General features: G+C 60.8%; 28 protein-coding genes and 2 pseudogenes (1 of these 30 running past the window's edge). 14 read left to right on the top strand and 16 right to left on the bottom strand.

Translation table 11 applies throughout. The annotated features are described in order from the left end of the window. The 3 genes from FQ185_RS26010 to FQ185_RS26000 all read left to right on the top strand — a co-directional run. On the top strand, window positions 1–524 hold the 3' portion of the coding sequence (locus tag FQ185_RS26010; protein ID WP_149419949.1) for a hypothetical protein. 400 nt of this gene lie to the left of the window's left edge; 524 of the gene's 924 nt are visible here — the last part of the coding sequence; its start codon lies off the left edge, out of view; the stop codon is at window positions 522–524. 458 nt (window positions 525–982) lie between these two features. Further along, window positions 983–2,104, top strand: coding sequence for an HlyD family secretion protein (locus FQ185_RS26005; RefSeq protein WP_149419948.1), 1,122 nt, complete (start codon window positions 983–985; stop codon window positions 2,102–2,104). Further along, the gene (locus FQ185_RS26000; RefSeq protein ID WP_149419947.1) at window positions 2,101–3,693 is read left to right on the top strand and encodes a DHA2 family efflux MFS transporter permease subunit; all 1,593 of its coding nucleotides are present in this window, start codon (window positions 2,101–2,103) and stop codon (window positions 3,691–3,693) included. Before FQ185_RS26005 ends, FQ185_RS26000 begins: the two co-directional genes overlap by 4 nt. A gap of 9 nt (window positions 3,694–3,702) precedes the next feature. Here the strand turns inward: FQ185_RS26000 and FQ185_RS25995 are convergent, their stop codons facing one another. The 4 genes from FQ185_RS25995 to FQ185_RS25980 form a co-directional block, all read right to left on the bottom strand. Beyond that, window positions 3,703–4,143 (bottom strand): carboxymuconolactone decarboxylase family protein, encoded by a 441-nt coding sequence (locus FQ185_RS25995; protein WP_149419946.1) that lies wholly within the window; start codon window positions 4,141–4,143, stop codon window positions 3,703–3,705. Window positions 4,144–4,306: 163 nt separating this feature from the next. After that, window positions 4,307–5,749: a mechanosensitive ion channel family protein gene (locus tag FQ185_RS25990; RefSeq protein WP_149419945.1), complete on the bottom strand. Its 1,443-nt coding sequence runs from the start codon at window positions 5,747–5,749 to the stop codon at window positions 4,307–4,309. Window positions 5,750–5,927: 178 nt separating this feature from the next. After that, window positions 5,928–6,554, bottom strand: coding sequence for an isochorismate family cysteine hydrolase YcaC (gene ycaC, locus FQ185_RS25985; protein ID WP_149419944.1), 627 nt, complete (start codon window positions 6,552–6,554; stop codon window positions 5,928–5,930). Between the two features lie 126 nt (window positions 6,555–6,680). Then, entirely contained in the window at window positions 6,681–7,547 is an 867-nt protein-coding gene (locus FQ185_RS25980) for a pirin family protein (protein WP_149419943.1), read from the bottom strand. A gap of 105 nt (window positions 7,548–7,652) precedes the next feature. On the opposite strand from FQ185_RS25980, the gene FQ185_RS25975 reads away from it, so the two are divergent. The 3 genes and pseudogenes from FQ185_RS25975 to dkgB all read left to right on the top strand — a co-directional run bounded on the left by FQ185_RS25975 (window position 7,653) and on the right by dkgB (window position 9,765). Continuing rightward, window positions 7,653–8,561, top strand: coding sequence for a LysR substrate-binding domain-containing protein (locus FQ185_RS25975; protein WP_149419942.1), 909 nt, complete (start codon window positions 7,653–7,655; stop codon window positions 8,559–8,561). Window positions 8,562–8,641: 80 nt separating this feature from the next. Further along, window positions 8,642–8,734, top strand: a pseudogene (locus FQ185_RS30740) (PaaI family thioesterase); the annotation flags it as partial. A gap of 227 nt (window positions 8,735–8,961) precedes the next feature. Further along, window positions 8,962–9,765, top strand: a complete 804-nt coding sequence (gene dkgB, locus FQ185_RS25965) for a 2,5-didehydrogluconate reductase DkgB (protein WP_149419941.1) — start codon at window positions 8,962–8,964, stop codon at window positions 9,763–9,765. A 3-nt stretch (window positions 9,766–9,768) separates the two neighbouring features. Here the strand turns inward: dkgB and FQ185_RS25960 are convergent, their stop codons facing one another. The 6 genes and pseudogenes from FQ185_RS25960 to FQ185_RS25935 form a co-directional block, all read right to left on the bottom strand. Further along, window positions 9,769–13,005, bottom strand: a complete 3,237-nt coding sequence (locus FQ185_RS25960) for a transporter substrate-binding domain-containing protein (protein WP_149419940.1) — start codon at window positions 13,003–13,005, stop codon at window positions 9,769–9,771. Beyond that, window positions 13,006–13,632 carry a response regulator transcription factor gene (locus FQ185_RS25955; RefSeq protein WP_149419999.1) on the bottom strand — a complete coding sequence of 209 codons (627 nt, stop codon included), beginning with the start codon at window positions 13,630–13,632 and terminating at the stop codon, window positions 13,006–13,008. Between the two features lie 119 nt (window positions 13,633–13,751). Beyond that, complete coding sequence (locus FQ185_RS25950; protein WP_149419939.1) at window positions 13,752–14,165, bottom strand: response regulator; 414 nt, start codon at window positions 14,163–14,165, stop codon at window positions 13,752–13,754. Between the two features lie 283 nt (window positions 14,166–14,448). Beyond that, window positions 14,449–14,703: pseudogene (locus FQ185_RS25945) on the bottom strand (hypothetical protein); the annotation flags it as partial. Between the two features lie 65 nt (window positions 14,704–14,768). After that, complete coding sequence (locus FQ185_RS25940; protein ID WP_149419938.1) at window positions 14,769–16,106, bottom strand: lysine N(6)-hydroxylase/L-ornithine N(5)-oxygenase family protein; 1,338 nt, start codon at window positions 16,104–16,106, stop codon at window positions 14,769–14,771. Window positions 16,107–16,238: 132 nt separating this feature from the next. Further along, window positions 16,239–16,721 (bottom strand): sigma-70 family RNA polymerase sigma factor, encoded by a 483-nt coding sequence (locus tag FQ185_RS25935; protein WP_149419937.1) that lies wholly within the window; start codon window positions 16,719–16,721, stop codon window positions 16,239–16,241. 322 nt (window positions 16,722–17,043) lie between these two features. Here FQ185_RS25935 and FQ185_RS25930 point away from each other — a divergent pair, with 322 nt between their 5' ends. The 3 genes from FQ185_RS25930 to FQ185_RS25920 are packed head-to-tail and all read left to right on the top strand — an operon-like array spanning window position 17,044 to window position 21,592. Beyond that, window positions 17,044–18,216, top strand: a complete 1,173-nt coding sequence (locus FQ185_RS25930) for an efflux RND transporter periplasmic adaptor subunit (RefSeq protein WP_149419936.1) — start codon at window positions 17,044–17,046, stop codon at window positions 18,214–18,216. Continuing rightward, a complete protein-coding gene (locus tag FQ185_RS25925; protein ID WP_149419935.1) occupies window positions 18,217–20,190 on the top strand; it encodes a MacB family efflux pump subunit in 1,974 nt (657 codons plus the stop codon). Window positions 20,191–20,197: 7 nt separating this feature from the next. Continuing rightward, window positions 20,198–21,592, top strand: coding sequence for an efflux transporter outer membrane subunit (locus FQ185_RS25920; RefSeq protein ID WP_149419934.1), 1,395 nt, complete (start codon window positions 20,198–20,200; stop codon window positions 21,590–21,592). A 34-nt stretch (window positions 21,593–21,626) separates the two neighbouring features. Here the strand turns inward: FQ185_RS25920 and FQ185_RS25915 are convergent, their stop codons facing one another. Then, a complete protein-coding gene (locus FQ185_RS25915) occupies window positions 21,627–23,246 on the bottom strand; it encodes a PvdJ/PvdD/PvdP-like protein (RefSeq protein ID WP_149419933.1) in 1,620 nt (539 codons plus the stop codon). A 247-nt stretch (window positions 23,247–23,493) separates the two neighbouring features. Between FQ185_RS25915 and pvdM the strand changes: the two genes are divergently transcribed. The 5 genes from pvdM to FQ185_RS25890 all read left to right on the top strand — a co-directional run bounded on the left by pvdM (window position 23,494) and on the right by FQ185_RS25890 (window position 31,743). After that, complete coding sequence (gene pvdM / locus FQ185_RS25910) at window positions 23,494–24,843, top strand: pyoverdine-tailoring dipeptidase-like protein PvdM (RefSeq protein ID WP_149419932.1); 1,350 nt, start codon at window positions 23,494–23,496, stop codon at window positions 24,841–24,843. A 24-nt stretch (window positions 24,844–24,867) separates the two neighbouring features. Beyond that, window positions 24,868–26,148 (top strand): aminotransferase class V-fold PLP-dependent enzyme, encoded by a 1,281-nt coding sequence (locus FQ185_RS25905; RefSeq protein ID WP_149419931.1) that lies wholly within the window; start codon window positions 24,868–24,870, stop codon window positions 26,146–26,148. A gap of 152 nt (window positions 26,149–26,300) precedes the next feature. Beyond that, window positions 26,301–27,179, top strand: coding sequence for a formylglycine-generating enzyme family protein (locus FQ185_RS25900; RefSeq protein ID WP_149419930.1), 879 nt, complete (start codon window positions 26,301–26,303; stop codon window positions 27,177–27,179). A gap of 150 nt (window positions 27,180–27,329) precedes the next feature. After that, entirely contained in the window at window positions 27,330–28,979 is a 1,650-nt protein-coding gene (locus FQ185_RS25895) for a cyclic peptide export ABC transporter (protein WP_149419929.1), read from the top strand. Window positions 28,980–29,277: 298 nt separating this feature from the next. Beyond that, window positions 29,278–31,743 carry a TonB-dependent siderophore receptor gene (locus tag FQ185_RS25890; protein WP_149419928.1) on the top strand — a complete coding sequence of 822 codons (2,466 nt, stop codon included), beginning with the start codon at window positions 29,278–29,280 and terminating at the stop codon, window positions 31,741–31,743. 112 nt (window positions 31,744–31,855) lie between these two features. Here FQ185_RS25890 and FQ185_RS25885 read toward each other — a convergent pair whose 3' ends face one another. The 5 genes from FQ185_RS25885 to FQ185_RS25865 all read right to left on the bottom strand — a co-directional run bounded on the left by FQ185_RS25885 (window position 31,856) and on the right by FQ185_RS25865 (window position 57,544). Next, window positions 31,856–32,209, bottom strand: coding sequence for a DUF6124 family protein (locus FQ185_RS25885; RefSeq protein ID WP_149419927.1), 354 nt, complete (start codon window positions 32,207–32,209; stop codon window positions 31,856–31,858). A gap of 493 nt (window positions 32,210–32,702) precedes the next feature. Continuing rightward, complete coding sequence (locus FQ185_RS25880) at window positions 32,703–33,659, bottom strand: alpha/beta hydrolase (RefSeq protein WP_149419926.1); 957 nt, start codon at window positions 33,657–33,659, stop codon at window positions 32,703–32,705. 163 nt (window positions 33,660–33,822) lie between these two features. Continuing rightward, entirely contained in the window at window positions 33,823–45,588 is an 11,766-nt protein-coding gene (locus FQ185_RS25875; RefSeq protein ID WP_149419925.1) for a non-ribosomal peptide synthase/polyketide synthase, read from the bottom strand. After that, window positions 45,588–56,555, bottom strand: coding sequence for a non-ribosomal peptide synthetase (locus tag FQ185_RS25870; protein ID WP_149419924.1), 10,968 nt, complete (start codon window positions 56,553–56,555; stop codon window positions 45,588–45,590). Before FQ185_RS25870 ends, FQ185_RS25875 begins: the two co-directional genes overlap by 1 nt. Before the next feature lie 254 nt (window positions 56,556–56,809). Next, window positions 56,810–57,544 (bottom strand): thioesterase II family protein, encoded by a 735-nt coding sequence (locus FQ185_RS25865; protein WP_149419923.1) that lies wholly within the window; start codon window positions 57,542–57,544, stop codon window positions 56,810–56,812. Window positions 57,545–57,671 lie beyond the last annotated feature (127 nt).

Here is a 57,671-nt window from a genome sequence, read left to right as displayed (position 1 = left end):
TTTTCCCTCACGCACAGGCATACGCACTACTTGCCGAAGACATAGAACACGACTTTGTTCAGTCCGTGGCAGAGTTTTTTGAAGTTCATTATGCACACATGAACCCACAAGAATCTTGCCCGTTTTCTTTTAGCGGAACTTTGAAAATCTCAGGAATACTGATAGTACTTAGAAAACCTAATCCGACATTGCCAGAAGGATTAAGAACCTCATTAAATTGGCTGAGTGATCGCATATCTGAAGAAGGGGCATTATTATCAGTTGAAGACAACATCATCACCTCACTGAAAGTAAAAAACGAGGAGCATATTAAACTTTTGGACCTTGCGGCTGGTCCTCGCGGACTCAACCTGACGGAGTTCGCTATCGGGGTAAACGAGGCTATCGCGCCAAATATTGACTACAAAATCAACTCACAGATGAATGAAGGTATCAGTGGGGTTCATTTAGCTATTGGTGATGGATCTTCCGGCTATCACATAGACTTCCTTAGTCCAGCCGTGAGCGTAAGCCCAATACCCTAGCAGTTCCATTAGTACTGACTGATGGCACAGAGCAATCGGACCGCGGTTGGTTAATACGCTTGTTCTACAGCACCCGTCGCAAAGACACCTGCGATAGTTCCTACATGGATCTGCATCCCAGTAGGAGCTGTCGCGGCTGCTATCTTTTAATGTCAGTTGCTAGCGAAACCACTCGATAAACAGGACAAACAGCTCCGACTTGAACCGACATTCAGCTTCAAATAGAGATTGGTGAACTGCTCATAGGACTGGCCGTTGACGCCACGGGACCATCGGGCGAATTTTCCAGCGAGAAACCGGCATGCCTATCAGCAATGGCGGTTGATGCGCGCCATCTCACCTCGGGCGCCTGCTTTAAATAAGATCCTGACGACCGGCAATAGAATTCAATTGCCTCAAAATATTACCTACGTCATATTACATACGTAATAAAGCCCCGTTTCCCACAGGTAATCTCCATGACCAGTATGCCCAGCCTTGAATCCGACCTTGCTGTCCCGGTGAGCACACCCAAGCCTCCCCTGCTCAAGCGCCTGATTCTGCTGACTGCTGCCATCGCTGCCCTGGTATTCGCCGGGTTGTATGCGACCCACTGGTGGACCGCCGGCCGCTTCATCGAAGAAACCGACGATGCCTACATCGGCGGCGACGTCACGGTGATCGGGGCGAAAGTCGCGGGTTATATCGAAGAGGTGTTGGTCACCGACAACCAGAAAGTAAAGGCCGGCGATGTGCTGATTCGTCTCGACGCCCGTGACTACCGCGCCAACCTCGCCAAGGCCGAAGGTGCTGTCGCCGCCGAAGAAGCCCTGCTCGCCAACCTCGACGCCACTGAACAATTGCAACACGCGGTGATCGGTCAGGCCCGCGCCGGGATCGATGCCACCGGCGCCGAAACCGCCCGTTCCCGGGATGACGATGCTCGCTACAAAAAACTGGTCGGTAGCAACGCCGTCTCGGTGGAAAGCGCCCAACGAGCCAACGCCACCTTCAAGACCGCCCAGGCCCTCAGCGCCCGGGCCCAGGCTGAGCTGCTGGCTGCGCAACGTCAGTTGAACGTGATCGAAACCCAGAAACAGCAAGCCCGCGCCGCACTGATGCAGGCGCGGGCCGAACGTGATCTGGCGCAATTGAACGTCGGCTACACCGAACTGAAAGCCCCGGTAGACGGCGTGATCGGTAATCGCCGGGCGCGGGTGGGCGCTTATGCCCAGGCCGGTTCGCAACAACTGTCGGTCGTACCGGCCAGTGGTTTGTGGGTCGATGCCAATTTCAAGGAAGATCAACTGTCGCGCATGACGCCGGGGCAACGGGTGATCATTCACGCGGACGTGCTCTCGGGGCGTGAATTCCACGGTCATCTGGACAGCCTCGCGCCAGCCAGTGGTTCGCAGTTCAGCGTGCTGCCGCCAGAAAACGCCACCGGCAACTTCACCAAAATCGTTCAGAGGGTGCCGGTGCGGATCCTGCTCGATCCGGCCGATGGCGTGCTCGGCCATTTGCGTCCAGGCCTGTCGGTGACCGCCGAAGTGGACACCCGCGCAGAACCCGAAACCCCGGCCGTGGCCAGCGCGCCATGAGTCGCACCCTCGCCGCCCCCGCGCAATCGTTCAATGCTGCCGACATGACGACGGCGACCAAAGTCTTCGCCTTCGCCACCATGTGCATCGGCATGTTCATTGCGCTGCTGGATATTCAGATCGTCTCCGCTTCGTTGCGTGACATCGGCGGCGGGCTCTCGGCCGGCACCGACGAAACCGCGTGGGTGCAAACCAGTTACCTGATTGCCGAAATCATCGTGATCCCGTTGTCCGGCTGGCTCTCGCGAGTGTTCTCGACACGCTGGCTGTTCTGCGCTTCAGCGGTGGGTTTCACCCTGGCCAGCCTGCTCTGCGGTGCAGCCTGGAACATCCAGAGCATGATCGCCTTCCGCGCCCTGCAGGGGTTTCTCGGCGGTTCGATGATTCCGTTGGTGTTCACCACCGCGTTCTTTTTCTTCACCGGCAAACAACGGGTGATCGCGGCCGCGACCATCGGTGCGGTAGCTTCGCTGGCTCCGACTCTTGGGCCAGTGATCGGTGGCTGGATCACCGACATTTCCTCCTGGCACTGGCTGTTCTACATCAACCTGGTGCCGGGGATTTTCGTCGCGGTGGCCGTGCCGATGCTGGTGAAAATCGACCAGCCGGAACTCTCGCTGCTCAAGGGCGCCGACTACTTGAGCATGGTGTTCATGGCGCTGTTTCTAGGCTGCCTGGAATACACCCTCGAAGAAGGCCCGCGCTGGAACTGGTTCAGCGACAGCACCATTGTGACCACGGCATGGATCAGCAGCCTGGCCGGTCTGGCGTTCATCGGTAGGACCCTGCACGTCGCCAATCCGATCGTCGATCTGCGCGCCTTGAAAGACCGCAATTTCGCCCTTGGCTGCTTTTTTTCGTTCGTCACGGGGATCGGCCTGTTCGCCACCATTTACCTGACGCCGCTATTTCTCGGCCGGGTGCGCGGCTATGGCGCGCTGGACATTGGCCTGGCGGTTTTCTCCACCGGGGTGTTCCAGATCATGGCGATTCCGCTTTACGCCTTTCTGGCCAATCGCATCGATCTGCGCTGGATCATGATGACCGGCCTTGGGCTGTTCGCGTTGTCGATGTGGGATTTCAGCCCGATCACCCATGACTGGGGGGCTAAAGAATTGATGTTGCCGCAAGCCTTGCGCGGGATTGCCCAGCAATTGGCGGTGCCTCCAGCGGTGACGTTGACCTTGGGGGGGCTGGCACCGGCGCGGCTCAAACATGCTTCGGGCCTATTCAACCTGATGCGAAACCTGGGTGGCGCCATTGGCATTGCCGCGTGCGCGACCATTCTCAATGACCGCACCAACCTGCACTTCACCCGCTTGGCGGAAAACCTCAACAGCACCAACGAAGCACTGAATCAGTGGCTGTCCCAGGTCGGCAACAACTTCGCCGCCCTCGGCCAGAGCGGTGACGTGGGCGTCACCGCCAGCCTGCATCAGCTCTGGCTGCTGACCTACCGCGAAGCGCAAACGCAAACCTACGGCGATGCGTTTCTGATGATCATGGTCTGCTTCATTATCGCGACGCTGATGGTGCCCTTGATGCGCAAGGTGCAACCACCGGCCGCGCCGAGTGGCGATGCTCATTGAGTGTCTGGCTTACTCCTGAGGCATTTTGCGGAAACCTACGGCCAGGCGATTCCAGCTGTTGATGGTGGAAATCGCCACGGTCAGGTCGACCAGTTCCTTGGGCGTGAACTGGGCCGAGGCCAGATCGTAATCCTCATCCGGAGCATGGGTCTGGCTCAGCAGCGTCAGCGATTCAGTCCAGGCCAGCGCCGCACGTTCACGCGGAGTGAAGAATGGCGTTTCACGCCAGACCGATACCGCATACAGCCGACGCTCGGTTTCGCCACCCTTGCGGGCATCGGCGGTGTGCATGTCGACGCAGAAGGCGCAGCCATTGATCTGGGAAGCACGCAGCTTGACCAGTTCGATCAACGATTTTTCCAGAGGCAGCTTCGAAACAGCGGTTTCCAGCGCGATCATGGCTTTGAGTGCATCTGGGGAAGCGGTGTAGAAATCGATACGCGGTTGCATGGTGGGCTCCAGTCAAAAGGGTGTGGGAGCTACGTTAATCCCGCACTGACATGCAGCAAATAGCCAATTATTGGGAAGTTGAGGATGCCAATGGGCGCCTCCTGCCCATGCCGTCCTCATCCGAGATGCCTTTGCCACACTCGCTTCCACGACCTTCCAGCCCCTACGCTCGATTGCGCAGCCACTGCAAAAACCCCTTCTTCTGCACAACCGTAGGCGCTTCCTGAGTCAGCGTCTGAGCCTTGTTCAAGCGGAAGTCCAGCAACGCCTTCATCGCTTCGCTGATGTCATGCCGCGCGTCCAGGCACGGCTTGAGGTATTCCTTTTCGATTCGGTACAAGCTGCAGAACGTCTTGGCGCTGAAGTCCGCCGGCAGCGCCGTATCGGACAAAATCCCGCCTTCGCCGATCACCTCACCCGGCCCCATGCGCCCGGATTCAAACTTGACCCCGCCACGGCTCAGCTCCACCGAGACCACGCCGGATTCGATGATGAACAAATGATCGCTGACCTCCCCCGCAGGCAGGATCATTTCGCCGGCGCGGAAGTTTTGCAGGGTCATGTTCTGGCTGAAGGTTTCTTTCTCTTCCTGACGCAAGGTCGAGAAAATGTTCGAGGCGTCCAGCAATGCCCGTGGCCGTGACAGGCTGGCGGGTGCGTTGGGGTCGACGTTCGACAACAGGCTGACACCACTGGCCTGCAAGTGCCGGTACGCCAGGTCGAACAGCAGATTACGGACCATGCGTTTCTGATCCATCGAGACCACGAAACCGCTGATTTCATATTCCACGCCCGTGGCGCTGGAGCCTTTGAGCGCTACGCACGGCGCGGGTTTGTTCAACAGATAGCGACAACCCTGCATCGCTCGCTCCAGTGCATCGATCACGGTTTGCGGACGTGCGTGCGGGCTCAGTTGCAGGCTGATCGAGACACCGAAAATGTCACTGGGGCGGCTGAAGTTGATGATCTTGGCCTTGGCCGCCAGCGAGTTGGGAATCACCGCCATGCTGCCCTGGGACGTTTGCAGGCGCGTGGCGCGCCAGTCGATGTCGGTGACCCGGCCTTCGGTGCCATCGATGGAGATCCAGTCATTCAGTTGATAGGGTTTGGTGGTGTTGAGGACGATCCCCGAGAACACGTCGCTGAGGGTGCTTTGCAAGGCCAGGCCAACGATGATTGCCAATGCACCAGAGGTGGCCAGCACGCCTTTGACCGGCAGATCGAGTACGTACGCCAGGGCGGCGATGATCGCGATCAAGAAAATCACCGCGCCGAGCAAATCCTGGAGTAAGCGCCCGGTGTGCCCGACCCGCTGCATCATCACTGCGCCAATCAGCACCGTCAGGGTGCGCGCACCGAACAGCCACCAGCCGATCTGCAAACCGGTGGCCGCCAGGTGCAGCGCAACGTTGTCAGCCCAGGGCGCCGGCTCCATGGGGTTCAGGCCCTCGTTGAACAGCAGAACGCTGAACAGCGAGAAAATCACCAGTCGCACGACCAGTTTCCAGTTGCTGCCATTGGCGGTCATCAATCGCCACAACCCGAGATCGATCAGGATCAGGATCAGGGCGCAAACCAGTGGGTGATCGGTCAGCAGTGACAGCATCAAGCAACTCCAGCAAGGGCCATTGGCGCGAAGATCTCACAGATTGGGCACAGTGTAGGAGGATTTGATGCGAAACCAATGTGGGAGCGAGCCTGCTCGCGAAGACGGAAGAACAGACACTCATGCAGTGACTGACAGACCGCTTTCGCGAGCAGGCTCGCTCCCACAGGGGGATGGGTTACTTGCTATTGGTCAGCGCGTTGTAGCTGGTAAACAGGTTGCGGTAGTCCGGGATGTGGTTGGAGAACAAGGTGCCCAAGCCTTCCACATCGTTGCGCCAATCGCGATGCAGCTCGCAGGCCAGACCGAACCAGGTCATCAACTGCGCGCCGGAGGCCGACATGCGGTCCCAGGCCGATTGACGGGTCAGCTCGTTGAAGGTGCCAGATGCGTCAGTCACCACGAACACTTCAAAGCCTTCAGCCAATGCCGACAGCGCCGGGAACGCCACGCAAACCTCGGTCACTACGCCAGCGATGATCAGTTGTTTTTTGCCGGTGGCCTTGATCGCCTTGACGAAATCTTCGTTGTCCCACGCGTTGATCTGGCCAGGACGAGCGATGTACGGCGCATCCGGAAACAGCGCTTTGAGCTCGGGCACCAACGGGCCGTTGGGGCCGGTCTCGAAACTGGTGGTGAGAATGGTCGGCAACTTGAAGTACTTGGCCAGGTCAGCCAGGGCCAGCACGTTGTTCTTGAAACGGTCCGGCTCGATGTCGCGCACCAGAGACAGCAGACCCGCCTGGTGATCGACCAACAGAACGACGGCGTTATCCTTGTCGAGACGTTTGTAAGAAGTAGTCATGGGTAATCCTCGCTTTTTATCGATGCCGAACGGGCCGGCGGAAGTGAAACCTGATTGTTCGTTAACAGGCGGCCAAGCAAGCGTAGTCATCCAGGCCCGGCACGCCACAGCATTACTACAATGAGTTCAATCGCTCATACGGCCGAAGCGGCCCGACTGGAAATCGGCGAATGCCTGGTGAATCTCTTGCTCGGTGTTCATCACGAACGGGCCATGGCCGACGATGGGTTCATCGATCGGTTCGCCGCTGAGCAACAACACAACGGCGTCGTTATTGGCTTCCAGACTGAGCTGATGGCCGTTACGTTCGAACAACGCCAATTGCCCCTCTCGCACCAGTTCCAGGCCGTTGACCTGAACCGTGCCGCGCAGTACCACCAGCGCGGTGTTGCGGCCTTCATGCAGATCCAGGGTCAACAACTTGCCGCCGTTGAGGCGCAGGTCCCAGACGTCAATCGGGGTAAACGTGTGTGCCGGGCCGGTGTGGCCGTCGAACTCGCCGGCGATCAAGCGCAGGCTGCCGGCCTGGTCCTTGAGCGCGATGCTCGGGATGTCGCCATCGAGAATCGTCTGGTAACCGGCGTTGGCCATTTTGTCCTTGGCCGGCAGGTTGACCCACAGCTGCACCATTTCCAGGGTGCCGCCGGTTTTGGCGAAACCTTCGGAGTGGAACTCTTCGTGGAGAATCCCGGAAGCGGCGGTCATCCATTGCACGTCGCCTGGGCCGATCTTGCCGCCGCTGCCGGTGGAGTCGCGGTGTTCCAGTTCGCCCTTATAAACGATAGTCACGGTTTCGAAACCGCGATGCGGATGCTGACCAACGCCACGACGCTCAGTGGTCGGGGTGAATTCAGCGGGACCGGCGTGATCGAGCAGCAAAAACGGACTGATGTGTTTGCCCAGGTTGTCGTAGGAAAACAGCGTGCGAACCGGAAAACCGTCGCCGACCCAGTGGGCCCGTGGGCTGGTGTAGATACCGATGATGTTTTTCATCTTGCCTCCCAAATCTGTTGTGTGACGCGATGGATAAAGCTTAAATCCGACGCATTCGATGCACTAGACTGCAAAAACCAGCCTTAGCGTTCTATCTGGAGAACGATGGTGGAAGACCTCAATACCCTTTATTACTTCACCCAGGTGGTGGAACACGGCGGTTTCGCCCCCGCCGGGCGGGCGCTGGACATACCCAAGTCGAAGCTCAGCCGGCGTATTGCCGAGCTCGAAGAACGCCTCGGTGTGCGTTTACTCCACCGCACCAGTCGGCATTGTTCGCTGACCGAAATCGGCCAGGCGTATTACCAACGTTGCCTGGCCATGCGGGTGGAAGCGGAAAGTGCCGCCGAACTGATCGAACGCAACCGCTCCGAACCCCAAGGCCTGGTGCGCCTCAGTTGCCCGACCGCGCTGCTGAACTCCTGGGTTGGGCCGATGCTGACGCGCTACATGCTCAAGTACCCGTTGGTGGAGTTGTTCATCGAGAGCACCAATCGCCGGGTCGACCTGATCCACGAGGGGTTCGACATCGCCCTGCGGGTGCGCTTTCCGCCGCTGGAAAATACCGACATGGTGATGAAGGTGCTGGGCAACAGCACCCAATGCCTGGTGGGCAGTCCGGCCTTTGTGCCGCGCCTGTCTTCACCGGCCTCCCCGGCTGACCTCAGCGGGTTGCCAAGCCTGCACTGGGGCGCGGCGCAGCGTGAATATCAGTGGGAATTGTTTGGGGGCGATGGCGCCAGCGCGGTGATCCGGCATGCGCCACGAATGGTCACCGATGACCTGTTGGCGCTACGTCACGCGGTGGTGGCCGGGATTGGCATCGCTCACCTGCCCAGCGTGGTGGTGCGCGATGACATTGCTGCCGGCCGCTTGGTCGAACTGGTGCCGGGATGGGCGCCGAAATGCGGGATCGTGCATGCGATCTTCCCTTCGCGCCGGGGATTGCTACCGTCGGTGCGGGCGTTGATCGACTTTCTGGGAGAGGAATTCAGCCACAGCGATATTGCCTAACCGCTACGCGCTCCTTTTGTAATTGGATGGACTCGCCCAGGCCGAGGCGTCAATGCGCCACGGTGGCAGTCTAAACAGCCATCGGCAACGGTGAACTGCCCTCGCCGCCCATTGGCTCGCTGATGGACTTCATCCCGATCGAATGGTCTGGCGGGTTGTTTATCTTTCAGGGCATGGTCAGGCACCTCCTGACCGTATTTCATACCTGTAAACGATGTCTCCGGTTTAAAACGTAAAGGATGTCTCCGGTTCCTACCCGGGCGTAAGACCTGACACCATCAATACCGTGGTGACGGGATTCATGACTTTCAGTAAACATTGCTTTGACCATTGCACTGTTTTTCTCAAGGGTGCAGGCGCGGATACTCCAGTCATTCCTACTGCAACCCTGGAGTCATTGATGTCTATTCCCGCATTCGGTCTTGGTACGTTTCGCTTGCAAGGTCAGATGGTCATCGATTCGGTGAGCACCGGCCTGGAGTTGGGCTACCGGGTCATCGATACCGCGCAAATCTACGAGAACGAAGCCGAGGTCGGCGAGGCCATCGCCGCCAGCGGCGTTGCCCGTGACGAGCTGTTCATCACCAGCAAGATCTGGGTCGCCAACTTCGCCAGGGATCGCCTGATCGACAGTCTCAAAGAGAGCCTGCAAAAACTGCAGACCGACTACCTGGACCTGACCCTGATCCACTGGCCGTCTCCGGAAGATCAGGTGTCGGTCGAAGAGTTCATGGGCGCCCTGCTCGAAGCCAAACAACTGGGCCTGACCCAGCAGATCGGTGTGTCCAACTTCACCATCGACCTGATGAAACAAGCCATCGCCGCCGTCGGTGCCGGGAACATCGCCACCAACCAGATCGAACTGCACCCGTACCTGCAAAACCGCAAAGTCGTCGAGTTCGCGCAGAGCCAGGGCATTCAGATCACCTCCTACATGACCTTGGCGTACGGCGAAGTGCTCAAAGACCCGGTGATCCAGCAGATCGCCGATCGCCTTCAGGCAACTCCGGCACACGTCACCCTGGCCTGGGCCATGCAACTGGGTTACGCAGTGATCCCCTCGTCCACCAAACGCGCCAATCTGGCCAGCAACCTGAAAGCCTGTGCCATGACGTTGAGCGATGCCGACATGGCGTTGATCGCCAGTCTTGATCGTGGCCAACGATTGACCAGCCCCAAAGGTATCGCCCCGCAGTGGGATTAAGCTTCAGCCTTGCCTGAGGTTCTGGTCCAGGCGTGTCATGGCTTGCTGCAACTGATCGACAGCCTCGTCGATCAGTGCCTGGCGGCCCTCGCCGCAGGCTCGTTCCAGTTGCTCGCAACAGTCGATCAAATCGGCCGCCCGGACCATTAGCGCCCCGCCCTTGATGCGGTGCGCCAGTTCCTGCAAGTCATTGTGATTGCCATTGGAGTGCGCCTTTAGCAAATGCTCACGATCATCGCGGTTAGTCATGGCCAGATCGCGCAACAATTGTTGGATCAGCTCATGGTCGGCACCGACGTATCGCTGCAGACCGCTCAGATCGATCTCAGAGGTTGGTAGCTCTTCGATCGCCGTTACGGGTCCACTGACAAATTTGGACGACAACCACACGCGCAGATCTGCCAGCCGGATCGGTTTGAACAGACAGTCGTCCATGCCCGCCTCCAGGCAACGGATCTTCTCCTCGGGTTGCGCATTGGCGGTGAACCCCAGGATCAGCGTCGGCGGGGCGCCATGGAAACGCTCTGCATCGCGTATCGAACCCGCCAATTCATAACCACTGACCACCGGCATATTGCAGTCGGTGATGATCAGGTCGAACTCATGTTCGCGCCACTGCGCAAGACCGCGCTCGCCATCCTCAGCCTCCAGAACACGATGCCCCAGATAGCTCAACTGCCGTGAGAGCAACAATCGATTCGCCGGATAATCATCGACCACCAGAATCGTCAGCGGTCGGGTCGGCATCTGTATTTCGCTCCCCGGCAGTTCGCTGGCGGGCAGCGGTTGCAACGCGATCAGTTCAAGATGCATCACGACCCGCGTACCCCGCCCGAGGACGCTGTCGAGGTGCAACCGCCCCCCCATCATTTCGCATAGCGTGCGGCTGATCACCAGCCCCAGCCCGGAACCATGGCGGCCTGACTGCTGGCTGTTGCCAGCCTGCACGAACGGATTGAACAGTCGCTGTTGATCATCTGCGCAGATACCGATGCCGCTGTCCTCAACCTGCACGCTCACCGCCAGATTCCCCGGACCAGGCTGTACCCGTAACGTCAGGCTCACTTCACCTTCATGGGTAAACTTGATCGCATTGCTCAGCAGATTCGACAGCATCTGCTTGAAGCGCGTGGGGTCGACCATCACATCACAGTCGCTGTGTTTATCCAGGTCGATCCGCCACTGCAGATTCTTCTGCCGTGCCAGACCTTCGAAAACCCGGCACACTGCCTCCACCAGCGTTCGCAAGTTGGCCCGTTCAGGTGTCAGCGACAAATGCCCGGACTCAATGCGCGCGATGTCCAGAATGTCGCCGATCAACGCCAGTAATTGTTGCGCCGCATCGGACGCTACCTCGATAGCGGTGCGATCGGAGCCCCCTTCATCCGCCCGCTTCTGCGCCAGTTCAAGCATGCCTATCAGGGCATTCATCGGCGTGCGGATCTCATGGCTCATGGTCGCCAGAAACGTGGTTTTGGCGCGGTTGGCACCGTCGGCGGCGTCTTTGGCGTCCTGCAATTGGCCGAGCAAATGCTGACGCAGCCGGATCTGTCGACGTTGATAGGCGATCCAGCCCAGGGCAAGTAAGAGCAACGCACCCGCCGCGGCGAATGCCTGAAGAATTTCCTGCCGATGACGCAGCCAGTAACTTTGCTCCACCACCAGATCATTACGCCAATAGTGGGTCAGCTCATCGATTTCTTCGGGAGCGATGCTGAGCAGTGCCTTGTCCAGAATCGAATACAGCTCAGGTGATTCTCGACTGGTCGCCAGCGTACTTCGGGCCGGATCAGTGCCGACGGTGCTGGTCACTTGCAGCCGATCCCGGTAGTGCCGGGAAATCATGTAGCGGGCACCGATCAGTGAGTTGATTGCGCCTTGTGTCTTGCCTTGGGCAACCATTTCCATGGCCTCTGCCGTCAGCGACGCATTGACCAGCCTGACCTGCGGAAAATGCTGACGAATGAATTCACCGGTACTGTTGCCTTGGGTAACGGCCAGACTTTTGCCGGCCATCTCGTCCAGCGTCGTGGGGCTGTCCGGCGCGATGCGGGTCACCAGCACAAACGGGCTGGTCAAAAACGGACGAGTGAAGCGCAAATCGGTTTCACGCTCGACACTGGGGCTGATGCCAGCCAACACGTCGACCTGGCCGGTCTTGATGCGCTCCAGCATTTCGGCCACCGACCCGGTCGGCTGCATGTCAAATTTCAACCCTGTACGCAGGCTGATCTTCCTCAGAACATCAGCACTGATACCGCGAAATTTGCCTTCGCTGTCGATGAAAGAAATCGGCATGATGTTTTCGTTGATCGCCACCCTCACACGTGGATGCCGGTCGAGCCAACGCTGTTCGGCCACGCTGAAGTGCAGCGGTTGCGTACCTGAGATAGAACTCCCGCTGGAGCCCCATCGACGCAAGATATTTATTTGCTCGTCAGTCGGTACAGCCGCCAGCGCCCTGTTGACGATCTGTTGCAACCGTTGGTTGTCGTGGGTCATTGCAAACGCAAAACCACCGGACTCCATGCGTGAAAAATCGGCCAGCTGTACGTTGTTCAGGTAGTTTTTACTGATCAGATAATGGGCGCTGATCGCATCGCCCAAATAGACATCCGCCTGACGAAAAGCGACTGCGCCGACGGCCTGCAGCGCCGACGGAAACAGCTGAACCTGCGCCTCGGGATAGAACCGCTGCACGGCATGCTCAGGCAAATAGTGGTACAGCGTCGCCAGCCGCTTGCCGGCCAGTTCCGGGGCCAGCACCTGAGACGAATCGGTGCGTGTCACCAGCACCGGTTGATCGACGGCATAGGCACTGGACATCCATAACTGCGGATCGTCAGCCTCATAACGATTGGCCGTTCCCAGCAGGTCTGCCGCCCCTTGTTTGATTGCCTGCACCGCGTCGTCTCGCGACTTGTAACGCCGGACTTCAATCTCCACGTTCAGCAGTTGCTGGAGCAGACCGGCATAGTCTGCCGTCAGCCCCTCGAACGCATCACCCGTGGTAGTGATGTCGAAGGGTGGATAATCCGGAGCCGAGACGGCGAGCACCAATCGACCCTTTTTCCGTAGCCAACGCGAATCGGTTTCTGACAGCCCGGCGTTGTAACCTTCCACGTTTGAGCGCCCCAGCAACGTCAGCGTTTGGGGTTGCGCGAAGACGCTCGTTTCCCATAAACAAAGGCCAAGCAACAGCAGACTCGCCAGGCAACTCTGTCGTCGAAAGGTTTTCATTCAGATCAGATGATTACGCTTGGCGAAATCACTCAGGTGCACCAACGATTCCACGTTGAGTTTGTCTATCAATCGGGTCTTGTAGGTGCTCACAGTCTTGTGGCTCAGGTGCATGGCCTCAGCGATCACCTTATTTTTAGCACCCCGGGCCAGATGCCGAAAAATTTCCAGCTCACGGTCGGAGAGACCGTCGATCATCTCTTTCTCGCTGCGTTGCAACGGGTTCAGCGACACTGAGTTGGAGGACAGTTTGGCGAAATAGGTGTAACCCGCCATGACTGCATGCACGGCTTTGTGCAAATGCTGCAAATCGTTGGTCTTGGAAACATACGCCTCGGCACCGGCGCGTCTGCAGCGATCCTGATAAAACATGGGTTCCTGGGATGTGAAGACCAGAACCCGGCACCGTACGTCACTGGCCTGGATACGTCCCAGCACACTCAGCCCGTCGAGCGAAGGCATGACCAGATCCAGCACCACCAGATCCGGTTTATGTTCGCGGATCATCGGCAAGACCTCATTACCGCTGCTGGCCTCGTAAATCCGGTTGAACCCTTCTTGCTTGAGGACGATTTTGATGGCGGCGCGAACCACCGGATGATCGTCCACAACCAGCACTGACAGCACTGACTTCATGGAAACTTCCTGTTCAAAGACATGACGACTGGGTAATGAACACCCCTGAATCAGACCCGGGTTAGACACAACGGCTGCGCATAGACTGTTGCATGGGAACCCGAATGGAACTACCTGACAGAAATGACAGTGCCGACGAGCGGTAGCCCAGGATCAACGATCACCATCAACCGCTGGATGCACGCCAGATCAGGCAATAACCCAAGGCTCACTTGAATCTTCTGCTGCACACAGGCAGGGATCGGCGGCAACTGTGCCTGCTGACCGTTGTAGATCAATGCGCGATGAACCTGCCGGTTATCGAGGAAGAAATCGAGCAGGTCCAATGCCCCTGCGCCCAGCGATGCGTTGATAACCACCAGATCGAATGGCTCGCAACCGTAGTCGACCAGGGTCAACAGCTCTTCAAGGCTGTGCACCGGCGCGATCCGGTAGTAGCCGATTTGATTGAACAGTCGCTCGACCTTCATTCGGTGAAAATGCTGCTCGTCGGCGATCAGGATACGTAAGGCTTTGTTCGACAACGTGGGCCCCCAGCAGGGTGTCGGATTCGTGAGGGCGCAAGGCTACGGAAGACTCGCTGAGCTTTCTGTAGGACTTTTCCTAAAAACCGGACGCCTTATCCCGCGGCACGGGGAATGCTGGAGCAAGGCGGCTCGTCAGAGCAGGAACGGAATCTTCGGCGTGCGAATCATGTGCACGATCAGGGTCTGGGTCAGCAGCCCGACCACGAACCGGCCAGATTGAACAGGGTCTGGTGGTCCGGGGTGTTGGCGTCGAACACGTACCCCATCAGCGCGAACGTGCTGACCAGTCGCCCTTGGTGAAACCGTTGATGAACAGCACCAGCGGCGCCATGACGAACATGAAGCGGATCAGCAGCCAGCTGACTTTGTTGACCCCGGTCTGGAACGAGGTCGGTGCGCGGTCTGTGGCTCCGACCCGCTGCGCCAGTGCGCCGAAATAGGTGTTGTTACCGGTGGTGAGGATCACCGCCATCGCCGTGCCGGACACCACGTTGGTGCCCATGAACAGAATGTTATCCAGGTCCAGCGGGTTGCTGGGGGGACGCGGCGCGTCCCGGGCTGCATTCCCAGGCGGAGCGTGGGAACGATCAGGGTCAGGGGTCAGCTGGCGGTGGCCAACAACAAATCCATCACCGACCGGCCATGCCCACGTGCCTTGCCATGCTCATACAACGACCCGGCAATCTCATCCGCCCGAATCGGCAGGATCGACAGCAACGTATCGCTCAAACCGTGGCTCGCCTGGCAGAAGCCCTGCATATAGATGCTGGCCTTGCAGCGTTCATCAGTGATCAGCTTGTAATTACGATCAACCTCGAAATCGCCCAGATACTGTTCCAGCGGCGCCAGCAGTTTGCGGTGCATCTGACGCTCGTAACCGGTGGCCAGCACCACGGCATCGTAATGACGAACCGTGACTTCACCGGTGGCATTGTTGCGCACGGCCAGTTCGATGCCGCGCTCGGTGGCGGTGGCTTTTTCGATGGTGGTCAGGGTGCGGAATGCATGGCGCGCAATGCCCGACACTTTCTGACGGTAGAAGATGCCGTAGATGCGTTCGATCAGGTCGATGTCCACCACCGAATAGTTGGTGTTGTGGTACTCGTTGACCAGACGCTCACGCTCGCTGCTTGCCTGCTGGAACACCAGGTCGGTGAACTCCGGCGAGAACACTTCGTTGACGAACGGGCTGTCATCTGCCGGTTTCAGGGCTGAGCCACGCAGGATCATGTCCACCTGCACCGACGGGAAGCTGTCGTTCAGGTCGATAAAGGCTTCCGCCGCACTCTGGCCGCCGCCGATGATCGCGATGCTCATCGGCTGGTTGTTCACGCACGGCTGCTTGGCCATTTGCGCCAGGTACTGGGAGTGGTGGAACACCCGGCTGTCACCCTTGAGCGCCTTGAACGCTTCAGGAATACGCGGCGTACCGCCGGCACTGACCACCACCGAACGGGAGGTGCGAACGTGTTGCTGCCCCTGGGAATCGCGCGAGATCACCCGCAACGCTTCGACCTGCTGGTTGTGCAACACCGGCTCGATGGTCAGCACTTCTTCGCCATAACGGCTCTGGGCTTCAAATTGTCCGGCGACCCAGCGCAGGTAATCGTTGTACTCCATGCGGCACGGATAGAAGGTGCCGAGGTTGATGAAGTCCACCAGACGGCCGTGATGCTTGAGGTAATTGACGAACGAATAAGGGCTGGTCGGATTGCGCAGGGTCACCAGGTCCTTGAGGAAGGAGATTTGCAACTCGCTCTGGGTCACCAGGGTGTTGCCGTGCCAGCGGTAGTCGGCCTGCTTGTCGAGAAACAGAACATCCAGCTCGCCCTGGCTCGGCCCGCGCTCTTGCAGAGCGATGGCCAGCGCCAGGTTCGAAGGGCCGAAACCGACGCCGATCAGGTCGTGAACGATGGGCGATGCAATTGCCTGTGTCATTTCCAGTGTCCTCTGGATGAACCCCCGACCAGCGGAGAATAAACCTAAGTGACCTGACCGGCCCTGAGCAGGACAGCAGATCGTCTGTTGAATAGGAACGAGGACAATGAAAAAAAATTTAACCGCGCAGGATCAATGGCCGTCCCATTGCCGTATCCGCACCCGGCAATGCTTCATCGCATTGACGATGTGCTTTTCCACCAGCGCCCGGGAAATACCCAGGTGTTCGGCGATTTCCGGGTGCGACATACCATCGATCTTGCGCAGCAGAAAACTCTCGCGGCACAGTCGTGGCAATTCCGCCAATGCACGCTGGAGCATCTCCAGGCGTTGACCGTGATCGAGGCTGTGATGGGGGGATGGAGTGAAGTAGCGCTCTTCGTTGTCGAGCACTTCCAGCGATTCGACCTGACGCAGGGCATTGCGCCGATGGCCGTCGATCACCAGATTAAGCGCGGTGCGATAAAGGAACGCGCGGGGCTGCTCGATCGGCGTGTCGCTGGAACGCTCCAGTACTCGCAGATAAGCGTCATGCACCACATCTTCGGCCACCTGACGGTTGCCCAGCTTGGCGTTCAAAAAACACACCAGCTCGCGATAGTAGTTTTCCAACATGACTCCCGGCCGCACGGGTGCGGTTTCTGTCCTTGAGCCGTATCGAGGACCGCCAAAATGGGCAGTGGCACGATAGTGGCAACTTGAGGCGCGTAATTTATAGTAATTCTCATATAGATTTAAAGTACTGCTTCATCTTGCCCCACAAATAGTCTTGGGCTCGCTCCCACAGTTAGATTGTGTCCGCGCCTAAATTCCCCGGCGCTTTCCTCGTTTACAGGACAGCTCCCCGTCTCTGTCGGCCCCCCGGCAGCGTTCAGCTGTCGCAAGATTTTGTGCACAGGTTGAGCGACGGGCCGATATCCATTGGCCGGAACCCTGCATGAAACGTCCCCGACAGACCCGACGCGCCCTGCTTGTAGCACTTTGTCTGATCCCCGTTATCGCCGTTGCCGCCTGGCAGATCATCCCGCCAGGCCGAGACCAGTTCGCCACCGTTCAGGTGACTCGCGCCGACATCGAAAGCAGCGTCACCGCGCTGGGCACTCTGCAACCTCGACGCTATGTCGACGTGGGTGCCCAGGCGTCCGGGCAGATCCAGAAGATCCACGTGGAAGTCGGTGACATCGTCAAGGAAGGCCAGTTGCTGGTGGAAATCGATCCCTCCCTGCAACAGGCCAAACTCGATGCCGGGCGTTTCTCCATCGAAAACCTCAAGGCCCAGCTCCTGGAGCAACGGGCGCAGCACGACCGCGCCCGACAGAAATTCCAGCGCCAGCAGAACCTCAAGGCCGGTGGCGCCACTCGCGAAGAAGACGTGCAGACCGCCGAGGCCGAACTGCGCGCCACCCAGGCCCGCATCGATATGTTCCAGGCCCAGATCCGCCAGGCCCAGGCCAGCCTGCGCAGTGATCAGGCGGAATTGGGTTACACCCGGATTTACGCGCCAATGTCCGGCACCGTGGTTGCGCTGGATGCCCGCAAAGGACAGACCCTCAACGCCCAAGAGCAGACGCCCCTGATTCTGCGCATCGCCAGGTTGTCGCCGATGACCGTCTGGGCCGAAGTCTCGGAAGCCGACATCGGTCACGTCAAACCCGGCATGACGGCCTGGTTCACCACCCTCAGTGGCGGCAACCGTCGCTGGAACAGCACCGTGCGGCAAATTCTGCCGGTACCACCCAAGCCTTTGGACCAGACCAGCCAGGGCAGCGGTAGCCCGGCCAGTTCGAGCAAAAGCGGCAGCGCTCGCGTGGTGCTGTACACCGTGTTGCTCGACGTCGACAACGCCGACAACGCGTTGATGGCGGAAATGACCACGCAGGTATTCTTCGTTGCCGAGCAAGCGAAAAACGTCCTGACGGCCCCTATTGCGGCCCTGCAAGCGGGCACTCAAACAGAAAACCAGACCGCCCAGGTCGTCGCCAAAAATGGCGACATCCAGCAACGCACCGTTCGCACCGGCATCAGCGATCGTCTGCGGGTGCAGATCCTCGATGGCTTGCAGGAAGGCGATCACCTGCTGATCGGCCCGGCTGACGGGAGTGGCGGCTGAATGCAGACGCCCCTGATTGACCTGCAAGACATCCGCAAAGCCTACGGCGGTGGCGACGCCCCTGAAGTTCACGTGCTGCGCGGCATCGACCTGTCGATTCACGCCGGGGAATTCGTCGCGATTGTCGGCGCTTCCGGTTCCGGCAAATCAACGCTGATGAACATCCTCGGCTGCCTCGACCGCCCGACGTCGGGCGAATACCGCTTCGCCGGGGAAAACGTCGCCGCACTCGACAGCGACGAACTGGCCTGGCTGCGCCGCGAAGCCTTTGGTTTCGTGTTCCAGGGTTATCACCTGATCCCGTCCGGCTCGGCCCAGGAAAACGTCGAGATGCCGGCCATCTACGCAGGCACCCCGGCTGCCGAACGCCACGCCCGTGCCGCCGCCCTGCTCGACCGCCTCGGTTTGGCCTCGCGCACTGGCAACCGCCCGCACCAGCTCTCCGGTGGCCAGCAACAACGGGTGTCCATCGCCCGCGCCTTGATGAACGGCGGCCACATCATCCTCGCCGACGAACCCACCGGCGCCCTCGACAGCCACAGCGGCGCCGAGGTCATGATCCTGCTCGACGAACTGGCGAGCCAGGGCCACGTGGTGATCCTCATCACCCACGACCGAGAAGTGGCGGCCCGGGCCAAACGCATCATCGAAATTCGCGACGGGCTGATCATCAGCGACAGCGCCGTGGACAACCCTGAAGCACAGACATCGGCCAACCCCGGCGCGCTGCAAGCGGTGGATTTGCGCAAGCGCCTGACCGAGGGCGCCGAAGCCACCGGCGCCTGGAAAGGCGAATTGGTGGATGCGGTGCAAGCCGCCTGGCGGGTGATGTGGATCAACCGTTTTCGCACCGCACTGACATTGCTCGGAATCGTCATCGGCGTCGCGTCGGTGGTGGTCATGCTGGCCGTCGGTGAAGGCAGCAAACGCCAGGTGATGGCGCAAATGGGCGCGTTCGGCTCCAACATCATTTACCTTGGCGGCTCGTCACCGAACCCGCGAACGCCGCGGGGCATCGTCACCCTGGATGACGTCGCGGCGGTGGCAAGCCTGCCGCAAGTGAAGCGGATCATGCCGGTCAATGGTCAGGAAGCCGGGGTGCGTTTCGGCAACCTCGACCACTTGAGCTACGTCGGCGGCAACGACACCAATTTTCCGGCGATCTTCAACTGGCCGGTGGTGCAAGGCAGTTATTTCACCCAGGCCGATGAACAAAACGCCGCGGCGGTGGCGGTGATCGGTCATAAGGTGCGGACCAAGTTGCTCAAGGACGTCGCCAACCCGATCGGCCAATACATCCTGATTGAAAACGTGCCATTCCAGGTGGTCGGGGTGCTCGCGGAAAAAGGCGCCAGTTCAGGCGACTCCGACAGCGACGACCGCATCGCCATCCCCTACTCCGCTGCGAGTGTGCGGCTGTTCGGCACCCACAATCCCGAATACGTGGCCATCGCTGCCGCCGATGCGCGCAAGGTCAAAGAGGCCGAAATTGCCATCGAGCAATTGATGCTGCGCCTGCACAACGGCAAAAAGGATTTCGAACTGACCAACAACGCGGCGATGATCCAGGCCGAAGCAAAAACGCAAAACACCCTGTCGCTGATGCTCGGCTCGATTGCCGCGATTTCTTTGCTGGTCGGCGGCATCGGCGTCATGAACATCATGCTCATGACCGTGCGCGAGCGAACGCGCGAGATCGGTATTCGCATGGCCACCGGCGCCCGCCAACGGGACATCCTGCGGCAGTTTTTGACCGAAGCGGTGATGCTCTCGGTAGTCGGCGGGATTGCCGGGATTGCCCTGGCGCTGATCGTCGGTGGCGTGCTGATCCTTAGCGAAGTCGCCGTCGCGTTCTCCTTGATAGCGGTGCTCGGCGCCTTCGGCTGCGCCCTGGTCACCGGTGTTGTCTTCGGCTTCATGCCGGCCCGCAAAGCTGCCCGACTCGACCCGGTCACGGCCCTTACCAGTGAATGATCTCTCCATGAAGCCGCCACTCAGTCTGCTGACCCTCTGCCTGCTGCTCGGCGCCTGTGGCAGTCCCGCCCAGCGTCCGGACAGCGGCATCCAGCCGCCCTCTTCCTGGCAATCGCCGCACACGCAAAGTGCCGCCCGAAGCAACCTGCAATGGTGGACGCAGTTCGGCAGCCCGGAGCTTGATCGCCTGATCGAACAGGCCCGGGTCGGCAGTTACGATTTAGCCGCTGCCATCGCCCGGGTGCGCCAGGCGCAGGCTGACACGGTGATTGCCGGCGGCACGCTGCTGCCGGAGGTGAAGGCGGCGTTGAATGCCAACCGCCAGAAACTGCTGCGCGGCAACGGCTACAGCCAACTCGATGCCGACAGCAGCAACAAGGCTGTGGACTACTTCGACGCCAATCTCAGCGCCAGCTACGAAATCGATTTCTGGGGCGGCCAACGCGCTTCCCGCGACAGCGCGCAATTCGGCTTGCGGGCCAGCGAGTTCGATCAGGCGACCGTGGAGCTGACGCTGCTGAGCGGCGTTGCCAACAGCTACGCGCAGAGCCTGTCGCTGCAAGAGCAACGTCGCATTGCCGAGCTGAACCTTGTCAACGCGCAGAACGTCTTGAGACTGGTGCAGACCCGTTTCGACTCAGGCTCGGCGACAGCCCTTGAACTGGCCCAGCAGAAAAGTCTGGTCGCTGCGCAACAGCGGCAATTGCCATTGGTGCAGCAACAGGCACAGGAAGCGCTGATCAGCCTCGCCGCCCTGCTTGGTCGTCCGGTACAGGAATTGTTTTTGGGTCAGGAACGCTTTGATCAACTGTCATGGCCGACCATCGCGGCCGGCGTGCCCAGCGAACTGCTCAGCCGTCGCCCGGACATCGCTCGCGCCGAAGCGCAACTGGCCGCTGCACAGGCCGACGTCACCGTCGCCCGCGCCGCGATGCTGCCCGCCGTGACCCTGAGCGCCGATATCGGTTCCGGCGCCGACCGCGCCGCCGACATCCTGCGCAGCCCCTTCTACAACCTCACCGCCGGACTGCTCGCACCGGTCTTCAACAATGGACGCCTGAGCGCCGAGCGCGACAAGGCCACAGCGCGCCAGCAAGAATTGCTGGAGACGTATCGCGGGGCGATCATCAATGGTTTCGCCGACGTGGAAAAAGCCCTCAACAGCATTCGCGGGCTGGACGAACAGCGCCAATGGCAAGGTGAAGAACTGAACCAGGCGCAGACCGCGTTCAACATTGCGCAAAGCCGCTATCAAGAGGGAGCCGAGGATTTGCTGACGGTGCTGGAGACACAACGCACGTTGTATGCGGCGCAGGATTTGAATGTGCAGCTGCGGTTGTCGCGGTTGCAGGCGAGTATTGCGCTGTACAAGGCGCTCGGCGGCGGGTGGCAGACACTCTAGGAAATGATCGTTCCCACGCTCCGCGTGGGAACGATCAGGTAGAGATTGGTTTGGCCTTCAAATGCCGCGCATACCAAGGACGCTGCGGCACTTTGCGGAACAGATCCGCCAGTTTCTTCTCGTCATCACCAAAGGTAATCCGCAACGCCAGCTTCATGGTTTCCGGGTCCATCTCTACCGACTTGCCGGTCTGTAACCCCGGCGTGGTGCTGCAGCCATGGGTACTCGGGCCGAGCCACGGGTCGTCGATCTCGACCCAACGGCCGGGCGCAAACCAAGGCACGCCATTCACTTCCAGCCGACTGACCTCCCCCGGATGAAAGCGCTCGTGCGCACGGAACCAGTCTTCCAGACGATCGTCGATCCAGCCATGGAAATGCCAGAACACCGGGTTTACATGAGACGAAAACGGGTCACCGAGGAAGTCATTTTCCGGCGCATACCAGCGCGCGGAAAAATCCGCCGGATCCCGGGCAAACGGCACGGGCTGACCGTTGGACGGATCACGCGGCACCGAGGCCCAACGCATGTGCAGCCAGTCGTGCAGACCCAACTCAACCTCTGAACCGAACTGGCCCAGGGTCAATTTCGATAGATAGCGCGGATCGCGGTAGCGCGATTCCCAGACCTGGAAATTGCTGTGGTAGGTTTCGGCGGTCTTGATGTCGCTGACCCATTGCGAGTACTCGGCATCGTCGTCGGCCAGCCAGGTCGGCGGCAGTGCGGTGCCGTCGTGGTTGTCGAAATAATGGGCGAAGCCGATGCGATCGCGCGCCAGTTCCGGCTGCGGCAACGGGAAATGCGGCCAGGACGGCAGGTCCTGCAGGGAGCGTGCCTTCCCGAGCATCTGTCGGTGCATGAAGAAAAAGTCCACGCCCGAGCCATTGCGATCCTTGCGCGCGCCACGGGCATCGCGCTCCTTGTCCCGAGGGCCAGGCTGCCAGCCGATGCCACGCAGGGCGCCGCGCTTGTCTTCGGACAGCGTGTGCCACTTGTCTCGGGAGGCATGCCAGAGCTGGTGAAACAGCCGATGCTCCGCGGACACCAGCCAGGCCAGCAGCGTCGGGTTGAGACCGCTGCGCTCGCGGGCTTCGGGGAACACGCGTTTGACGGCAATGAAGCGATTGTCCTGGGCCGTCAACATCAAGGGACGATCCAGATTCAACACGCGACCACTGAGGCTGCCGCTGCCGGCATTACCGAAACCGGCCCAGACTTCGTCCAGCAACAGGCTGAATTCGTAATCCGCTGAGCCGCTGGCGCTGAGCAGTCGCCAGCTCAATTGCGCCGGGTTGGCGCCAGTCAGGTCACCGAGCACGCGGTAACGAGGCGCTTCGGTCGAACGCAATCGCTCGGCGGTGTCGAGTAAACCGTTCAGGCCGCGACCTTTGTGACCGATGTCGAGAAACACTTCCAGCCCGTCCCGTGGCAGGCCTTCGATGCCGGCATCACGACCTTCGAAACGAATCTGCCAGACCCCTCGCAAGGTGTTCGCCAAATGCTGGCCGGTGACATCCGCGACATCGAACGAAGCCTCGCCGGGGGTGATCGTCGGATCCGGTTTCGTCCATTCGCGATACCCATAAAAAGCCGCAGGCACAGCGGCGCCGGTCAGCGCCAGGCCTGCCATGAACCATCGTCGAGAAATCGTCATTGCCCTACCTGTGTCAGCCATTAAGCAGGCTTTATCCAAGCTAGAACGTTTGTTGCGCCGACAAATTTAAAAGCATCGCCAGCAGGCTAGCTCCCACAGTGGATCTGGGGTGTTCGCAAAATCCCTGTGGGAGCGAGCCTGCTCGCGATGAGGCCATCAGCCCCACCCTAAATTTCCAACGGGATCACTCGTCCATCCCAGTAGCAAAGCCCCCCACACCGGGGCAACGAACCTGACTGAGAAGAACATGACAAAACCACGTTCGAAAAAAGCTCTTTACCTCGGCCTGCCACTGGCTCTGGCGATCAGCGCCGGTGCAGGTTATGCGGCATGGGATTACTGGTTCAAGGACAATCCCGGTTACCCGGTCAAGGTGATGAAACAGGCCGATGAGCTGCACGAGCGAATCCTCTCCTTCGACAGCCACGTCACCGTCCCGCTGGACTTCGGCACTGCCGGCAATGAAGCGGACAAGGACGGCACCGGGCAGTTCGACCTGGTCAAGACCGGGCGCGGACGCTTGTCCGGGGCAGCCCTGACGATTTTCGGCTGGCCAGAAATCTGGAACGGCGCCAACGCCCCGCACCGCCCAACCGCCGGTTTCGTCGACGAGGCACGGTTCGAGCAGGAAACCCGCTACAAAATCATCAGCACGATGGTGCGCGACTTCCCCAATCAAGTCGCCATCGCCTACACCCCCGACGATTTCCGACGCCTGCACGGCGAAGGCAAATTTGCGATCTTCCTGAGCATGCTCAACGCCTATCCGCTGGGCAACGACCTGAACGCCCTGGACAAGTGGGCAGCCCGCGGTATGCGCATGTTCGGCTTCAGCTACGTGGGCAACAACGCCTGGGCGGACTCCTCCCGGCCGTTGCCGTTTTTCAACGATTCCCGCGACGCCCTCGGCGGCCTCTCGGAGATTGGCAAGCAGGCCGTGCACCGCCTCAACGACCTCGGCGTGATCATCGATGTATCGCAAATGTCGACCAAGGCCCTGGAGCAAGTCGCCCGGTTGAGTCGCGCGCCGATGGTCGCGTCCCACTCCGCGCCACGCGGTTTGGTGGACATCCCGCGCAACCTCAGCGATCAGGAAATGCAGCTGATCAAGAACAGCGGCGGCGTGGTGCAGATCGTCGGTTTCCCGACCTACATTCGCCCTCTGAGCCAAGCTACTCAGGACAAACTCAACGCCCTGCGCACGCGTTTCGACCTGCAACCGCTGCAAGGCCTGGAGATGGCGCTGATGCCGGGCGACCCGGTCATCACCGTCTGGTCCGAGCAACGTTTCGGCGACTACGCCAGCCAGCTTTACGCGATTGTCGACGAGGAGCCCAAGGCAAACCTCAAGGACTACGGCGACGCCATTGATTATGCCGTGAAGAAAATCGGCATCGACCACGTCGGCATCAGTTCCGACTTCAACGATGGTGGCGGCCTCGATGGCTGGAAGGATGTCAGCGAGGCGCGCAACGTGACGGCCGAGCTGATCAGCCGCGGTTACGGCGAGGCCGATATCGCCAAGCTTTGGGGCGGTAATTTCCTGCGGGTCTGGGACCAGGTGCAGAAGTCTTCCAAACCCGTAGCGAAAAACTGATCACAACTCAGGCGAACCAAACTTATGACCAACCGTCGTTCATTCCTCAAGCAGGCCGGCATTCTCGCAGCCGGCCTGCCCCTGAGCGCTGCCGTGAGCCTGCCGGCGCTGGCCACTACGCCACCAGCGCCGGCGAAGGACAAATGGGCGCAGCTGCGCCAGCTGTTCAATCAGGACCCGGATTACCTGCACTTCGCCAATTTCCTGGTGACCTCGCACCCCAGACCGGTGCGTGAGGCGATCGAAAAACACCGAGCAAACCTCGACCGCAACCCCGGTCTGGCCATGGACTGGGATCTGGGGGAAACCGAAAAACGCGAGCAGGAAGTGCGCGTCTGGGCCGGTCGTTATCTCAAGGCCAACCCTCGGCAGATCGCCCTCACCGGCAGCACCACCGAAGGCTTGTCGCTGATCTACGGCGGCATCCATGTGCGCCCCGATCAGGAAATCCTCACCAGCGAACACGAACACTACGCCACCAACTACGCCTTGGCGTACCGCCAGCAAAAGGACGGGGTCAAGGTTCGCAAGCTCAAGCTGTTCGAGAACAGTCGCGACATTTCGGCGGATGAAGTGCTCGGCTCGATAGCCAAAGGTATTCGCCCCAACACTCGCGTACTCGGCATGACCTGGGTGCAATCCGGCAGCGGCGTGAAACTGCCGATCGGCGAAATCGGCAAACTGGTGGACGAGCAGAATCGCAATCGCGAGGAAAAGGACCGCATCCTTTATGTGGTCGACGGTGTGCACGGCTTCGGCGTCGAGAACCTCGACTTCCCCGACATGCACTGCGACTTCTTTATTGCCGGCACCCACAAGTGGATGTTCGGCCCTCGCGGCACCGGGATCATCTGTGCACGTTCGACAGAGCTCAAGGACGTGACGCCGACCATTCCGACCTTCTCCGAAGCCACGACTTTCTCCACCGTCATGACCCCCGGCGGCTATCACAGCTTTGAACATCGCTGGGCCTTGGACGAAGCGTTCAAGTTGCACTTGGAACTGGGCAAGTCCGAGGTTCAGGCGCGCATCCACGCGCTCAATACCTATGCGAAAAATCGTTTGCTGGAGCATCCGCAGGTCGAGCTGGTCACGCCAAAGAGCCCAGACCTGTCGGCCGGTTTCACCTTCTTCCGGATCAAGGACCGGGACTGCGAAAAAGTCGCCGCCCAGTTGATGGCGAACCGTGTGGTCTGCGACTCGGTGGACCGCGACGTCGGCCCGGTGATCCGCATCGCCCCCGGCCTGCTCAACACTGAAAACGATATCGACCGTTTCATCGCCCTGCTGAACAAAACCACCTGACGCCATGACTCAGAACCCTATGGGAGCGAGCCTGCTCGCGATAGCGGTGGATCAGTCACCATCAATGTTGAATGTGATGGCCCAATCGCGAGCAGGCTCGCTCCCACATTGGACCCGGCCTGACACCCGTTTTTTTTATATCGAGATGACTCATGAACCGAGATCAACTGACCTTGCCGCTCAAGGCCCTGGCCCTGACCGCACTCATGGTCGGACTTTTGCCGACTGCCGCCCAGGCTGCCGCACCCGCGCAACCGGGCAAAGTATTCAAGGACTGCCGCGACTGCCCGGAAATGGTGGTGCTGCCCGCCGGCACCTTCACCATGGGCACCCCCGATGACGAAGTCGGTCGCGAACCTGATGAAAGTCCGATGCACGAAGTGACCTTCGCCAAGCCGTTCGCCATGAGCCGTTTCCAGGTCACCGCCGGTGAGTGGGACAGCTACGTGCGCGAGAGTGGCGTGACCATCGCCAACGGCGATACCCGGCCGGGTCGCGAGTGCGTTGCCAGTAAACCGCGTTATCCACAAAGCCCGCGCCAGCCGGCGGTGTGCATGAACTTCGATGACGTCAAAAACTACGTGGCCTGGCTGTCGAAAAAGACCGGGCAGAAGTACCACATGGTCAGCGAGGCCCAGCGCGAATACGCCGCGCGTGGCGGCACCAAGGGTCCCTTCCCCTTCCCGTTCGATGAGGGCAAGGAATACAGCATCGCCAAGCACGCCAACACGTACGGCCCGGCGGACGGTTACAGCTTCAGCTCGCCGGTGGGCAGCTACCCGCCGAACGCCTTTGGCATGTACGACATGCACGGCAATGTCTACGAGTGGGTCGAAGACTGCGAACACCCCGACTACAAAGGCGCCCCTACCGATGGCAGCGCCTGGGTCGAGCCCAATTGCGAAGCCGTGCGCATTCGCGGCAACGACTGGGGTGAAGCCCCAGTGTTCTCCCGCTCCGGCAACCGCAACAGCCAGTACCCGCAAGAGCGCGGCGACTGGATGGGGTTCCGCATCGTGCGTGACCTCTAAGCCATAACCCTCACCCTGTGGGAGCAAGCTCGCTCCCACAGAGTTATGTGTTTGAGTCGTGATCACCGCCAGTCGGCGCCCATCTAAATTAAGCCTCCCACCAGACGTTCTACTGGGTATCTGCCTTCACGACCCAAGGAACTGTCTTCCATGACCCAGCCAACCCGTGGCGCCATCGGCGAATTGTTCGCCCTGTTGAAACCCTTTCGGCTCATCGTGGCCGCGTCGATTTTCCTGGGCATGGTCGGCGGCCTGAGCGTCACGGTATTGCTGGCGACCATCAACAACGCGCTGCATTCGGAAACCGGCCTGACCCAAGGCGTCGTCGCGCTGTTCGCCGGGCTGTGCCTATTGGCATTGGCCAGTTCGATCTGCTCCGACATCGGCACCAACTATGTCGGCCAGCACATCATCGCCAAGCTGCGTAAACAGTTGGGTGAAAAAGTCCTGTCGGCACCGATCGAACAAATCGAGCGCTATCGCAGCCACCGCCTGATCCCGGTGCTGACCCACGACGTCGACACCATCAGCGATTTCGCTTTCGCCTTCGCACCTCTGGCGATTTCCGTCACCGTGACGCTGGGCTGCATGGGTTACCTGGCGATTCTGTCGTGGCCGATGTTCCTGATCATGGTCGCCGCGATCCTGATCGGCACGGCGATTCAGGCCTACGCCCAGAGCAAGGGCGTACAAGGTTTCATGGCTGCCCGTGACGCCGAAGATGAACTGCAAAAGCACTACAACGCGATTGCCGAAGGTGCCAAGGAATTGCGCATTCATCGTCCACGTCGCCAGCGCATGTTCGTCTCGGGCATCAAGGCCACGGCCGAGTTCATCTGTAACACCCAGGTGCGTTCGATCAACACCTTCGTCATCGCCAAGACCTTCGGCTCGATGCTGTTCTTCGTGGTGATCGGCCTGGCGTTGGCGCTGCAAACTTACTGGCCGAGCGCCGACAAATCCGTGATGAGCGGCTTTGTGCTGGTGCTGCTTTATATGAAAGGCCCGCTGGAACATTTGATCAGCACCCTGCCGATCGTCAGCCGCGCGCAGATTGCTTTCCGCCGAATCGCCGAGTTGTCCGAGCAGTTTTCCACTCCCGAACCTCATCTGCTGTTGAGCGATCAGGGCAACGTCAAACAAGCCGTGCACGAACTGAAACTGGTCGATGTGCGTTTCAGTTTCCCTGCCGCCGCAGGGGCCGTTCCGTTCCAGTTGGGGCCGGTGAATCTCACGATCAAGCAAGGCGATATCACGTTCATCGTCGGTGAGAACGGCTGTGGCAAGACCACGCTGATCAAGTTGCTGCTGGGTTTGTACACGCCGCAACAGGGGGAAATCCAGGTCAATGGCGAGGCGATCGACGCGCAGAATCGCGATGACTATCGCCAGTTGTTCACCACCATCTTCGCCGACTATTACCTGTTCGATGATGTGGTCCAGGGTGACACGCACATCCCGGAAGACGCCAACAAGTACCTGCAACGCCTGGAAATCGCGCACAAGGTCAGCGTCAAGGACGGCAACTTCACCACTACCGATCTCTCCACCGGCCAGCGCAAACGCCTGGCGCTGGTCAATGCCTGGCTGGAAGAACGCCCGGTGCTGGTGTTCGATGAATGGGCGGCCGACCAGGACCCGACCTTCCGCCGCATCTTCTATACCGAGCTGCTGCCGGACCTCAAACGCCTGGGCAAAACCATCATCGTGATCTCCCACGATGACCGTTACTTCGACGTGGCGGACCAACTGGTGCGCATGGAAAGCGGACGGGTTGTCACGGAATTGGCCCCGGCCTGAACACCGTTCTCACAGGTCTGCGGGGACCTGTGAGAGTGAGCTTGCTCGCGATAGGACCATCAATTTCACCATTGATGGCGACTGATCCACCGCTATCGCGAGCAAGCTCGCTCCCACAGTTTTTTCACTTACCTGACAGGCATTTGGGCAAGCCCCCTCCTCCAGTTTTTTGCGCAGGTTGCCTCTTCACACATTTATTTTCCCGGTTTCTTTCCGGTTTTTCGTTCGTGCTGCGTCTAATAATCATTCCTATTAACAAAAACTCTGCACAACACTTTTTCAGGAGCTCAGGTAAGTAATGCGACCTCAAACACGCCGCACACCTCTCGCGCTGGCCGTACAGCGCCCGACTTTGCATCGCACCCTGTTCACTAGCGTACTGCTGACCGCCACCTTGCTGGGGAGCTCGATGGCCAATGCTGCACCTGTAAAAGTGAGTATTGCGGTCCAGCCGCTGTCCAGTGCGTTGACCGAACTGGGCATGCAGACCAACCTGCAGATTCTCTACAGCCCGGATCAGGTTGCAGGGATCAAGTCCCGTGCCGTGTCCGGTTCGCTGGAGCCGTCCGACGTCCTGAAGGCCCTGCTGCAAGGCACCGGCATTTCGTTCCAGATCAACGGCAACAGCGTCACCCTGATGTCCGGCGGCAGCTCGAGCCTGCAACTGGGCGCGACCACCATTTCCGGCCAGGCCCTGGGCCTGACCACTGAAGACACCGGTTCCTACACCACCGGCGCCACCACCACCGCGACCAAGCTGCCGCTGACCCTGCGTGAAACGCCGCAGTCGGTGACCGTGGTGACCCGTCAGCAGATGGACGATCGGGGCGTACAAAGCGTTGGCGATGCGTTGCGAAATACCCCTGGCATTTCGTCGCAGAAATACGACAGCGACCGTACCGAGTTTTCCGCCCGTGGCCAGGCCATCACCAATTTTCAGTACGATGGCGTAAATACCATTTACGACGGTGTTTATGGTGAAAATCCGAACAACAGCGACGACGCTGCCAGCCTGGACCATATCGAAGTTATCAAAGGCGCTACTGGCCTGATGACAGGCTCTGGCGACCCTTCCGCCACGGTCAACCTGATCCGCAAGAAACCGACCAAGGAATTCCAGGCCTCGGTCAGCGCCACCGCCGGCTCATGGGATAAGTACCGCGCAGAAGGCGACATTTCCGGCTCGCTGACCGATACCGGCAACGTGCGTGGTCGCTTCGTGAGCACTTATCAAGACGCCAACTCTTACCTGGATCATTACAGCCAGAAAAAAGACCTGTTTTACGGCGTCCTCGAAGCCGACCTCACGGACGACACCCTGCTGACCCTCGGCATCGACAAATCCAGCGCCACCCCGCGTGGTACATCCTGGACGGGTAACCCGACCTACTTCGCCGATGGTGGCCGTACTGACTTCCCTCGCAGTTTCAACCCGGGTGCCGACTGGAGTCGTCGTGATTTCGAGAGCACCACTTACTTCGCATCGCTGGAACAAGCACTGGCCAATGACTGGAAACTCAAAGTCAGCCTGGACCAGAAAACCACCGATCACGACACCCAACTGGCCTCGGCCAGCGGCGGCAACCCGGACCGCGACACTGGTGAAGGCATGTTCCTTTACTGGGGTCGCTGGGAAGGTCATCGCGTGCAGAACACCGCTGACGTGAACGTCACCGGCCCGTTCACCCTGGGCGGTCGCGAGCATGAACTGGTCGCCGGTTTCATGGCCTCCCACTCGCGTCAGACTGGCTCGACTTACGACATTAGCGCCTCCGAAATGGTCCCGGGCAGCATCTATGACTGGGAAGGCAATCTGCCGAAACAGGAGTTCCCGAAAAACGGCAAATACGAACGCACCCAAAGCCAAAACGGTGTTTACCTGGCCACGCGTCTGCGTCCGACCGACGACCTGTCGTTCATTCTTGGCAGCCGTCTGAGCACCTTCAAGTACAACGAAGATTACAGCTACAACCCTGGCGCAGGCCTGGATGACACCCACGCCAGCTACAAGGAACACGGCGTCGTCACACCATACGCCGGCGTGGTCTATGACCTGAACGACACGTACTCGGTCTACGCCAGCTACACCAATATCTACCAACCACAAATCTACAAGGACGCCAACGGTTCGACCCTGGCACCGGTTGAAGGCAGCGCCTACGAAACCGGTCTGAAAGCGGCCTACTTCGAAGGCAAACTGAACGCAAGCCTGGCCTTCTTCCGCATTGAGCAGGACAACGTCGCCGAATCGATCGGCACCAACCCGGTCACCAACGAAGGCATTTACAAAACAATCGACGGCGCCACCACCAAGGGTGTTGAACTGGAACTGGCCGGCGAACTGGCCGAGGGCTGGAATTTGTCTGCCGGCTACACCTATGCCCGTACTCGCGACCAGGACGAGCAACGCATCTACGGGTACCCGCTGTCCACAACCCGCCCGGAACACGTGGTGCGTACATTCACCACTTACCGTCTGCCGGGTGCGCTTAACCAAGTTACCGTCGGCGGTGGCGTTAGCTGGCAGAGTGCGTTCTACGGCCAGATCTACAGCGCCCCTGCTGGCGACTACACCTCCATCAAGCAAGGCGGTTACACCCTCGTGGACCTAATGACCCGTTATCAATTTGACGAACACCTGAGCTTCACCGTCAATGCCAAAAACGTCTTCGACAAGAAGTACCTGACGGGCCTGGGCAACTTCGATACCACGTTCTACGGCGAGCCGCGCAACCTGCAACTCACCGCGAAGTATGATTTCTGAGTGCTGAGCTGAAATGAAAAATGCCCGTGTCGCGAGATACGGGCATTTTTTTTGGCTACGCCATGATCGTTCCCACGCTCTGCGTGGGAACGATCAGGCGTCACTGTTCAGGTTAATCGATTTGATCCAGCGCCCGGTTCACCGCCAGCTCGCCCAGCATGATGACTTGCGCAATACCCAGCAGGGTGTTGCGACTCGGCCCTTCAACATGATCCGCCAGATCCATGGTCATGACATTGGCCGAGGCCAGCGACTCGCACGCATGGGCCAGCAGGGTTTCAGTGTCGAGCTCCGGGTTGACGATGAACATGCTGCAGAGCTTGCGCGGCGTGGCTTGGATATCGGCAGCCGAGCCTAGGTAGTAATCGAGGGCGCGGTCGGCGGCTTCGTGGAGTTTTTTTGAATCGGGGCTTTCGTAGGGGGATGTCGGATCGGTGTCTGGCGGATTGGGGGTTACTTTGAACATAGATGAAACTCCTAACAGATATAAGGAGCCATCACCTTCGCTACCAAACGATGGGTGGTGGCCATACGCAGGTTGGTAGACCGGGCGTTAGGAAACCGGCGCGCCCAAAGGCGCCCTGCGCATGACCACCATAAAGCCGAGACGAGAAACACTCGGCAAAAGGTGGTGCTGCACCTAACAAACAAACCCAGGCTACCAAACCCGATCACTGATTTTCAGCGACCGGGAAACAATAAAACCCAGGCCCAAGGCGCACAAGCCGGCGGATTCTGGCGTACCTGTAGGCAACGACGCAAGGTGTTGTAGCTTTCAGGAAGTAACCTACAGGTCTTTTAAACACGCCGGCTCAAGCCATGTTTAAACGCGATCCATGTGGGAGCGAGCCTGCTCGCGAAAGCGGTGTGCCAGGGAACGGCGATGTCGACTGACACTCCCTCTTCGCGAGCAGGCTCGCTCCCACATTTCGTTCCCACGCGAGCGTGGGAACGATCATTCAAAGCCACGAACGCACCCACCCCGCCACTTCCGCATGAATCCCTTCCACTTCACTCAACAACCCACCCATGCGCAAAAAATCATGGGTCATTCCAGGCTGTTCCAGCAACGTCACCTCATTACCCGCCTCACGCAGCCGCTCGGCATACGCCACCCCTTCGTCACGCAACGGATCATGCCCAGCCAGGTACACCAGCGCCGGCGCCACACCCGACAAATCGTCCGCCAGCAACGGCGAGCAGCGCCAGTCCGCCAGATCTTGCGGTGTGCGCCCGTAATGCGCGTAGAACCAATCCAGCGTCGGCGTTTCCAGCAAGTAACCTTCGGCGAAATCCCGATGCGATGCGCGTTTGGTGGTGGCATCCGTCACCGGGTACACCAGCAACTGCGCCTTGGGTTTCAACGCCAGTTCCTGAGGTTCGCGCACCGCCATGATCGACAACACCGTCGCCAAGGTCGCGCCAACACTGTCACCGGCCACCGCCACCCGAGTCGCGTCCAAACCTCGCCCCGCCCCCTCGTGCACCAGCCAGTTGCCGGCATCGCAGGCATCCTGCACCGGCGTCGGGAAACGCCATTGCGGCGCCAGGCGATAATCCACCGTCAACAACGCAAAACCACCCTGCGCCGCCAACCGCCGGCACAACGCGTCATGAGAATCGAGACTGCCGACCACATACCCGCCGCCATGGAAATACAGCACCACCGGCTGCAACCCATCGACCGCTTGCCCGTCGCGATACACCCTGGCCGACAGGCTGTGGCCATCTCGCGCAGCGATGGTGAAGTCCTCGCAGACAACGCTGTCCAGCGGCACATCGAGAAACCCCGACGACGCTTCGAAATCGATCCGCGCCTGTTGCGGCGACTGTTCATGCATCGCGCGACTTTTGCCGGTCATCCGGCCGAACTCGGCGAGTTCTAGAAATGCTTCAAGTTCTGGCAACACAGCCATGGGACGAATCCTTTTACACAAATAGGTCAATAATCGGACGGTACAAAAAATCCGAATCAAGCAAGGATCCTGTGGGAGCGAGCCTGCTCGCGAAGGCGGCGTGTCAGTAACATGAACGCCGTCTGACACTCCCTCTTCGCGAGCAGGCTCGTTCCCACAGGGGTTAGGCGATAACCGGCCGGCGTTCCAACAGGTATTCAAGCTCGTCGAGCAACTCGTCACCGCGCAGCAACTCGTAATGCCCGCCCGCCAACAAGCGATCAACGCCATGGCTACCGACCTGGGCCTCGAACACCCGACGTTCATCGTCGCGTTCGACCACCCACCAGCGATGCGCCTTAATCTGAATCGCCGGCAGTTGCCGATGCGCCAGGGCCAATTGCTTGAGGCGTGAGCCGGTGGCGAAGATCTGCGTGAGTTCCCCCGCGCCCAACGCGGCTTGCTCATTGGAACCGTGCATGGCCGCCTCGATCACCGCCATGGCACCCTCACGCTCATTCAGGTCAGCGGCTTTCAGTGCGATCAGCGCCTGAGCCTCTTCGGCTGGCACGCCGAGCACAAATTTCAGGAAGTCGCCCAGGTCCTCGCGCCAGGCCCCTGCTTCTGCAGTGCCGGCCACATAGCTATCGACCAACCCGGCAAACGCGACGGTCTCGCCCTGGGTTTCCAGTTCATGGGCGACCAGTTGCGTTAATGCGCCGCCCAATGACCAACCCAGCAAGTAATACGGACCTTCAGGCTGCTGCGCGCGAATCCGTTGCGTATACGCCTTGGCCATCGCCAGCAGCGACTCGTCCTGCCAGTGCGGATCGAGCAACATGCGACATTGCAGGCCATACACCGTGCGCCGTCCTTCCAGTCGACGGGCCAGCGGTTCGTAGTCGAACACCGTGCCGAAACCGGCGTGCAAGCAGAACAGCGCCGGCACGTTTGGAGTCCGCGCATTCAGCGCCAGCAACGGATCAGGCGCAGACGCCTGCTCCACAACCTGATAACCACTGAGTTCGGCGATACACGGTTTCTGCATCAGGTCCCGCAGTTTCAATTCGAAGCCCAGTTGCGGCTGATTGCGCACTCGCGAGATGACTTTCAGCACCTGCAACGAGTCGCCGCCCAGTTCGAAGAAGTTATCGTCGATGCCCACTTGCGGCACGCCGAGCACTTCTTGCCAGATTGCCGTCAGCGCCGCTTCCAGATCGTTGCGCGGTGCGCGATATCCACCGAGCGCCCATTCAGGCGTAGGCAGCGCGCGACGATCAAGCTTGCCGTTGGCCGACAGCGGGAAACGCTCCAGCACCAGGATTCGCGCCGGCACCATGTAATCCGGCAGTTGCGCTTGCAGTTCAGACTTCAAGCGACGATCCAGCCCAACAGCACCGGCCGCCACCACATAACCGACCAATTGTTTGCCAGTCGGCGTGTCGTGCACCACCACGGCGGCATCCTGCACCCCGGCGCAGTCGCGCAGACGGGCTTCGATTTCGCCCAGTTCGATGCGGAAACCACGGATTTTCACTTGCTGGTCAAGACGTCCCAGATAGTCGATCAACCCGCATTCACGCTGGCGCACCAGGTCGCCGGTGCGGTACATGCGGCCACCGGCCTCGAACGGATCGGGGATGAAGCGCTCGGCACTCATGCCGGGACGCTGGTGATAACCGCGGGCCAGGCATTCGCCGCCCAAATACAACTCGCCGCTGACACCGACCGGCAACGGATTGAGGTCGGCGTCCAGCACGTATAAGCCACGCCCGGCCACACCACGACCAATCGGCGCATACGCCGCGTCGCAGGTTTCGCTGACCTCAGCACGCCACAGCAGCGGCGTGACCACGGTTTCGGTCGGGCCATAACCGTTGACCAGTCGTTGCGGACGCAGAGCGCGTTTGACCTGCTCGAAACTGGCCTCCGGCACCGCATCACCGCCAAAGCAATACACCTCGACCGCCGGTGGATTGCCCAAGCGTTCAGCCACCTCGGCCATCTGTTGCAGGTAGGCCGGCGGGAAGCAGGCCACGGTCACGGAGTGACGATGCAGCACTTCCAGGGTTTGTTCAGGGGTCCACAAACTGTCATCGCGGATCACCAGGCTGCCACCGGCCAACAGCACACTCAGCCAACGCTCCTGAGCACCGTCGAAGGCGAACGACATGAAGTGCAACTCGCGGCTGCGCGGTGCCAGTTCGTAGAGCTCAATGATGCCGCGGCAATGCCGGGCAATCGGCCCACGCGCCACGGCCACGCCTTTCGGTTGGCCGGTGGAACCGGAGGTGTAAATCAGGTACGCCAGATGCCCCGGCAACGGATTGGCAACCGGACACTCGGTATTGCCAGCAACGGATATCTGATCGAGCAGCAGACGTGGCGGGCTGTCCGCCAAGGCCAGTCGCTCCCCCAGATCACTGTCGCAAAGCAACAGGCTGGCCGCCGAATCGCTCAACATATAAGCCAGTCGCTCGGCCGGGTATGCCAGGTCCAGCGGCAGATAAGCCGCCCCTGCTTTCAGCACCGCGAGGAACGCGACAATCGTGCGCTCGGAACGCGGCAACGCCACCGCCACCAGACTTTCCGGCCCGATGCCGCGACCGATCAGTTGCTGCGCCAACCCATTGGCCTGAGCCTCAAGCTGTGCATAACTGACTTCCCGATCCTCGCAGATCAAGGCGATTTTCTGCGGTTGAGTGCGCACTTGCTGATTGAACGCGTGCAGTAAGTCGGCGTTGTCTTCAGAAGCTTGCGGCAGGCTGATCAGCGCCTCAGGCAAGCCAATGTTGCCGAGCAGACGCGTGGCGCCCTCCGGCAACGCGCGCAGCAAACCTTCGAGCTGTGCACGAATCCGCTCTACTTCCACTTCACTGAAGCGATCACGCAGGAACAGGTATTCGACTTCCAGGCCTTCTTCGTTGGCACTCACCATCAAGTCCATCGGGAAGTTGGTGACCCCGCCGCTGCCGACTTCGGCAAAGCGCAATTCACCTTCTTCGCCCCCTTTCAAGGCGCGGTCCACCGGATGGTTTTCGAACACGATGATGCTGTCGAACAAACCTTGGCCACCCTGCCCGGCCCAGCGCTGGATGTCCGACAACGGCGTGTGTTCGTAGTCGCGGACCATCAGGTTGTAATCCTGCAAGTCACGCAGCCACTCGCCCAACGGCTGTTGCGGATCGAGGGTTTGGATCACCGGCAAGGTGTTGATGAACAGCCCGAGCATGTCCTGCGCCCCGGCCAACCCGGTCGGACGCCCCGCCACCGTGGCACCGAACGCGACACTGCGCTGACCGCTGTGGCGTTGCAGCAGCAACAGCCACGCGCCTTGCACCAGTGTGTTGAGGGTCACGCGCTGACGCTTGGCGAAGCTGTGCAGTTTGCGCGTCGCCTCGGCGTCGAGGTTGCTGTACATCACACCGTGGCCGGAGCCTGTCGCACCGCAAGCCTTGGCCAGAATGGTCGGCTCTTCGAGCAATGCCAGCCGCTCGCGCCAGAACCCTTCGGCCTGTGCGTCATCTTGACGTTGCAGCCAGGCAATGTAGTCCGCGTAACGGCCAGTCATCAGGGTCGGCAAAGTGTCGTTGTGGTACAGGCGCAACATGTCGCCCAACAGGCGCGAGGCACTCCAACCGTCCAGCAACAGGTGATGGTAGATCCAGATCATCTGGTAACGGTCATGACCCAGGCGCACCAGGATGAAACGCATCAACGGCGGGCAGCTCAGGTCGAAGCCTTTGGCCTGTTCCGCAGCCGCCAGTTTGCTCAACGCCTGTTCGGTGTCGGTGCGGTCACGCCAGTCGAGTTCCTCGATTGGCAACTCGACATCGGCGAACACCGCTTGCAGCGGATCGGCCAAGCCATCGCGCCAGCGGAATGCCGCGCGCAGCACTTCATGACGTTCGACCAGCGTTTGCCAAGCGGCACGGAAACGTGGCACCTGCAAACCGTCGACCGCCACGTTCAACTGGTTGACGTAGGGGTTCAGCTCCGGCGAGTCGAGGCAATGGAAGAGCATGCCTTGCTGCATCGGCGACAGCGGATACAAGTCTTGCAGCCCTTCACGGGCAGCCATGTCTATGTGCGGCACCAGCGTAAAAGCAGGGACTTTCGGCGCTTCAACCAACGCCGCTTCACGACTGGTCGCCACCGCAGCGAGTGCCCGAATGGTCTGCTGCTCGAACAGTTGCTTCGGACTGAACACCAGCCCGCGCTGCCCGGCACGACTCACCGCTTGCAGCGAGATGATCGAGTCACCGCCCAGCTCAAAGAAGTTCTCGGTGACACCCACCGACTCCAGCCCCAACAGCTCTTGCCAGATCTCCACCAGCAACGCTTCGGCCGGCGATGCGGCGGCGACTTGATCGTGGTTCTGCCGGGTGGCTTCAGGCGCCGGCAGGCCTTGGCGATCAAGCTTGCCGTTCGGCGTCAGCGGCAACGCGGCCAGGCACATCAAATGCGCCGGCAGCATGTGCGCCGGCAGACGGCTGCGCAGGTGCAGCGTCAGCGCTTCACGCAAATCGTGCTCATCAGCGAGCGGATCGCGTGGCACCACGTAGCCAACCAACTGGCGACTGACCGGGCCTTCGCGATCGATCACGAAGGCTTCACGCACGCCTTCGTGTTCCAGCAAGCAGGCTTCGATTTCACCGAGTTCGATACGGAAACCGCGAATCTTCACTTGCTGGTCAATCCGGCCGAGGTATTCAACGACGCCATCGGCACGAAACCGCGCGAGGTCGCCGCTGCGATACAAACGCGCACCCGGCACGAACGGGTCCGGCACAAAGCGTTCAGCGGTCAGGTCCGGACGTTGGTGATAACCCCGCGCGACACCCTCGCCGCCCAGGTACAACTCGCCCGCCACGCCAACCGGCAACGGCTGCAAGCCGCCGTCCAGAATGTAGGCGCTGCGGTTGCCGACCGGCCGGCCGATCGGCATGAACGCCGAGTCGAATTCGGTATCCGGGTACGCCAGCCAGATCAGCGGCGTGATCACCGTTTCGGTCGGGCCGTAGCCGTTGATCAGGCGCTTGGGTTGCAGCACCTGCTGGACCTCGTCGAACGCATGTTTGGCCATGCCTTCACCGCACGGGGTGTAGGAACGGATCGGCAGATCACGCCCCGCTTCGCCCATGAAATCGGCGATTTGCGACAGATAGGTCGGGGTGAAACAGGCGATGGTGATGCCGTGCTTTTCGATCTCAAAGCAGGTGCGCTCCACGCTCCACAACTCGTCGTCGCGGGGCATCACCGCCGAACCGAACACCAGCGGCGTCAGCCAGCGTTCGTGGGCGCCGTCGAAGCTGATCGAAGCAAATTGCAGTTCGCGATCGTCCGGCGTCATGCCGTACAACTCGCCGATCGACAGGCAATGCATGGCCAGCGGACCGTGGGCCACGCTGACGCCTTTCGGTCGTCCGGTAGAGCCTGAGGTGTAAATCAGGTACGCGAGGTTTTCACCGCAAGTGAGGTTGACCGGATTGGTTTCCGACATTTGTTCCAGCGGTTCACGGTCGATCTCCAGGACCGACAATCCTTCCGGCAAGGGCAGTTTTTCCCGCAGCCACGATTGGCTGATCAGCAGCGAAATGCCGCTGTCGTCCATCAGATAGCGCAGGCGTTCGGCCGGGTACGCCGGGTCCAGCGGTACGTAGGCGCCGCCGGCCTTGAGGATCGCCAGCAGGCCGATGATCATTTCCGGCGAACGCTGCATCGCGAGGCCGACCCGCACTTCCGGGCCGATACCCAGCTCGCGCAAGCGATGGGCCAATTGGTTGGCGCGGCGGTTGACCTGGTCGAAGCTCAATTCCAGATCGTTGAAGATCAGCGCCGTGGCGTCTGGACGGACAACGGCCTGGGCCTCGATCAACTGATGCACGCAGAGCGGGTTTTCCGTCGCGGTGAATGCGGGGTTCCACTCGACCAATTGTTGCGCGCGTTCCGGCGCGGTCAGCAGGTCCAGTTCACTCAATGCAGCCTGTGGCGCGGCGACCATCGCTGCCAGCAACGCAGCCAGATGCTCGCTCATGCGGGCAATCGCCTCGGCGCTGAAGTGGGCGCACTGGTAGCTCCAGTTCAGGCTGAGCTGGCTTTCGGCAGTGGCCGCCAGCGTCAGCGGGAAGTTGGTGCGTTCGTGGTTCTGCGGGATAGAGAAGCTCAACCCGGCCGGCGCACCTTGTTGCAGTGCTTCGGCCACCGGGAAGTTTTCGAACACCAGCAGGCTGTCGAACAGCGGTTCGCCGGCACGCCCGGCCCAGCGCTGAATGTCGCCCAACGCGGTGAATTCATGCTCACGCAGTTCCAGGTTCTGCGCCTGCAAACGGCTCAGCCATTGACCGACGCTTTCAACCGCGTCCGGCGAGCTGATCACCGGCAAGGTGTTGATGAACAGGCCGAGTTGGCTTTCAGCACCCGGCAAGTCCACCGGCCGCCCTGCGACGGTCGCGCCGAAGGCGACGCTGCGTTGACCGCTGTAGCGTTGCAGCAATAAGGCCCATGCACCTTGGACCAAGGTGTTGAGGGTGACTTTTTGCTGACGGGCAAACTCACTGAAGCGTTGGCTGGTGGCGACATCGAAGGTCTGGCGATGGTCGGCAAATTCCGCCGTCGACAGGTTTTTACTGTCGCCGTGGGCCAGGCTCTGCGCCAACAGGGTCGGGTTATCGAGGGTCGCCAGTTGCTCGCGCCAGAACAGTTCGTCAGCCTGCGCATCCTGACGTTGCAGCCAGCCGATGTAATCGGCGAAACGCCCGGTCGGTGCCTGCACGTCTTGCCCCGCATAGCGCTGCAGGACTTCGCTTAACAGCAGCGAATTACTCCAGCCATCGAGCAACAAGTGATGGTGGGTGTAGATCAGTTGCTGACGCTCATCGTCGAGTCGCACCAGGGTCAAACGCATCAACGGCGCGCGAGTCGAATCGAGTTGCAAGCGTTCGCTGTCGATCAGTTGCACCAACGCTTCAGCCTGATCGCTGCGGTTGCGCCAGTCGAGGCATGTCATCGGTAATTGCAGATGACGATGCACCAACTGCACCGGCGCTTCGAAACCATCGGGGAAGTGGAAGCTGCTGCGCAGGATCGGATGAGTGTCGAGCACCGCTTGCCAGGCGCGGCCCAGCCGTTCGGCATCAAGCCCACGGGCTTCGACGCTGAGCTGGTTCACGTAGGCGCCGGACGCCGACTCGTACAAGCTGTGGAACAGCAAACCGGCCTGCATCGGCGATAGCGGATACAGGTCCTCGATCTGCGCCGGTGGCACCGGCAGGCCATCGAGTTGCGCCTGGGTCAGACGCGCCAACGGGAAGTCCGCCGGGGTCACGCCGCCCGCGCCATCGCTTAGGCAATGAGCGATCAGGGCCAGCAACTCACTGCGGAAATCCGCCGCCAGCGCTTCGATCTCGCGCAGGTCGAAGCATTCGCGGCTGAAGGTCCAGTCGAGTTTCAGTTCGCCGCCATACACCTGACCATCCACCGACAACCAGTTCGGCAACGGTGCGTCCGCCGATTGCGCGGCGCCGCTGGATTCGCGGGCCGGAGTGAACAGTGCATCCTCGGCGAAGCTCTGGTCGAACTGGCCGAGGTAGTTGAAGGTCACGCGTGCTTGCGGCAGCGCGGCCAACGCCGCTTGGCTCGCGGCATCGCCCATGTAACGCAACAGGCCGTAGCCCATGCCTTTGCCGGGAATTTCGCGCAGTTGCTGCTTGATCGCCTTGATCGAACCTGAAAGGTCAGAGGTCGGCGTCAGGCGCACCGGGAACAGGCTGGAGAACCAGCCGACGGTGCGGGTCAGGTCGATGTCGTCGAACAACTCTTCGCGGCCGTGGCCTTCGAGCTGAATCAGCGCCGATTCGTGGTCGGTCCAACGGCTGAGGGTGCGGGCCAGTGCGGTCAGCAGCAGGTCGTTGACTTGCGTGCCGTAGATCGCCGGAGCCTGTTGCAGTAATTGGCGAGTCTGCTCGCGGTCCAAGCCGATGCTGACGCCTTGGCGCAAATGCCCGGCCTGACTGGCTTGAGCGTTGGCGGCTGGCAGCGAATCATTGGCGACGCTCAGTTGCGCCTGCCACCAGTTCAGTTCTCCGGCAGCGGTTTCGGAATGTGCATAGGCATCGAGTTTGTCGGCCCAGGCCTGGAAGGCGCTGGTCTTCGGCGGCAGCTCTTGCCCTTGGTAAGCGGCCTGCAAATCTTCCAGCAACACCCGCCAGGACACACCGTCCACCGCCAAATGGTGAATGACCAACAGCAACCGCTGCGAGCCATCGGCCTGGGCGATCAACGCCACGCGCAGCAGCGGACCGTCTTGCAGGCTGAGGCTGCGTTGCGCTTCATCGCACACCGATTCCAGCGACGCGTCACTGGCCACGCGAGCGGTCCAGAGCATGTCGATCACATCGCAGCTGTCGGCCCCGACATAACGCGCCGACCATTGGCCGTCGACCTGACTGAAGCGCAAGCGCAGCGCATCATGTTGCTTGAGCAGGCGTTGCAGCGCGGCTTGCAGGCGCGGCAATTCGAGGGTTTCACGCGGCACCAACAGCACCGCCTGGTTCCAGTGCGCGCGTTGCGGGATTGGCTCGTCGAAGAACCAACGCTGGATCGGCGTCAGTGTTTGCACACCGTCCACCGGCCCTTGTTGCGCCAGCGGTGCCGCCTGTTCTTTGACCACGGCGGCCAGCGCTTGCAACGTCTGCTGCTGGAACAGGTCGCGCGGTTGCAGGTTCAGGCCGGCACGGCGGGCACGGCTGACCACTTGAATCGAAATGATCGAGTCGCCGCCCAGTTCGAAGAAGTTGTCCTGACGCCCGACCTGTTCCACGCCCAACACGTCCTGCCAGATCTGCGCCAGCACCTGTTCGTGTTCGCTGCGTGGCGCTTCGAAAGCGCGCTGGCTGACCTGTGCGGTCGGCGCCGGCAGGCGTTTGCGGTCGAGTTTGCCGTTGGGGCTCAGGGGCATTTGTTCGATCAGCACGGTCTGCGCCGGCACCATGTAGTCCGGCAGGCTCGCCAGCAAATGGCTTTTCAGGGTTTCGCGCCATGCGCCTTGCTGCTCGGCATCGGCGTCCAGCAGTGCGCGATTCTGCGGCACCAGGTACGCGACCAGTTGCTTGCCGCTCGGGCCATCGAGAGCCAGCACTACGGCTTCCTGCACATCGGCATGTTCTTGCAGGCGCGCTTCGATTTCGCCCAGTTCGATGCGCAAACCGCGAATCTTCACTTGGTGGTCGATACGGCCGCAGTAGGCGATGGCGCCGTCAGCGCGATAGCGCGCCAGGTCACCGGTGCGATACAGGCGCTCGCCGCTGCCAAACGGGTCGACCACGAAACGCTCGGCAGTCAGCGCGCCACGGCGGTGATAACCGCGAGCCAGACCGACGCCGCCCAGGTACAACTCGCCCACCGCGCCCAGCGGCAACGGTTGCAGTTCGCTGTCGAGGATGCAGGTGCGCAGGTTGGCGATGGGGCGGCCGATCGGCACGCTGTCGCGGCCCTCTTCCACGCAGGTCCAGTGAGTCACGTCGATGGCCGCTTCGGTCGGGCCATACAGGTTGTAAAGATTGGTTTGCGGTAGGCTGCGCAGCGTTTGGCGTTGCAGTTCCATCGGCAGCGCTTCACCGCTGCAAATGATCCGTTGCAGCGAGGTGCAGGCCAGCGCCTCGTCGGCACCGATGAACGCCGAGAGCATCGACGGCACAAAGTGCAGCGTGGTGATCGCCTGTTCGACGATCAACGCAGCAAGGCGTTGCGGATCGCGGTGCTCGCCGGGGGCGGCGATGACCAGCGTGGCGCCCTTCATCAACGGCCAGAAAAACTCCCACACCGACACGTCAAAACTGAACGGCGTTTTTTGCAGCACGCGGTCGCTCGGCAGCAGGTTGTAGGCTTCCTGCATCCACTCCAGACGGTTATGCAGCGCCACATGGCGGTTGCCCGCTCCTTTGGGTTTGCCGGTGGAGCCCGAGGTGTAAATCACGTAGGCGAGGTTTTCTGCGACGGCAAGGTTCGCAAGATCAGTGCCCGGCAAGTCGCTCAGCCAGTCAGCCTCGGCGTGCAGGCACAAGGTGCGCACGTTGTCCGGGGTCGGCAGGTGCGCCAGCAGATGTTCCTGAGTCAGCAACAGCGAAATGCCGCTGTCTTCGATCATGTAGCTCAGGCGCTCAATCGGGTATTCCGGGTCCAGCGGCACATAGGCGCCGCCGGCCTTGAGAATCGCCAGCAGGCCGACGACCATTTCAAACGAGCGGTCGCAGGCAATGCCCACCAGCATTTCCGGGCCGACACCCTGGGCGCGCAAGTGATGGGCCAGACGGTTGGCGCGCAGGTTCAGCTCGGCGTAACTCAGGCGCTGGCCCTGAAACACCAGCGCCGTCGCCTCGCCATTTTCAGCCGCGCGTGCTTCGAAATGTCGCTGCACACAGACTTCGCCCGGATAAGCCTGAGCGGTGTCGTTGAGGTCATCCAGAATGCGCAGACGCTCGTCGGCCTCCAGCAACGGCAACTCGGCGAGCGGGCATTGCGGGTTCGCCAGTACTCCGGCCAACAGATTGCGCCAGTGACGGGCCAGATGCTCGATGCGCTCGGCGTCGAACAGATCGGTGGCGTACGTCAGGCTGGCGAACAGCTTGTCGCCCTCTTCCTGAGTGTCCAGTTGCAGATCGAATTGCGTGGTGTGCGCCGTGGCGTTCAGCGCTTCGACGCGCAGACCGGCGAGCAAGCCGCTGACCGCCGCGGGTTTGGCTTGCTGGTGGTTGAACATCACCTGGAACAGCGGGCTGTGGCTGAGGCTGCGTTCGCCTTGCAGGGCTTGCACCAGGCGCTCGAACGGCAAGTCCTGATAATCCTGGGCATGCAGCGAAGCGGCGCGGGTCTGGTCGAGCAATTGGCTGAACGGCAGACGTCCATCGAGCTCGGCACGCATCACCTGGGTGTTGACGAAGAAGCCGATCAGGCCACGGGTTTCCGCGCGATTACGGTTGGCAATCGGTACGCCAACGCGCAGGTCGGGCTGGCCGCTGTAGCGATAGAGCAAGGCCTGGAAACTCGCCAACAACAGCATGAACGGCGTGACGCCGCGCTGTTTGGCCAGGCTCATCAAACCGCTGGCCAAGGTCGCATCGAGGGCAAAATCCAGACGCGCACCGCGCTGGCTCGGTTGTGCCGGGCGTGGGCGATCAGTCGGCAATTCGAGCAGCGGTTGTTCGCTGCCCAGGGTCTCGCGCCACCAGTTGAGCTGACGCTCCAGTTCGCCCGCCTCCATCCAGCGGCGCTGCCACAGGGCGTAATCGGAATACTGAATCGGCAACGCTTCCAACGCAGCGTTCTGCCCTTGGCAATGTGCGGCATAGAGTCGGGAAAACTCCTCGACCAACACGCCCATCGACCAGCCATCGGTGACGATGTGGTGCAAGGTCAGCAACAGCACATGGTCTTCGGCATCGAGTTGCAACAGGCTGACCCGCAACAATGGACCGTGCTGCAGATCGAATGGCCGGGCGATGTCCTGCTCGACCGCTTTCATGGCCAGATCGAGCCGCTGTTCCTGAGGTTTATCGCGCAGGTCGATCTGTTCGATCGGCAACGAAGTGAACCCGGCCAGTGTCTGCAGCACCTGACCGTCATCCTCGACGAAACGGCTGCGCAAACTCTGATGCCGCTCCAGCAGCACGTCGAAACTCTGCTGCAACGCCGCGACATTCAGCGGCCCGTGCAGACGCAGCGCGGCCGGAATGTTGTACGCCGAGCTTTGCGGATCAAGCTGCCAGAGGAACCATTGGCGCTGCTGCGCGTACGACAGTTCGAACGTCGCTTGCGGCTCGGCAGCGGGCGGAATCGGCAGTTGCCCGAAGCTCACGCCCTGTTCTTGCATGCGTTGCAGAAACTCGCGGCGCTTGTCGGCAGGCAGGCCGGCGAAGCGGCTGGCGATACGCTGGGCAGTGGTGTGTTCCATCAGTTGATCTCCATCTCGTCGAGAAGCGACTCAAGCGCATCAAGACGTGCATCGTTGTCAGCCGGGGCATGTTGCCCGGCCATGGCGGCATAAGCCTGAAGGTCGGTGGATTCGAACAGCGCGCGCAGCGGCAGCTCGATGCCCAGTTCCAGCTCCGCGCGGGCACTGGCCTGGGCGGCGAGCAACGAATGCCCGCCCAGTTCAAAGAAGTTGTCGAGCCGGCCGATCTGCGGCACGCCCAGCACGCTGGCCCAGATCGCGGCCAGTTGCTGTTCGAGGTCGCCTTCAGGAGCTTCGAACGGACGCTGCCATTCCTGAGCGTCGGGTACCGGCAAGGCCTTGCGGTCGAGCTTGCCGTTGCCGGTCAGCGGCAAGGCGTCGAGCAGCAGCCAGTGGCTTGGCACCATGTAGTCCGGCAGATCCACCTTGAGCGCGGCGCGCAGGGTGTCGCGCCAGGCGATCGGGTCATGCGGGGTTTGCTCGGCCACCACGTAGGCGCACAGTTGCGGGCCGCCGTCGCCGGTATGCACGCTCAACACCGCTTGGCGCACGCCCGGTTGGGCCAGCAGCGCGGCTTCGATTTCACCCAGTTCGATGCGAAAGCCACGGATCTTCACTTGCTGGTCGATCCGGCCGAGGTAATCGATGCTGCCGTCGGCACGCTGACGCGCCAAGTCGCCACTGCGATAAAGGCGTTGCGACGCATCGAACGGGCTCGGCACGAAGCGCTCGGCAGTCAGGCCGAAACGGCCGTGATAACCACGCGCCAGACCCGCGCCGGCAATGTACAACTCGCCCGCCACACCCACCGGCACCGGTTGCAACTGGCTGTCGAGCAAGTACCAGCGCAGGTCGCGGATCGGCAGGCCAATCGGGCTTTGGGCCTTGCCGTCGAGGTCCACCAGGCGGATCGCACGGTAGGTCACGTGCACCGTGGTTTCGGTGATGCCATACATGTTGACCAGGGTTGGCTGTTGGTCGCCGAAGCGCTCGAACCATGGACGCAGGCTCGCGACTTCCAACGCTTCACCGCCGAAAATCACCTGACGCAGCGCCAGGTTTCGCTCGCTGGCGCAGGCAATCGGCAACAACTGGCGGAACGCAGTCGGCGTCTGGTTCAACACCGTCACACCTTCATCACAAAGCAAGCGATGGAACGCTTGCGGATCGCGGCTGATTGAATACGGCACGATCACCAGACGCCCGCCGGTGCACAGCGAACCGAACAGCTCCCATACCGAAAAGTCGAAGGCGTAGGAGTGGAACAGCGTCCAGACATCGTCCGGGCCGAAGTTGAACTCGGCAGCGGTGGCGGTCAGTAAACGCCCAACGTTGCCATGGCTGAGCAATGCGCCTTTAGGCCGGCCTGTGGAACCGGAGGTGTAGATCACGTAGGCGAGGTTGTCCGGGGTTGCCAGCGCTGGCAGGTTGTCGTCGCCGAAGGCCTCCAGTTGCAACGACTCCAGGCTCAGTACCTGCACGCCGTCGCAGGACGGCAAGCCATCGATCAAGTGTTGTTGGGTCAGCAGCAACGTGATGCCGCTGTCTTCGATCATGTAGCTCAGGCGCTCGGCCGGGTATTGCGGATCGAGCGGCACATAGGCGCCACCGGCCTTGAGAATCGCCAGCAAGCCAACCACCAGCGGCATTGCGCGCTCGGTGGCGATGCCGACGCGCACCTCGGGGCCGACGCCCTGTTCACGCAGTTTGCGCGCCAGTCGGTTGGCCTGAGCGTTGAGCGCGGTGTAGGTCAGTTGCTCGCCTTCGTAGACCAGCGCGAATGCGTTCGGCCGTTGGGCGGCTTGAACTTCAAACATTTGATGCAAGGTTGGCGACTGCAGTTGCGCCTGGAACGTCGGGTTCCAGTGCTCGATCAGCGCAGCGCGTTGCGGCGCTTGCAGCAACGGCAGTTCGGCAACGCGTTGCTGCGGATCCGCGACCACCGCTCGCAGCAGGTTCAGCCACTGCTCGGCTAGGCGGTTCATCGACGCCTCGTCGTACAGGTCAGGGGCGTAGGTCAGGCTGGCATCGAGTTCTTCGCCCTGCTCTTGCGTGTCGAGCACCAGATCGAATTGCGTGGTGTGTTGCTGCCATTGCAGACGCTCGACCTGCAAGTCGGCGACGCTACGCTCAACGCTCGCGCCCAACTGTTGCTGATGGTTGTAGAGCACCTGGAACAATGGGCTGTGATTGAGGCTGCGGTCCGGCTGCAAGGCGTCGACCAACTGCTCGAACGGCAAATCCTGATTGGCTTGAGCGCCCAATGCAACCTGCTTGACCTGTTGCAACAATGTGCTGAAGGACTGCTGCCCATCGATCTCGGCACGCAGCACCTGGGTGTTGATGAAGAAGCCGATCAGACCTTCGGTTTCCAGGCGCGAACGCCCGGCGCTAGGCACACCAACGCTGATGCTCGACTGCCCGCTCTGGCGATGCAGCAAGGTCTGGAAACTCGCCAGCAACAGCATGAACAAGGTCACCTGCTGCTCCCGGGCACGTTGACGCAAACCGGCGAGCAATTCGCGGTCAACGTTCAACACTAGACTGGCGCCGCGCTCGGTACGACGGGCCGGCCGGCTCAGTTCGCTCGGCAATTCCAGTGGTGCCTGACTGCCATCCAGTTGCTCGCGCCACCACGCCAGTTGGCGTTCGCCCTCCCCGGTCTCCAGCCAGTCACGCTGCCAACGGGCGTAGTCGCTGTAGTTCACCGGCAGGTTGTTGAGGTTGGCGGCGTGACCTTCGACGGCGGCCTGATACAGCGCGCTGAACTCATCGACCATGACTTGCATCGACCAGCCATCCGCGGCGATGTGGTGCACGGTGAGCACCAGCACATGTTCGTTGGCGTTCACTTGCAGCAGCAAAACGCGCCATAGCGGACCGTTGCGCAGGTCGAACGGCCGGGCGATTTCTTCGGCTACGGCAGTGTCGATCGACGACTGATCGAGTGTGCGTTCATCCAGTTGCAGCGCCAGATTGTCGTGCAGCACCGGACGCGCCTGCTGGCCGTCCTGCTCAAAGGTTGTGCGCAGGGTTTGGTGACGGGCCTGCAAGTGGGCGAAGGCTTCGCGCAAGGCTTCGCGATTCAGCGGACCCTTGAGGCGCAGTGCGGCAGGAATGTTGTAGGCCGAGCTTTGTGGGTCCAGTTGCCAGAGAATCCATTGGCGCTGTTGGGCGTACGACAGGATCTGCGGCTGATCGACCGTTGCACGTTGCAGGGCCGGTTGGCCGCTGGCGTTCGCCAGTGCGGCACGCTCGGCAAATTCCGCCAGATTGGCGGCGGAGAACAGGCTGCTCACAGACAGTTCGAGCTGCAATTGCTGACGCACCCGAGAGATCACCTGAAGCACCAGCAACGAGTGCCCGCCCAGCTCGAAGAAGTTGTCGTCACGGCCCACGCGTTCGAACTGCAACACCTCCTGCCAGATCAGCGCCAGTTGCGCTTCAAGCCCTTCGGCCGGGGCCACAAAATCGCGTTGTGCATCGCCTGCTTCAACGCGCGGCAAGGCTCTGCGATCGAGTTTGCCGTTGTTGTTGAGCGGCAGTTTGGCCAACAGGATCAGGTGGTTCGGCACCATGTATTCCGGCAGAGACTGACGCAAAACAGCTTTGAGGTTTTCGAGATAGTCAGCTTGAGAACCCACCGCGCCACTGGCCACGACATACGCCACCAGTTGCGTGCCGTCCTGAGCGATGACCGCCGCTTCGCGCACCTCCTCACGGGCTTGCAAACAGGCTTCGATCTCGCCCATTTCAATGCGCAAACCACGAATCTTCACTTGATGGTCGATGCGCCCGACGTATTCCAGATTCCCGTCAGCGTTGTAGCGCGCCAGGTCGCCGCTGCGGTACAGCCGCGCGCCCGGATCACGGGCAAACGGGTCTGGCAGGAAACGTTCAGCAGTCAGCGCCGGGCGATCGAAGTAGTTTTGAGCGAGGCTGGCCGGAGCGCCGATGCACAGTTCCCCGACGCCACCGTTGGGCAACAACTGACCGGCAGCGTCCAGCACATACAGTGCTCGACCGGCGATGGCTCGACCAATCGGGATGCCGAACGCGTCGCTGGCATCTTCGAGATGGCACTCGTGAACGCTGGACACCACCGTCGCCTCGGTCGGGCCGTAGGTGTTGAGCAAACGCACGTGGCTCAAACCGGCCTGATGCCACAGGCGCAGCCCCTCGACCGACATCGCTTCGCCGCCGACGTGAACCTGACGCAACTCACCGAGATTGCGCACCACACCGCTCGCACATTCACGGGCCAGCAAGTACCAGTAAGCCGCCGTCAAGTCCGCCACGGTCACGCGCTGCTGGACGATTTCGCCGGCGAGTCGGCCCGCGTCCCACACGTCATCGCCGCGCATGACCAACGCAGCGCCAACGCACAGCGCCGGGAAGCACTGCTCGACGAAGCCATCGAAGCTGAAGGTCGCAAACTGCAACACGCGGTCGGACGCTGACAACACCGAATAGTCGGCGGCGGTCTGGCAGAACTCGCGCAGCGCGGCATGGGCGATGGCCACGCCTTTGGGTTGGCCGGTGGAACCGGAGGTGTAGATGATGTAGGCCAGATCTTCGGCGACCGCATGGTTTGGCGGATTGCTGTCGGAGTAGCCGGCGTTGTCTTCGAGGCTGAGACGTCGCACGCCTGACACATCTTCAAGCAAGCTGGACTCGCACAGCAGCACGTCGAGACGGCTGTCATCGATCATGTAGGCCAGGCGTTCAGTCGGGTATTTCGGGTCCAGAGGCACATAGGCCGCACCGCTTTTGAGCACCGCCAACAGGCTGACGATCAGTTGCGGGCGACGGTTCAGCGCCAGGCCGACACGCTTGCCGGGGCCGGCGCCGTTGTCGATTAGGCGATGGGCCAGTCGGTTGGCCTGCGCGTTCAATTGGCCGTAGCTCAGGGATTGACCGTCGACCTGCAACGCCATCGCGTCTGGGGTCGCGACGGCCTGAGCCGCGATTTGTTCGTGGACCAAAAGCGTTGTGAATAACTTAACCGTCACCGGCTGACTGATCGCGAGCACTGCATTTTTGCCAGCGACATCGAGCAGTTCCAGCGCACCGAGTGCCGCGTCCGGTTGCGCAACCAATTGCGTCAGCAGATGCAGCAAATTGGCCGACAACTCAGCGACCTGAGCGGCACTGAACCGCGCCGCGTCGTAGCTGAAGTCCAGTCTCAAACCTTCGCCCAGTTCGATGCCCAAAGTCAGCGGATAGTGCGTGCGTTCGTGGTTGTGCAGGTTGGCGAACGACAATCCGGCCGGCGCGCCCTGTTTCAGTGCTTCGGCCACCGGGAAGTTTTCGAACACCAGCAGGCTGTCGAACAGCGCCGAACCCTGCTGCCCTGCCCAGCCCTGAATGTCGTAAAGCGGCACGTGCTCGAACTCGCGCATCGCCAGGTTCAGCCCTTGCAGCTCACCCAGCCATTGGCGGACGGTTTGATCCGGCGTCATTGCGCACACCAGCGGCAGCGTGTTGATGAACAAGCCGAGCTGATCTTCGATTCCCGGCAGCGGCGCCGAACGCCCGGCCACCGTGGCGCCGAAGACCACGCAATCCTGACCGGTGTAGCGTTGCAGCAGCAGACTCCAGGCGGCTTGCAGCAAGGTGTTGAGGGTGACTTTCTGCTGACGGGCGAACTCGGCCAGACGCTGGGTTGCGTAGGCGTCGAGCGCTACGCGGTACTCCTCACTACCCTCGGCGCCGACCGGCGGACGCAAGGCTTCGGCCAGCAACGTGGGTGCTTCGAGCGGTGCCAATGCCGCTTTCCAGAACTGCTCGCCCGCGACCGCCGATTGCTGCTGTAACCAGCCCAGATAATCGCGGTATTGCCCGGTCGGTGCCGGCAGCGATTGTCCGGCGGCGTAATGCTGGATCACTTCGGCGAGCAACTGCGCGTTGCTCCAGCCGTCCATCAAAATGTGGTGGCTGGTGTAGATCAGGTGCCAGTCATTGGTGCCCGTGCGGACGAGCTTCAAGCGGAACATCGGTGCGATACCCAGTTCGAAACCTTGCGCGCGTTCGGCATCGGCCAGCGCGTCGGTATCGGTCTCTTCAAGCACTTCAAGCGGCAACGCGACGTTGCGGACAATCGTCTGGTGCGCGGTGTCGAGGCCTTGCCAGTGAAAGCTGCTGCGCAGAATGTCGTGACGTTCCAGCGCGGTTTGCCAGGCCTCGGCGAAGCGCTTCGGGTCAAGACCTTGAATGTCCAGGCGCAGCTGACTGATGTAGGCGCCGACCTCAGGTTCGTACAGGGTGTGGAACAGCATGCCTTGCTGCATCGGCGACAGTGGATATAGGTCTTCAAGCGTCGCGACTGGCAATTCGTCGAGTTGCGCCTGACTGATGCGCGCCAGCGGGAAGTCCGACGGCGTCGCTCGGGTTGCCTCAACCGCACAGCAATGCTCGATCAACGCATTGAGCTCCAGCGCGTAATCGTCCGCCAGACACTGGATGGTCGTGGCTTCAAACATCTCACGGCTGAAGCCCCAGCTCAGCGACAACTCACCGCCGTAGACCCGACCTTCGACCGTCAGCCAGTTACCCAGCGGGGCCGAGGGGTCCTGCGCAATGCCGTTGCCTTCAGTAGACGGGACAAACATCGCGGCGTCATCGAACTGACGGTCGAACTGCCCAAGATAGTTGAAGGTGATGCGTGGTTGCGGCAACGCCGCCAGTTCAGCGCGAATCGCCGGGGTGCCGAGGTAGCGCAGAGCGCCGTAGCCGAGGCCTTTGTCCGGCACGGCGCGCAGCTGTTCTTTGATGGATTTGATCGACGCGCCGAGATCGCTGGACGGCATCAGATTGACCGGGAACAGGCTGGTGAACCAACCGACGGTGCGGGTCAGGTCGATGTCATCGAACAGGTCTTCGCGGCCATGGCCCTCAAGCTGGATCAGCGTGCTGCCCTGCCCGCTCCAGCGGCAAACCGAGCGCGCCAGGGCGGTCAGCAGCAGGTCGTTGACCTGGGTGCGATAGGCCGCCGGGGCCTGTTGCAGCAGTTTGCGGGTTTGTTCGGTGTCGAATGTGAGTTCGAGTTTTTGTTCGAAGCGGTTTTCCAGCGCGCCGGTTGGGCGGTCGCATGGCAGATCGTTTGGTGCGTCGCGCAGTTGGGTTTGCCAGTGACCGAGGCTGTTTTCAAAGGCTGGAAGATGATCTTGCAGGCGTGCAACCCAGCGTCGATAGGTGCTGGTTTTCGCCATCGAAGCATCGCTGCCGCTGTAGAACTGCTGAAGATCTTCCAGCAGCACGCGCCAGGAAACACCGTCCACCGCCAGGTGATGAATGACCAGCAGCAAACGCTGAGTTGCGTCGGCCATCGTCACCAGCAACGCGCGCATCAGTGGGCCATGTTGCAAATCGAGACTGCGCTGGGCTTCGTCGCACAGGGCGTTGAGTTCTTCGACTGATTGAGCCTGACTCTGCCACAACACCGATTCAGTAGTCGGCGCCGCGTAGGCTTGCTGCCAACCTTCAGAGGTCTGTTCATAACGCAGGCGCAAACTGTCGTGATGAGTCAGCAATTGCTCAAACGCGCGGTCCAGTTTCTCAACGTTCAACGCCTCACGCGGCACCAGCAGCAACGACTGGTTCCAGTGCTGACGCTCAGGAATGGCTTGCTGGAAGAACCACTGTTGCACCGGCGCCAACGCCACCGCGCCCACCGCCGGACCTTGTTCGATCAACGGTTGCTCACCGCTGCGAGCCGCTTGGGCCAGGCTGCGGATGGTCTGGTGCTGGAACAGGTCCTTGGGGCTCAACACGATCCCGGCCTGACGCGCGCGGCTGACCACTTGCATGGCAACGATCGAGTCGCCGCCCAGTTCGAAGAAGTTGTCTTCAAGACCAACGTTTTCAATCGCCAACACGTCCTGCCAAATGACCGCGAGAGACTTTTCCAAAGCGCTGCGTGGCGCGACGTGTTCGCGTTGTTGCTGGGAGCCGTCCACCGCAGGCAGGGCCTTGCGGTCGAGTTTGCCGTTGGGGGTCAGCGGCAGGTGTTCGAGGAACAGCAGGAACGCCGGGACCATATAGTCCGGCAGATGCTGACGCAGTGCCGCTTTCAAGGTTTCACGCTGGTTTGCTTGAGCGTCGATGTCGTCCAGTAACGCTGGATCGGTTGGCACGATATAAGCGACCAGTTGTTGGCCATTGAATCCGTCCTGCGCCAGCACCGCCAATTCACCCACGGCATCCTGCTGCAACAGCCGCGCTTCGATTTCACCGAGTTCAATGCGGAAGCCGCGGACCTTGACCTGATGGTCGATGCGCCCGACGTATTGCAGCGTGCCGTCCGCCTGATAACGGGTCAGGTCGCCGGTTCGGTACAGGCGTTCGCCGTTGCTGGCGAACGGGTTCGGCACATATTTTTCGGCGGTCATATCCGGCCGCGCCAGGTACCCGCGCGTGATGCCGGCGCCGGCCAGGTACAGCTCGGCAGACACGCCTTGCGGCACCGGTTGCAGGTCAGCATCGAGCAAATAGCTGGCGGTGTGCTTGAGTGGCCGACCGATGTTCGCGCGGCCACCGGCCTCGCGGCGGGTCCAGGTTGAGTAAGTGGTGTCTTCCGACGGGCCGTACAAATCGTAGACATGCTCGACCGTCGACTGCTGATACAACGCGTCCACCAGGCTCTGCTTTAACGGCTCGCCGGCGAGGTTGATGATGCGCACGCTCGGCGGGATCTGCCCGTCGCGCTGCAAGGCATTGATCGCCGACGGCACGGTGTTGATCAGGCGCACCTGATCCCGGGCCGGTAGCTGCGGTAACTCCAGGGCATTGCGGGCGATGATCACCGAGCCGCCGTTGGCCAGGGTGACAAACAGCTCCCACACCGACAGGTCGAAGCAGACCGACGTCGAGGCCAGCACACCTTGGATGTCTTCACGGCTGTAGACCGATTTCGACCAGTCGATCAGCGCCAGCACGTTGCGGTGCGCGATGGCCACGCCTTTGGGCTTGCCGGTGGAGCCGGAGGTGTAAATCACGTAGGCGAGGTTATCCGGCGTGACGCGGGTGACCGGCGCGCTAACTGGGTAAGCGGCCAGCGAAATGTTGTCCATCACCAACACTTGGGTGTCGGCGGTGACGGTCAATGTTGCGGCGACAGATTGCTCGGTCAGCAGCACCAGAGCGCGGCTGTCTTCAAGCATGTAGGCAACGCGTTCGGCCGGGTAATCCGGGTCCAACGGCACATAAGCGCCACCGGCCTTGAGCACCGCCAGCAGCGCCACCAACAGGTCGTCGGAACGTTGCATCGCCACGCCGACCCGGATTTCCGGGCCAACGCCCAGTTCGATCAGCTTGTTAGCCAGGCGATTGGCCTGATTGTCGAGCTCGGCGTAAGTCAGCTGCTTCGTGGCAAAGGTCAGCGCCAATGCCGTCGGGTTCGTGGCGACTTGCTGGCTGATCAGCTCATGAATGCACAGGTCCTGCGGGAAGCTTTCGTCAGCACGGTTCCAGTCATGCACGATGCGCTGGTATTCGGCGCTTTCCAGCAATGGCAAATCACTGATGCGCTGCTGCAAATCACTGACCATGCCCTGCAACAAATGCGTCCAGTGCTGCGCCATGCGTGCGATGGTCGCGGCGTCAAACAGGTCGTTGGCGTAGGTCAGCGCGGCGTGCAGCTTGCCGCCCTTCTCATACGTGTCGAGGGTCAGGTCGAACTGGGTGATGCGCCCTTCCCACTCGATCACACCCAGCGCCAGACCGGATACGGTGCTGACGGTGGAAATGTCCGCGACTTGCGGCTGGTGGTTGTACATCACCTGGAACAGCGGCGTGTGGCTGAGGCTACGTTCCAGTTTCAGCGCCTCGACCAGGCGCTCGAATGGCAGATCTTGATGAGCCTGGGCACCGAGGGCGGTTTCCTTGATGGCGCGCAGCAAATCATCGACGCGGGTCTGGCCGTCGAGCTTCGTGCGCAGCACTTGGGTATTGACGAAGAAACCGATCAACCCTTCGATCTCGACGCGGTTGCGGTTGGCGATCGGCACGCCGACGCGAATGTCGGTCTGCCCGGTGTAACGGTGCAGCAGCGCGTTGAAGGCGCCGAGCAACAGCATGAACAGGGTGATGTTTTGTTTCTGCGCCGTGGCCCGCAGTTGCTCGGCCAATTGACCGTCGACGGCGAATTCGTAACGGGTGCCGCGATAGCTCGGCATCGCCGGGCGTGGGTGGTCGGTGGGCAGTTCCAGCACCGGGTGCTCGTTCCCCAGTTGCGCCTGCCAGTAGTCGAGTTGGCGCGCCTGTTCGCCGGACTCCAGCCAACGACGCTGCCACAATGCGTAGTCGCTGTACTGGATCGGCAACGGCGCGAGTTGTGGTTGTGCCCCCGCCTCAAAGGCGTCGTAGCAGCGGATGAACTCGTCGATCAGCACATTCATCGACCAGCCATCGGAAACGATGTGGTGCAGGGTCAGCAGCAGGACGTGTTCTTCGTCGGCGAGCTTGAGCAAGGTGACGCGTAGCAGCGGGCCGACGGATAGATCGAATGGCAGCACGGACTGTTGCTCGGCCGCTTGGGCGACTGCCCGTTCGCGCTCCGTGGCCGGTAATGCGCTGAAGTCCACCTGATCGATCACCAACGGCGCGCTGGCCGGCACTTGCAGCAAGGTGTCGTAGGCCCGACGCTGGAACACCGTGCGCAGGGTTTCATGACGCGCCACGAGGCTGGCGAAGGCTTGCTCCAAGGCTGGCAGGTTCAAACACCCGGTCAGACGCACCGCACCCGGCAGGTTGTACGCACCGCTTTGCGGGTCCAGCTGCCAGAGAAACCACATGCGCTGCTGGGCGTACGACAATGCCTGGCGGTCTTCGGTTTCGACACCGGCAGGAATCGGGAACCGGGCGAAATCAACGCCTTCCTTTTGCAAGGCCGCAAGGAACATCTGGCGCTTTTCCAGGGGCAACCCGATAAACCGACGAGCAAGTTTCAAGGAGTCTTCAGCATTCATTTCTAAGCATCCGGATCAGAGGCGGGAAGCACAAAGGCACGTCGTCCCTATAAAACGAATGCAGACCGGAAAAATTAACGAATGAGAACAAGTATCAGAAAGGAGGTAGAACGCGGAGTGTCAATGTGTCGAAAATCAATGTGGGAGCGAGCCTGCTCGCGATAGAGGTCTGTCAGTCACATCCATATCGAATGTGCCGCCGCTATCGCGAGCAGGCTCGCTCCCACAGGGATTCAGTGACCTCTGGGATCGAGTCAGGCGCTGGCGGCCATGGCGTGCCGCCGATGGTGAACTTCCAGCTGATCCTTGATCACCCGCAACACTTTGGCCTCGTGCTCATGGATGAAGAAGTGCCCGCCCGCCAGCATGTCCACCGAGAAACTGCCGCGGGTTTCCTTGCTCCAGCCGATCAACTGCTCGGTGGTGGCGCGGTCGGCCTTGCCGCCAAGTACATGCACCGGGCAGTTGAGCAACGGCCGCTGCTGCGGTTCGAAACGCCCGCACAGAAGAAAATCGGCCCGCAGGACCGGCAGCGTCAGGCTCATCAACTCTTCGTTGGCCAGTACCTCTTCGCTGGTGCCATTGAGGGTGCGCAATTGTTCGATCAGTTCGGCATCGGTTTTTGGCTCGGCGAAACCCCGGTCGTAGTCGGCACGCATCGTCGGCGCGGCTGTGCCCGAGGCGAACAGCGCCACCGGCTCCGGGCAACCCAGTGAGCGAAACGCATGAGCCATTTCACAGGCCAGCAACGCGCCAAGGCTATGACCGAACAACGCGTACGGCGCCTTGAGCGTGGCTTTTTGTTCGTGGGCCAGTTGCAGCGCCAGGCGCCGCATGTCGGTGTGCAACGGCTCGCCGAACCGCGCGCCACGTCCCGGCAGTTCCACGGGTTGCAGCTTGAGCCACTCCGGCAATTTTCGCCGCCAGCGGCTATAGACCATGGCACTCGCGCCCGAATAGGGCAGGCAGAGCAATGTCAGCTGGGTCACCGGGCTTACCTCAAAAAGTTGTCTGTATAAAAGAACGGATGAACACCGAAGGGAATTAGTCGTACACATCCCCCTGTAGGAGTGAGCCTGCTCGCGATAGCGGTGTGTCAGTCACCATCAAGTTGAC

The organism is Pseudomonas sp. ANT_H12B, from assembly GCF_008369325.1.
Lineage (GTDB): Bacteria > Pseudomonadota > Gammaproteobacteria > Pseudomonadales > Pseudomonadaceae > Aquipseudomonas.
Note: the sequence above shows the minus strand (reverse complement) of the source record. Positions and strands in the feature narration are given on the sequence as shown.

Bases quoted from the DNA above. Each gene is read 5' to 3' on its own strand.
- FQ185_RS26005 (WP_149419948.1), top strand. From the start codon at position 983: ATGACCAGTATGCCCAGCCTTGAATCCGACCTTGCTGTCCCGGTGAGC.
- FQ185_RS26000 (WP_149419947.1), top strand. From the start codon at position 2,101: ATGAGTCGCACCCTCGCCGCCCCCGCGCAATCGTTCAATGCTGCCGAC.
- FQ185_RS25995 (WP_149419946.1), bottom strand. From the start codon at position 4,143: ATGCAACCGCGTATCGATTTCTACACCGCTTCCCCAGATGCACTCAAA.
- FQ185_RS25990 (WP_149419945.1), bottom strand. From the start codon at position 5,749: ATGCTGTCACTGCTGACCGATCACCCACTGGTTTGCGCCCTGATCCTG.
- ycaC (WP_149419944.1), bottom strand. From the start codon at position 6,554: ATGACTACTTCTTACAAACGTCTCGACAAGGATAACGCCGTCGTTCTG.
- FQ185_RS25980 (WP_149419943.1), bottom strand. From the start codon at position 7,547: ATGAAAAACATCATCGGTATCTACACCAGCCCACGGGCCCACTGGGTC.
- FQ185_RS25975 (WP_149419942.1), top strand. From the start codon at position 7,653: ATGGTGGAAGACCTCAATACCCTTTATTACTTCACCCAGGTGGTGGAA.
- dkgB (WP_149419941.1), top strand. From the start codon at position 8,962: ATGTCTATTCCCGCATTCGGTCTTGGTACGTTTCGCTTGCAAGGTCAG.
- FQ185_RS25960 (WP_149419940.1), bottom strand. From the start codon at position 13,005: ATGAAAACCTTTCGACGACAGAGTTGCCTGGCGAGTCTGCTGTTGCTT.
- FQ185_RS25940 (WP_149419938.1), bottom strand. From the start codon at position 16,106: ATGACACAGGCAATTGCATCGCCCATCGTTCACGACCTGATCGGCGTC.
- FQ185_RS25935 (WP_149419937.1), bottom strand. From the start codon at position 16,721: ATGTTGGAAAACTACTATCGCGAGCTGGTGTGTTTTTTGAACGCCAAG.
- FQ185_RS25930 (WP_149419936.1), top strand. From the start codon at position 17,044: ATGAAACGTCCCCGACAGACCCGACGCGCCCTGCTTGTAGCACTTTGT.
- FQ185_RS25925 (WP_149419935.1), top strand. From the start codon at position 18,217: ATGCAGACGCCCCTGATTGACCTGCAAGACATCCGCAAAGCCTACGGC.
- FQ185_RS25920 (WP_149419934.1), top strand. From the start codon at position 20,198: ATGAAGCCGCCACTCAGTCTGCTGACCCTCTGCCTGCTGCTCGGCGCC.
- FQ185_RS25915 (WP_149419933.1), bottom strand. From the start codon at position 23,246: ATGACGATTTCTCGACGATGGTTCATGGCAGGCCTGGCGCTGACCGGC.
- pvdM (WP_149419932.1), top strand. From the start codon at position 23,494: ATGACAAAACCACGTTCGAAAAAAGCTCTTTACCTCGGCCTGCCACTG.
- FQ185_RS25905 (WP_149419931.1), top strand. From the start codon at position 24,868: ATGACCAACCGTCGTTCATTCCTCAAGCAGGCCGGCATTCTCGCAGCC.
- FQ185_RS25900 (WP_149419930.1), top strand. From the start codon at position 26,301: ATGAACCGAGATCAACTGACCTTGCCGCTCAAGGCCCTGGCCCTGACC.
- FQ185_RS25895 (WP_149419929.1), top strand. From the start codon at position 27,330: ATGACCCAGCCAACCCGTGGCGCCATCGGCGAATTGTTCGCCCTGTTG.
- FQ185_RS25890 (WP_149419928.1), top strand. From the start codon at position 29,278: ATGCGACCTCAAACACGCCGCACACCTCTCGCGCTGGCCGTACAGCGC.
- FQ185_RS25885 (WP_149419927.1), bottom strand. From the start codon at position 32,209: ATGTTCAAAGTAACCCCCAATCCGCCAGACACCGATCCGACATCCCCC.
- FQ185_RS25880 (WP_149419926.1), bottom strand. From the start codon at position 33,659: ATGGCTGTGTTGCCAGAACTTGAAGCATTTCTAGAACTCGCCGAGTTC.
- FQ185_RS25875 (WP_149419925.1), bottom strand. From the start codon at position 45,588: ATGGAACACACCACTGCCCAGCGTATCGCCAGCCGCTTCGCCGGCCTG.
- FQ185_RS25870 (WP_149419924.1), bottom strand. From the start codon at position 56,555: ATGAATGCTGAAGACTCCTTGAAACTTGCTCGTCGGTTTATCGGGTTG.